The 57,671-nt window shown below is 71.3% G+C and carries 23 protein-coding genes (1 of these 23 cut by a window edge); 10 read left to right on the forward strand and 13 right to left on the reverse strand.

Annotation, left to right across the window (positions count from 1 at the left end):
* Positions 1-118 precede the first annotated feature (118 nt).
* The 3 genes from WMF45_RS39365 to WMF45_RS39375 all read left to right on the forward strand — a co-directional run bounded on the left by WMF45_RS39365 (position 119) and on the right by WMF45_RS39375 (position 28,707).
* Positions 119-25,906 carry a hypothetical protein gene (locus WMF45_RS39365; RefSeq protein WP_437711080.1) on the forward strand — a complete coding sequence of 8,596 codons (25,788 nt, stop codon included), beginning with the start codon at positions 119-121 and terminating at the stop codon, positions 25,904-25,906.
* A gap of 147 nt (positions 25,907-26,053) precedes the next feature.
* Positions 26,054-27,313, forward strand: a complete 1,260-nt coding sequence (locus WMF45_RS39370) for a metallophosphoesterase family protein (protein ID WP_437711081.1) — start codon at positions 26,054-26,056, stop codon at positions 27,311-27,313.
* A gap of 176 nt (positions 27,314-27,489) precedes the next feature.
* A complete protein-coding gene (locus tag WMF45_RS39375) occupies positions 27,490-28,707 on the forward strand; it encodes a cytochrome P450 family protein (protein WP_437711082.1) in 1,218 nt (405 codons plus the stop codon).
* Positions 28,708-28,719: 12 nt separating this feature from the next.
* Here WMF45_RS39375 and WMF45_RS39380 read toward each other — a convergent pair whose 3' ends face one another.
* The 5 genes from WMF45_RS39380 to WMF45_RS39400 all read right to left on the reverse strand — a co-directional run bounded on the left by WMF45_RS39380 (position 28,720) and on the right by WMF45_RS39400 (position 39,411).
* Entirely contained in the window at positions 28,720-30,792 is a 2,073-nt protein-coding gene (locus WMF45_RS39380) for an amylo-alpha-1,6-glucosidase (RefSeq protein ID WP_437711083.1), read from the reverse strand.
* Positions 30,782-32,728 carry a malto-oligosyltrehalose trehalohydrolase gene (gene treZ / locus WMF45_RS39385; protein WP_437711084.1) on the reverse strand — a complete coding sequence of 649 codons (1,947 nt, stop codon included), beginning with the start codon at positions 32,726-32,728 and terminating at the stop codon, positions 30,782-30,784. The genes WMF45_RS39380 and treZ overlap by 11 nt, the downstream gene beginning before the upstream one ends.
* Positions 32,729-33,077: 349 nt before the next feature.
* Positions 33,078-35,336, reverse strand: a complete 2,259-nt coding sequence (locus tag WMF45_RS39390; RefSeq protein ID WP_437711085.1) for an ATP-binding cassette domain-containing protein — start codon at positions 35,334-35,336, stop codon at positions 33,078-33,080.
* Positions 35,333-38,245, reverse strand: a complete 2,913-nt coding sequence (locus WMF45_RS39395) for an ATP-binding cassette domain-containing protein (protein WP_437711086.1) — start codon at positions 38,243-38,245, stop codon at positions 35,333-35,335. Before WMF45_RS39395 ends, WMF45_RS39390 begins: the two co-directional genes overlap by 4 nt.
* Positions 38,242-39,411, reverse strand: coding sequence for an HlyD family secretion protein (locus WMF45_RS39400; RefSeq protein WP_437711087.1), 1,170 nt, complete (start codon positions 39,409-39,411; stop codon positions 38,242-38,244). Before WMF45_RS39400 ends, WMF45_RS39395 begins: the two co-directional genes overlap by 4 nt.
* 168 nt (positions 39,412-39,579) lie before the next feature.
* Here WMF45_RS39400 and WMF45_RS39405 point away from each other — a divergent pair, with 168 nt between their 5' ends.
* From WMF45_RS39405 to WMF45_RS39430, 6 genes are all read left to right on the forward strand, one after another.
* On the forward strand, positions 39,580-39,804 hold the full coding sequence (locus WMF45_RS39405; RefSeq protein WP_437711088.1) for a microviridin/marinostatin family tricyclic proteinase inhibitor: 225 nt from the start codon (positions 39,580-39,582) through the stop codon (positions 39,802-39,804).
* A gap of 358 nt (positions 39,805-40,162) precedes the next feature.
* Complete coding sequence (locus WMF45_RS39410; RefSeq protein WP_437711089.1) at positions 40,163-40,399, forward strand: microviridin/marinostatin family tricyclic proteinase inhibitor; 237 nt, start codon at positions 40,163-40,165, stop codon at positions 40,397-40,399.
* 51 nt (positions 40,400-40,450) lie between these two features.
* Positions 40,451-41,443, forward strand: a complete 993-nt coding sequence (locus WMF45_RS39415; protein ID WP_437719626.1) for an MvdC family ATP-grasp ribosomal peptide maturase — start codon at positions 40,451-40,453, stop codon at positions 41,441-41,443.
* On the forward strand, positions 41,440-42,465 hold the full coding sequence (locus WMF45_RS39420) for an MvdD family ATP-grasp ribosomal peptide maturase (RefSeq protein ID WP_437711090.1): 1,026 nt from the start codon (positions 41,440-41,442) through the stop codon (positions 42,463-42,465). The genes WMF45_RS39415 and WMF45_RS39420 overlap by 4 nt, the downstream gene beginning before the upstream one ends.
* A gap of 354 nt (positions 42,466-42,819) precedes the next feature.
* Entirely contained in the window at positions 42,820-46,743 is a 3,924-nt protein-coding gene (locus WMF45_RS39425; protein ID WP_437711091.1) for an AAA family ATPase, read from the forward strand.
* A 36-nt stretch (positions 46,744-46,779) separates the two neighbouring features.
* On the forward strand, positions 46,780-47,868 hold the full coding sequence (locus WMF45_RS39430) for an AAA family ATPase (protein ID WP_437711092.1): 1,089 nt from the start codon (positions 46,780-46,782) through the stop codon (positions 47,866-47,868).
* 33 nt (positions 47,869-47,901) lie between these two features.
* Here WMF45_RS39430 and WMF45_RS39435 read toward each other — a convergent pair whose 3' ends face one another.
* From WMF45_RS39435 to WMF45_RS39470, 8 genes are all read right to left on the reverse strand, one after another.
* A complete protein-coding gene (locus WMF45_RS39435; RefSeq protein WP_437711093.1) occupies positions 47,902-48,444 on the reverse strand; it encodes a hypothetical protein in 543 nt (180 codons plus the stop codon).
* A 167-nt stretch (positions 48,445-48,611) separates the two neighbouring features.
* Positions 48,612-49,616: a hypothetical protein gene (locus tag WMF45_RS39440; RefSeq protein ID WP_437711094.1), complete on the reverse strand. Its 1,005-nt coding sequence runs from the start codon at positions 49,614-49,616 to the stop codon at positions 48,612-48,614.
* Positions 49,617-49,890: 274 nt separating this feature from the next.
* Positions 49,891-50,280 (reverse strand): YidH family protein, encoded by a 390-nt coding sequence (locus WMF45_RS39445; protein WP_437711095.1) that lies wholly within the window; start codon positions 50,278-50,280, stop codon positions 49,891-49,893.
* Positions 50,281-50,314: 34 nt separating this feature from the next.
* On the reverse strand, positions 50,315-51,034 hold the full coding sequence (locus tag WMF45_RS39450; RefSeq protein WP_437711096.1) for a molybdopterin-dependent oxidoreductase: 720 nt from the start codon (positions 51,032-51,034) through the stop codon (positions 50,315-50,317).
* A 43-nt stretch (positions 51,035-51,077) separates the two neighbouring features.
* Positions 51,078-51,458 carry a dihydroneopterin aldolase gene (locus WMF45_RS39455; RefSeq protein ID WP_437711097.1) on the reverse strand — a complete coding sequence of 127 codons (381 nt, stop codon included), beginning with the start codon at positions 51,456-51,458 and terminating at the stop codon, positions 51,078-51,080.
* Between the two features lie 247 nt (positions 51,459-51,705).
* Positions 51,706-52,017, reverse strand: a complete 312-nt coding sequence (locus WMF45_RS39460) for a hypothetical protein (protein WP_437711098.1) — start codon at positions 52,015-52,017, stop codon at positions 51,706-51,708.
* A 102-nt stretch (positions 52,018-52,119) separates the two neighbouring features.
* Positions 52,120-52,860, reverse strand: coding sequence for a Crp/Fnr family transcriptional regulator (locus tag WMF45_RS39465; RefSeq protein ID WP_437711099.1), 741 nt, complete (start codon positions 52,858-52,860; stop codon positions 52,120-52,122).
* Positions 52,861-52,953: 93 nt separating this feature from the next.
* On the reverse strand, positions 52,954-56,997 hold the full coding sequence (locus WMF45_RS39470) for a hypothetical protein (protein ID WP_437711100.1): 4,044 nt from the start codon (positions 56,995-56,997) through the stop codon (positions 52,954-52,956).
* A 462-nt stretch (positions 56,998-57,459) separates the two neighbouring features.
* Between WMF45_RS39470 and WMF45_RS39475 the strand changes: the two genes are divergently transcribed.
* On the forward strand, positions 57,460-57,671 hold the 5' end (the start) of the coding sequence (locus WMF45_RS39475; protein WP_437711101.1) for a ferredoxin--NADP reductase. It continues 625 nt past the right edge of the window; the window shows 212 of its 837 coding nt (coding positions 1-212); the start codon lies at positions 57,460-57,462; its stop codon lies off the right edge, out of view.

Here is a 57,671-nt window from a genome sequence, read left to right on the forward strand (position 1 = left end):
GGCGGATCCGGAGAGATCGCTGCTGGCCGAGCAGGGTGACATGGCACGGCAACTCCCGCCTCCACAGGCGAGGAGCGAGGCGCTTGGCAGCGCATGAGTTTCGCGTCATTCATGGCGCATGCCCTCCTCGCGCAGCTCCTCGCGCAGCCGTTCGCCTTCGCCGTCGAAAGCCACAGGTGTCCGCTCGGGGCTGCGCGCCCAGGTAAAGAGCGCGGGCAATTTCGCGCATCCTCTGACCGACGGCGGCAGCACGTCCAGCAGCGCGGCCGGGCCCAGCGCCGTGAACCAGGCCGCGGCTCCCAGCCCGACCCCGAAGCCAGACCCCTTCTCCGGCTGGGATCCCGTCACGCGGAAGAGCACAAGCAAACCGAGCTCGCCCGGCCCGACGACCACGACGGCGGCCACGCCGCACAGTCCGTCAGGGAGCCATGTCGGGAGCACGACGAACGGCAACAACAGCGCCAATGTCGGTCGAGCGCCCACCAGCGCACCAAGCTCACCCACCGCGACGCCAAGGCCGCCGGTCTCCAGCGCCGGGAATCTGCAGGATCCGGTCAGGCCTCGATCCGCTCCTACCGATGGCAGCCTCCCCAAGAGCCCCAGCCAACCTACCAACCAGCCAATTCAGGGCCAGGGCAGCTCGACCACTCAGCCTCGGACCACCGACGCCACCGTCAGGCCTCGATCCGCTCCTACCGACGGCAGCGTCCCCAAGGGCCCCACCCAGCCTACCAACCAGCCAATTCAGGGCCAGGGCAGCTCGACCACACAGCCACGGACCACCGACGCCACCGTCAGGCCTCGATCCGCTCCTACCGACGGCGGCCTCCCCAGGGGCCCCACACAGCCTACCAACCAGCCAATTCAGGGCCAGGGCAGCTCGACCACTCAGCCTCGGACCACCGACGCCACCGTCAGACCTCGATCCGCTCCTACCGACGGCAGCGTCCCCAAGAGCCCCACCCAGCCTACCAACCAGCCATCTCAGGGCCAGGGCAGCTCGACCACTCAGCCTCGGACCACCGACGCCACCGTCAGGCCTCGATCCGCTCCTACCGATGGCAGCCTCTCCAAGGGCCCCACCCAGCCTACCAACCAGCCATCTCAGGGCCAGGGCAGCTCGACCCCTCAGCCTCGGACCACCGACGCCACCGTCAGGCCTCAATCCGCTCCTTCAGACGGCGGCCTCCCCGAGGGCTCCACCCAGCCTACCAACCAGCCATCTCAGGGCCTCGGCAAGGGTCCCCAAGGGAACATCAAGGCGACGGAGCCAGGAGGCACGGCTCCCAAGGGGGGCGAGGTGCCCGGAGGGACGCCCGCGAACGAGACCGTCGCGAAGGACAGCACGTCAGCCCAGACCCCCCCCAAGACGGGCGAGAGCGGCGCGAAGAGCACCCCCTCCGGAAAACCCGCTTCCACCGCGGAGCCCACGCCCGCCGAGTCCTCTACCTCGAAGTCACCGCCCGCGGGGCAGGGCTCCCGGCAGCCGGGGTCTGGACGCTCGGGACCGCCGCCGGGAGGCTCGTCCACCACGGCTGACCCTGCGCAGGACGGCAAGGTGACGTGGATTGCAGACAAGGCCGTCACGAAGTCCGCATGGCGGACTCCGACGGGCAGAGTCAGCCGCAAGAAGGCGAAGCGTGCCATCCCGAGCATCGCCGACCAGCTGACCAGCGGCGGCTTCCCCACCGATCCCGCGCAGGCGAAGAAGCAGATCGGGAAGCGCTTCCCCAAGGGACCGCTGTTCAGTGATGCCGAGTGGGACGCCTTCCAGCAGGTCTCCTCGACCCCTGAGGGACAGCGCTGGCTCAAGGCCTCCGGCATGCTCCCGCTCGACCAGATCGAGCAGTACCTTTCGAACGACAACGCCGAGAAGTTCCGCGGCTTCCACCTGCTCCACAAGCCGAGCAAGGTCGTCCTCGCGAGCTACGTCTCGCGCCAGATGAAGGGCAGCGATGACGGCAAGCGCTTCGAGGGCACACCGCCGGCGGCGGTGGCCCTGTCCATGGAGGCGCGGCACACGACCGACCCGGTGAGGAGGGACGAGCTCAAGAAGCAGATCGACCAGGGCATCGCCAGCGAATGGGCCAAGACGCTCGAGCATACCGAGCCCAACGACGCCGCGATCGAGGCCATGGACAAGGGCGCCGTGCTGGCTCCGAGGACGCTCAAGGACAGCTTGACGTTCGCAGAGCCCAAGTCGCTCTCGACGGACGAGGCCCTCGAGCGGTACCGGCAGTCGATCGAGGTGCTCAAGAACACCTTCCACCTGCTCCAGGCCGGCGCCGCGATCTACGACGCCGGCTCGAAGAGCCATGTCCCGCTCCAGGGCGTGCCGGTCGCCAAGCTCCTGTCGCACGGCGGCCGCGTCAACATCCAGATCCCCAAGGGCAGCCCGCCCTACGCGCTGACAGAGTTCCTCGGCATCACCGACGGGAACGGTCAACCCAAGGCCGGCGTGTTCAAGCGCGACTTCGGGACGCACCACATCTCGCTCGGCAAGGACAAGTTCAAGGAGCAGGGCGGGCAGTACGCCGCGCTCAGGTCCAAGCTGGACGACACAGAGCTCTACGGCATCAACCTCGCTATCGGCGGGCTCGGTCTCAAGGACTTCAACGGCGACGTGATCCTGAACGACGGCGCCCACGGGCACGTGTTCATCGGCTACCGCCCGCCCAAGCCGGGGAGGCGGGGCGCGCTCCAGATCGGCATCGAGACCACCGGCCCAGGCGCGCCCAGCACCGTCGGCTACATCCACAACTGGCGCTCCACCGAGAAGACCGCCAACCCCATCTCCAGCGTCGGCGGCCTCAAGCAAGACAAGATCGGCGACGAGAAGGGCAAGAACGCCCGCACCGTCGACCTGGGCAAGCTCGGGGACGATTGGAAAGGGCCCCTCGAGGAACGAGCGGACCAGTTCGCGCGAGACGTGGAGGAGAACCCGACAGTGGCGATCAAGAACCTCGTCGGCCCGCGCGATATTTCGCAGCTGGACACCGACGATACCGCGCCGCACGCCTCCGTCGAGTCGTCCGACGAGTCGCCCGACGAGTCGTCTGACGAATCGTCCGACGAATCGTCCGATGGCTCGGATCGCCCCGAGCGAGGTTCGCTGGGCGGCGATCGCCGTGCTCCGCCGGGCGACGAGGACGAGAGCAGTGACGACGGCGACGAGGACCACCGCGATGCGGACTCGGACCATGACGACTCCGAGGACGAGGACGACGACGAGGACGACGACGAGGACGACGACGACGACGACGACGACGACGACGACGACGACGACGACGACGACGACGACGACGACGACGACGAGGACGAGGACGACGAGGACGACGACGACGACGACGACGACGACGACGACGACGACGAGGACGACGAGGACGAGGACGGGGAGACTTCGCGAGACAACGCGCCTCGAGTTCCACCCCAGGATGACCCGGCGGACATGCTGGCAGGGAACAACCCCGCTCTGGACAGCGGGGATGACGCAGCCGACCCGCAAGCGCAGCTAGACGAGATCGAGGAAGAGCAGGAGCCGCCGTCGGCGCGAGCGCCGGATCCGGAGACATCCACACCCGTCGAGCAGGTGACCTCGCAGCCGCCCGCGCGGCGCCCCCGGAACCCGGCCACCGCCATGACCACGGGGATGCAGCCGCCCGCGGCCAGCGCGGGGGACGCCGCCGCAACCTCCGCGACACCGGACCAGGGGACGGATCAGCCGTCGCGAGCGCGCACCAAACCCGAGGGGCTCGCCAAGGTGTTCGGCACCGGGGGACACGGGCTCGGCGGACTGTTCGCCAACACGGGCGCCGTGGAGCGCGAGCAGGCGCTGGCCGAGCAGTACGAGCTGCAGGTCGGACCGGACGACGACACCGGCGGCAAGCACTTCTCGCACAAGATGCTCGACCACATCGAGACGGCCCTCGGTGAGCTGCCGCCCGAGCACATCACGGGCAGTCCGACGCTGCGGAAGGTCATCCGCGCCCTCTCCTCGGAGCAATCGGCGAGCGAGTACGACGAGGAAACCGACACCATCAACATCGTCAATCCCAACGTCTTCAAGGGTTTCGAGTTACCCACCTTCATCTACAGCCGGCTCAACCGGCGCTCGCAGTGGCAGCGAGAGCGGATGGATCGCGGCGCCCTGGCGGACTACCCCGGCGTCAGCCAGGAGCAGGACCAGGCGCTCGGCATCACCGGGCGCCGCCAGGTCATGGGCGGCGTGTCCGACGCGCTCGCCAACGGCAACCTGCTCAAGTGGACGATACGCCACGAGGTCGCCCACTCCATCGACAAGCTGGTCGACTGGAGGAGCCTCGCAGGGGAAGACCGGTTCGGCGGCTGGCAGGAGCACTCCGACTCGCGGGGATTCCAGACCGTCGCTCGCGCCATCTTTGCCAAGGTGGGCATCACCGACGACCAGGCGCAGCGGAAGACCGACGACGAGGGGCGGAGCGATCCCGACGGTTTCTCCGTGATCGAGCGCTTCGCCTCCCTCCTCGAGCCGGAATACCGGCGCAAGGACATGGCTCCCCTGGAGAGCTTTCCCGCGAAATTCGTCTCCACGGACCCAGACCTGAAGGACAGGCTCGATCAGGCCGTCCGCACCGTCAAGATCGCCATGGCCCAGCCCTGGACGCTGGCCGACGGCGGGGCCCACGAGCTGGCGCACGACGGCCGCATCTACCACGTCGACCACTACGACAACTGGGTCAGCTACCGCGAAAGCGCCCGCACCAACGCCGTCTCCAACTACCAGTTCTCCACGCCCAAAGAGTGGTTCGCCGAGACGTACGCGTCCTATCACGACCCCAACCCCGCGCCGAGGGCGCAGCTGACCCAGGAGGTGCGCGACTTCTTCAAGAACGACCTCCCGGGCAGGGTCACCCAGGGGCGGGACTCATGGGAGCGCGCCCGCCAGAACATCGCGCGCAGCGCCGGCAACCAGCCGCCGCAGCCGCCCGGAGCCGGCTCGAGCACAGCGGGCCCGAGCGCGGTCACCGTGGGTCTCGCCGCGACCATCGCGATCGCAGCTCCATCCAGCGGCTCGCGCGCGGCGGGCGCGCCTCAGGACGCCGCGCGCGCACCCAAGGACAGCCCCCCGCGCGACGTCACGCGCGCACCCAGCGACAGCGCGGTCCGGGAGAGCGACGGCGCCCGCGAGGGCCTGGGCAACACCCAGGCCGCATTGCAGACGCTCATCGACGCCAGCAAGACCTGGTCTCATCCGGCCACCGCCGCGGACAAGCAGGACGCCAAGAAGCTCCTTGGCGACCTCATGCATTCTCAGGGCGTGGATGGATCGCTCGTCGACAGGCTCGCGGAGCTGATCGACGACCCCGACTCCCTCTCCCAGAACGAGTTCGCCATCTGCGCGCTGCAAAGCGTGCTCCATACGCAGCTCGTGTCCGACCTGGCCGGGTTCGCGCGCGTGGTCGCGGCCGAGTTCACCGGCAAGCTCTTCGATCGCGATGGCAAGCAGATCGCCGACTTCTCGCTCAAAACGCAGAGTGAACGCCGCGCGACGACGAGCGCCCAGGCGACCGACGATCCCATCCAAAGCGTCATCCGCGGCGAGCTCCCGCTGAAGGACGCCCCCATCGGCAACAAGCTGCTCCAGAACGGCGTCAAGAAGGCGGGAGCCAAGCGCGCCGGCGTCGCCGACGTCAAAGGCAAGGGGCGCGCCTTGTCCGACAAGCACGTCCTCGATTACCTCCTGGCCCGGGGCCTCGGCAAGATGCTGAGCAAGCTCGCCCCCGACCAGTACCAGGCCGACGCCCAATACACCGCCCGCGCCATCCCCGGTTATCTCGACAAGTCGCCCACGAGGGACAAGAACGCGACGGGGCCGTCCAAGAAGCGCGGCGATCTGCAGATCTCGGCCGATTCGCTGGTGACGATCTTCACCGAGATCCTCGGCGGCGACGCCCAGATCATGGTCGCCGGCGACAACTACGACGTGGGCCGCATCAACGACGCGCTCGCGAAGCCCGAACAGGCGCCGTTCGCCCTGGCCAACTTCCTCGACGGCCACGGGCTCGTCGAGCGCGCGAAGCAGTCCGCGAAGGATCCCACCACGGCCACGCCGTTCGACAAGGCGGTCACGAGCAAAACGTCGAGCGCGCACCAGGTCGTCATCAACGGCAAGATCACCGAGGACGGCGACCATTACGTCGTCCCGCTGCACACCTGGCAGCAGAGCTTCTCCATCAAGGTGAAGAAGGACCTGCTGCCGTCGCTCTTCCCCGTCTTCACCTACGGAACCTATCTCCCATCGCAAGCGCCGGCCGCGAACGACCCCGCCCGGAGCCGGACACCGAAAACCAATGCGTGGACCCAGCTCACCACGGGGGGCGGCGACCCGCTCGGCACCGGAGGACACGGGCTCGGCGGGCTGTTCGCCAACAAGGGCGCCGTGGAGCGCGAGCAGGCGCTGGCCGAGCAGTACGAGCTGCAGGTCGGACCGGACGACGACGCCGACGGCAAGCACTTCTCGCACAAGATGCTCGACCACATCGAGACGGCCCTCGGTGAGCTGCCGCCCGAGCACGTCACGGGCAGCCCGACGCTGCGGAAGGTCATCCGCGTCCTCTCCTCGGAGCAATCGGCGAGCGAGTACGACGAGGAAACCGACACCATCAACATCGTCAATCCCCCGAAGGTCCCCACCTTCATCTACAGCCGGCTCAACCGGCGCTGGAACTGGCAGCGAAAGCGGATGGATCGCGGCGCCCTGGCGGACTACCCCGGCGTCAGCCAGGAGCAGGACCAGGCGCTCGGCATCACCGGGCGCCGCCAGGTCATGGGCGGCGTGTCCGACGTGCTCGCCAACGGCAACCTGCTCAAGTGGACGATACGCCACGAGGTCGCCCACTCCGTCGACAAGCTGGTCGACTGGAGCAGCCTCGCAGGGGAAGACCGGTTCGGCGGCTGGCAGGAGCACTCCGACTCGCGGGGATTCCAGACCGTCGCTCGCGCCATCTTTGCCAAGGTGGGCATCACCGACGACCAGGCGCAGCGGAAGACCGACGACGAGGGGCGGAGCGATCCCGACGGTTTCTCCGTGATCGAGCGCTTCGCCTCCCTCCTCGAGCCGGAATACCGGCGCAAGGACATGGCTCCCCTGGAGAGCTTTCCCGCGAAATTCGTCTCCACGGACCCAGACCTGAAGGACAGGCTCGATCAGGCCGTCCGCACCGTCAAGATCGCCATGGCCCAGCCCTGGACGCTGGCCGACGGCGGGGCCCACGAGCTGGCGCACGGCGGCCGCATCTACCACGTCGACCCGTACGACAACTGGGTCAGCTACCGCGAAAGCGCCCGCACCAACGCCGTCTCCAACTACCAGTTCTCCACGCCCAAAGAGTGGTTCGCCGAGACGTACGCGTCCTATCACGACCCCAACCCCGCGCCGAGGGCGCAGCTGACCCAGGAGGTGCGCGACTTCTTCAAGAACGAGCTCCCGGGCAGGGTCACCCAGGGGCGGGACTCATGGGAGCGCGCCCGCCAGAACATCGCGCGCAGCGCCGGCAACCAGCCGTCCGCAGTGGGCCCGAGCGCGATCACGACCGGCTTCAACCCTGCCGCGAACGCCGACCCGAACAGCCTCGGTGACGGCCAGACCAGCGACCCGGCGGACATGCTGGGCGGGTACAACCCCGCTTCGGGCAGCGAGGATAGGGCAGCCGACCCGCAATCGCCATTCGACGAGATCCAGGAAGAAGCGGAGCCGCCGTCGGAGAGAGCGCCGGATCCGGCGACTTCCACCCCCGTCGAGGAGGTGACCTGGATCGTCGACAAGGCCGTCAAGAACACCCTCTGGCGCACCGACACCGGCCCTCTCAGCCGCGATAGGGCCAAGCACGGTCTCTCCGCGATCCAGGGCCCGCTGAGCGCCAGCGGCTTCCCTCCCGACCCGACGACGGCCAAGGAGCAGCTCGGCGGGCGCTTCCCCAGGGGACCGCTGCTCAGCGACGCCGAGTGGAGCGCTTTCGAGCAGCTCTCCTCGACCCCCCAGGGGCAGAGCTGGCTCAACGCCTCGGGCATGCTCACCCACGGCCAGATCGAGCAGTACCTGTCGGACGACCCAACCAAGAACCCCGAGCGCTTCCGCGGCTTCCACAAGCTCCACAAGGCGAGCAAGGTGGTGCTCGCCAGCTACGTCTCGCGCCGGATGAACGGCGGCGAGGCCGGCAAGCGCTTCGAGGGTACCCCGCCTGCGGCGTTGGCCCTGTCCATGGAGGCCAGGCATACGACCGACCCGGCCAGGCGAGACGAGCTCAAGAGGCTCATCGACCAGGGCATCATCGAGGAATGGTTCAAGACCCTCGAGTACATCGAGCCCAACGACGATGCGACCACGGCCATCAACAAGGGCGCCGTGCTCGCTCCGAAGACGCTCCTCAATACCCTGACCTTCACCAAGGGCAAGCAGCTCTCCAAGGATGAGGTCGTCGAGCGGCACGGGCAGTCGCTCGAGGTGCTCAAGAACGTCTTCCACCTGCTCCAGGAAGGCGCAGAGATCTACGACGGCGCCGCCAAGAGCCATGTCCCCCTGCAGGACGTGCCCGTCGCCAAGCTCCTGTCGCACGGCGGCCGCGTCAACATCCAGATCCCTGCGGGCAACGCTCCCTACGCGCTCACGGAGCACCTCGGCATCACCGACAACAAGGGCAATCCCATGCCCGGCGTGTTCAAGCGCCTCATCGGCACGCATCACGTCTCGTTCGCAGATGGCAAGTTCAAGGAGCAGGGCGGCCAGCTCGCCGCCCTCAAGACCAAGTTCGACGACACCGAGCTGTACGGCATCAACCTCGCCGTCGGCGGCCTCGGCCTCAAGGACTTCAACGGCGACGTCATCCTGCCCGACGGCGCCCACGGTCACATGTTCATCGGCTACCGCCCGCCCAAGCCGGGCAGGCCCGGCGCGCTCCAGATCGGCATGGAGACAACCGGCCCTGGGGCGCCCAGCACCGTCGCCTACCCCCACAACTGGCGCTCCACCGAGAAGACCGCCAACCCCATCTCCAGCGTCGGTGGCCTCAAGCAGGACAAGATCGGCGACGAGAGCACCAAGAACGCACGCACCGTCGACCTCGGCAAGCTCGGCGGCAACTGGGCCAAGACCCTCAAGGACCGCGCCGACAGCTTCGAGCAAGAGCTGGCGGAAAGAGGCAAAGACGCGCTCCACGAGCTCCTCGGTCCCCGCACCCAGCCGCCTCGAGAGCTCCAGGACGCCCAGCAGCGGTCGGGAGGACTCGAGCAGGAACCGCGGGACGACGAGCGACAGGATCCGCCCGGTGATGCCCCGGCGAACACGCTGGCAGGGTACAACCCCGCTCTGGACAGCGGGGATGACGCAGCCGACCCGCAATCGCAGCTCGACGAGATCGAGCAAGAGCAGGAGCCGCCGTCGGAGCGGGCGCCGGATCCGGAGACATCCACACCCGTCGAGCAGGTGACCTGGATCGTCGACAAGGCCGTCAAGAACACCCTCTGGCGGACCGACACCGGCTTCGTGAGCCGCGAGGCGGCCAAGCGCGGTGTCCCCGCGATCACCGGGCCGCTGACCAGCGGCGGCTTCCCGCGCGATCCTGCGCAGGCCAAGGAGCAGCTCGGAGGCCGCTTCCCCAAAGGGCCGCTGCTCAGCGACGCCGAGTGGAGCGCCTTCCAGCAGCTCTCCTCCACCCCCCAGGGACAGGCGTGGCTCAACGCCTCCGGCATGCTCACGCACGCCGACGTCGAGAAGTACCTGTCGAGCGACGCAAACGATAACCCCGAGCGCTTCCGCGGCTTCCACCAGCTCCACAAGGCCAGCAAGGTCGTCCTCGCAAGCTACGTCTCGCGCCGGATGAACAGCGGCGACGGCGGCAAGCGCTTCGAGGGCACCCCGCCCGCAGCGCTGGCCCTGTCCATGGAGGCGCGGCACACGACCGACCCGACGAGGAAAGCACAGCTCCAGCAGCTCATCGACCAGGGCATCGTCGACGAGTGGTCCAGGACCCTCGAGCACACAGACCCCAACGACGACGCGGACACCGCCATCACCCAGGGCGCCGTCCCGGAACCGAGCAAGAAGCTCTTCCGGCCGCAAGGGACGCTCTCCAAGGAAGAGGTCGTCGGCAGGCACCGCCAGTCCCTCGAGGTCCTCAAGAACGTCTTCCACCTCCTCCAGGAAGGCGCCGAGATCTACGACGACAGCGCAAAGAGCCATGTCCCGCTCCAGGACGTGCCCGTCGCAAAGCTCCTCTCCCACGGCGGCCGCGTCAACGTCCAGATCCCCGCCGGCAGCCCTCCTTACGCGCTCACCGAGCTGCTCGGCATCACCGACAGCAACGGAAACCCCGCCAGAGGCGTCTTCAAGCGCGCCTTCGGCACCCACCACATCGCCCTCGCCGGCGGCAAGTTCAAGGAGCAGGGCGGACACGCCGCCGCCATCCTGTCCAAGCTCGACGACACCGAGCTCTACGGCATCAACCTCGCCGTCGGCGGCCTCGGACTCAAGGACTTCAACGGCGACGTCATCCTGCCCGACGGCGCCCACGGCCACATGTTCATCGGCTATCGGCCGCCCAGGCCCGGCAGGCAAGGCGCCCTTCAGATCGGCATCGAGACCACGGGGCCCAACGCCCCAAGCACCGTCGGCTACGTCCACAACTGGCGCTCCACCGAGAAGACCGCAAACCCCATCTCCAGCGTCGGCGGCCTCAAGCAGGACAAGATCGGCGACGAGAGCACCAAGAACGCACGCACCGTCGACCTCGCCAAGCTCGGAAGCGACTGGGCCACGACGCTCAAGAGCCGCGCAGACAGCTTCGAGCAAGACCTGGCGCAGAAGGGCAAAGACGCCCTCGACGAGCTCGTCGGGCCCCGCAGCCAGCCGCCGCAGAGCGGCACGGGCAGCTCCGGCGAGCTCCTCACCGGCGCCGCCGCGCCCAGCGGCGCCCCCTCCCCCGCCCCGACCAACGCCGCAGCCACTGCCCAGGTCGAGCCGAGCGCCCAGAACCAGGGGAAGACGCTCGACGCTCTGCTCATCTCGCTCGATCAACAGAGCCAGGCATGGTCGCGCCCGCCCACCACGCAGAACAAGAAGGAAGCCCTGCAGCTCTTGACCGGGCTGCTCCAGCAACAGAACGTGAATCCCTCGGTCATCGGCAGGCTGGGGGAGCTCATCAACAATCCGGCCTCGCTCTCGCAATCTGCCTTCACCTACTGCGCGCCCAACAGCGTCCTCTACACGACGCTGAAGAACGATCTCGCCACCACCTCCCACCTGGTCGCCGCGCTCTTCACGGGCAAGCGGCTCGGCCGTTTCGCGAGCACCCCAGGGGCAAAGACCTTCGCGCAGCAGGGCTCGGGCAAAGGGACGCTCAGCGACGCCCTGGACCTCGTCCGGCGCGTGATGACCGGGGATGTCCCCCAGGCCCTCGGCCCGACGCCCACGAGGCCCCTCGTCAACGGCCTAAAAACCGCCAAGGCCAAGGGCGACAGCCTGAAGAAGGTCGAGGACCGAGAGGCGCTGGATCGCCGCCTCCTCGACCACCTGCTCACCCGCGGCCTCCTCGAGATGCTCGGACAGGACGCGCTCGCGGAGCTCGAGGAGCGATCCGACGCCGCCAAGCAGCCCGGCGTCTCCGCGGCGCAGGGCGACCTGCTGGCCTCGGCGAACTCGGTCGCGAGCATCTTCAGCTCGGCGCTCGGCGCGAACGCCACCGTCATGACCCGCAAATCGCCTGGCGGCTACGATATCGCGCGCGTCAACGAGGCGCTCGAGCAGCCCGATCGCGCCGGCTTCGCCCTGGCCACCGTGATGGACGGGGAGGCGCTCTGGAACGAGGCCCGGAAGCACCCGCCCGACACCGCGACGCCCCACGATCCTGCGAAGGCCGCGGTCTTGAAGCGCTCCGGGGTGGACAGGCCGCATCAGGTCGCGATCGACGGCCCGATCACCGAGCAGGGCGACTCCTTCATCGTGCCCCTCCAGTCCTGGGGGCGGGCCTTCTCCATCCGGGTGAAAAAGGGCGAGATGTCCGGGCTCTTCCCGGTCATCACCTACGGGGCCTACCCCCCAGCGCCAGGCTCGATCCCCGGCGCATCCGCGCAGGAGCAGGCGCTCGCTCCGAGCCCATCCGAACAAGCGCAATCGCCCGCGTCGCACACGCCAAGCGACGATCCAGCCGAGATCCTCACCGGAGGCGAGCCGCCGGAGGACGCCGACATCGCCGCGGGGACCCCATCGCGAGAGCAGGTCTCATCCAGGACCGACAAGCACGGCGACACGGCAGCCGACCCGCGAGCGCAGCTCGACGAGATCGAGGAAGAGCGGGAGCCGCCGTCGGAGCGGGCGCCGGATCCGGAGACATCCACACCCGTCGAGCAGGTGACCTGGATCGTCGACAAGGCCGTCAAGAACACCCTCTGGCGGACCGACACCGGCTTCGTGAGCCGCGAGGCGGCCAAGCGCGGCGTCCCCGCGATCACGGGGCCGCTGACCAGCGGCGGCTTCCCGCGCGATCCTGCGCAGGCCAAGGAGCAGCTCGGAGGCCGCTTCCCCAAAGGGTCGCTGCTCAGCGACGCCGAGTGGAGCGCCTTCCAGCAGCTCTCCTCCACCCCCCAGGGACAGGCGTGGCTCAACGCCTCCGGCATGCTCACGCACGCCGACGTCGAGAAGTACCTGTCGAGCGACGCAAACGATAACCCCGAGCGCTTCCGCGGCTTCCACCAGCTCCACAAGGCCAGCAAGGTCGTCCTCGCGAGCTACGTCTCGCGCCGGATGAACAGCGGCGACGGCGGCGAGCGCTTCGAGGGCACCCCGCCCGCAGCGCTGGCCCTGTCCATGGAGGCGCGGCACACGACAGACCCGACGAGGAAAGCACAGCTCCAGCAGCTCATCGACCAGGGCATCGTCGACGAGTGGTCCAGGACCCTCGAGCACACAGACCCCAACGACGACGCGGACACCGCCATCACCCAGGGCGCCGTCCCGGAACCGAGCAAGAAGCTCTTCCGGCCGCAAGGGACGCTCTCCAAGGAAGAGGTCGTCGGCAGGCATCGCCAGTCCCTCGAGGTCCTCAAGAACGTCTTCCACCTCCTCCAGGAAGGCGCCGAGATCTACGACGACAGCGCAAAGAGCCATGTCCCGCTCCAGGACGTGCCCGTCGCAAAGCTCCTCTCCCACGGCGGCCGCGTCAACGTCCAGATCCCCGCCGGCAGCCCTCCTTACGCACTCACCGAGCTGCTCGGCATCACCGACAGCAACGGAAACCCCGCCAGGGGCGTCTTCAAGCGCGCCTTCGGCACCCACCACATCGCCCTCGCCGACGGCAAGTTCAAGGAGCAGGGCGGGCACGCCGCCGCCATCCTGGCCAAGCTCGATGACACCGAGCTCTACGGCATCAACCTCGCCGTCGGCGGCCTCGGACTCAAGGACTTCAACGGCGACGTCATCCTGCCCGACGGCGCCCATGGCCACATGTTCATCGGCTATCGGCCGCCCAGGCCCGGCAGGCAAGGCGCCCTTCAGATCGGCATCGAGACCACGGGGCCCAACGCCCCAAGCACCGTCGGCTACGTCCACAACTGGCGCTCCACCGAGAAGACCGCAAACCCCATCTCCAGCGTCGGCGGCCTCAAGCAGGACAAGATCGGCGACGAGAGCACCAAGAACGCACGCACCGTCGACCTCGCCAAGCTCGGAAGCGACTGGGCCACGACGCTCAAGAGCCGCGCAGACAGCTTCGAGCAAGACCTGGCGCAGAAGGGCAAAGACGCCCTCGACGAGCTCGTCGGGCCCCGCAGCCAGCCGCCGCAAGAGCTCCAGGCACCCGAGCAGAGCGGGTTCTTCGCCACCTCGACAGAGACCAGCGCCGCCGGCACCGACGACGGGAGCCCCGCGGACCTCGAGGCCGAGGCGATGGAGGTGCTGAAGCAGCAGACGACGCTCAGGATCTTCATCCCGCGGGCGCCCGGCAACGGCCATCAGTCCGCCTCGGTGCAGCTCATGAAGCGGCTCGTCCATCTCGGCTTCACCGGCGAGTTCGACGTCGTCTACGACGACTCCAACGAGAGCGACGACGACCCCACGCAAGAGCACGTCAAGGAGGGCAGCAAGAAATACGGCCTGAACCGGGCGAAGCTCACGAGCCTCTTGCCGGGCTTCAAGGAGAACGGCGACCCCCTCCAGAACTTCGAGACCGGGGGGCTCCGGGTCAACGTCATGGGCCTCAAGACGTTCCAGGGCATGAGCGACCGGAAGCCAGCGAAGTACGGGCTCACCGGCGCATTGGACAACCACGAGAAGCCGGAGGGCATCCTGGCCCTGCTCGACGTCGGCTCGTTCGTCCAGCTCCAGCCCATGGATTGGAATCGCGAGAGCGGCTTGCGGGGCGTCACCTACCGGGACAGCGCAAACGAAGAGCGGTTCCACGAGGTCGAGGCGCTCGCCGGGCTCGGCTACATCTACGACACGACGGAGCCGGGTGATCCGAGAGCCATGATCGAGGAGGAGCTCGATAAGAGCAACGCCACGGCCAAGACCCCCGGCGTGCTCGCCTTCCTCGACCAGACCTCGAAGAGCGAGGACGGGAAGCCCAAGACCCACACCATGGTCGCCTACGGGCTCGGCACCGGCGAGGCTCCGGACTCGAAAGCTCCGATCTTCGAGCTGTTCAACCTCATCACCGGTGTGCTGTACGCCCAGGATGACGAGAGCGCGGGGACCGACCTCAAGGACAAGGGCGTCATCCTCGGCGCCGCGGGCTGGGTCAACGAGAAAGGCGAGCTGAATCAGGACGAGTTCGACGCGCTCAACAAGATGCTCAACGGAGAGTGGGAGGGCGGGCTCCAGCTCCTCGTCGACACGGAGGGCAACGCGACGAGAGAGAACTGGCGAGCGCTCGCCGAGCGCCTCGAGCAGAGGCTCTTCAAGGACGGCAAGCCGCGCGTCACCTTGCTCAACATCGAGGACGCGGAGGCGCCGGCGCGCATCGCCGACGTCAAGGCCGGCGAGGTCCTCGTCGTCGAGTTCTCCCCCAAGCGCCTCCCCATGCCCGTCTTCGAGCTCATCCGCGCGAGGACGTCCCTGCCCAACGGCTTCGAGAGCGTCAACGGCATGGACAAGGAGCGGCAGAACAAGCCGTACTTCCATGTCGGAAAGGAGCTGAGCAACAAGTTCCCGGGCAAGGAGCTGCTCCCCGAAACGCCCAAAGCAGACGTCATGGCGAATCGCGCCAAGCTCATCGGCAGGCAGCTCCAGGGGCGCGACGGTCTCGCGAACTGGGCACTGAACTACAACGACACCAGGTTACCCGCGATCTTCACGGAGATCGCGAGCAGGCGACCGGCCATCAAGCTGAAGGCCCCCCGGACGAACGCCGTGGTCACGGTCACGCAGGTCGCCGGCAAAGACGTGTTCGTCAAGGACGAAACCACAAAGAGCACCAAGATCTACACTCCTAACGAGCTTGGGAAACTCTACGAGAAGAACAAGGCGCTCATCACCGAGAAGCTCCGGGAGAAGGACCCCGATCGGCTCATCGGCCGCTACCTCAACGACACACAGAAGCCCGATTCGGATCTGAGCAAGTACTTCGACGCGCTCAAGGAGCGGTCCGCGACCAAGGATCAGGCGAAGATCGCCTTCACCGAGCTCATCAGGGTCGAAAAGACCCCTCCCCCGCCGCCCGCCGACGCCCCTGCCTTGCCGACCGCGCCGGAGGCCGATCCCTCCGGCGGAGCTCAATCGTTCGCGCCCAGCAAGGGTGGTCCCCTCGTCCAGCCCGGGGGCGCCGCCGCCGCTCAGACCGCGCCGGGCGATTCCTTGGCGCCGCCCCCGTCGCTCGCCGAGCTGACCGACATGGGGATGAAGCGCGGGCTGCGAGGGAGCGCCCTCGACGAGTATACGAGCCGCGCGCTCGAGACCGGCGACACGGATCCGACGAGCTACCTGAAGTCGCTGGTGGACGACATCAACGGCATGCCCCGCGAGTTCAAGGAGCGGGCCAAGACGCTGCTCGAGCACCCCGCGCGGATCGAGCAGCGGGACTTCGCCTTCTGCGGGCTCACGGCCATCGCCGAGGCGGTCCTGCACAACAACCCCATGAAGGCCATCGACGTCTTCAGGTCGCTGTTCGACACAACGCCCTACCCGCTGGCGTCCGGCGGTTCGATCCCGGTCACCCCCAGCCAGGAGGAGATCGCCCGGGGCAAGGACCCGGAGCGCAACGTCCTGCTCGGCGGCAGGGTCAGGCAGATCGAGCGCATGTCCAGCCACACGGGCAAGGACTACGGCGACAGGCGCCTCGACATCATGCTCGCCCGGGCGCTGCCCAAGCTCTGGAAGACGCGCGCCAGGGACCAGTACGACGCGTGGATCAAGCAGGTCGAGGGGGGCCTCGACAAGCGCTTCGCCCAGAAGCAGGACCAGCTCGCGGGCGACGGCGTGCGCCTGAAGCGCGGCGACTTCCCCATGAGCGAGGAGGCCTATACCGGCATCCTCGGCGACGTCCTCGAGGCGAACGACGTCAACGTCATGTCGTCGAAGGACGGCGAGTACGACATCGACGCGATCAACAGGCTGTTCGACGACGGCGGCAGCGGGCCGTTCGTCCACGGGATCGTCCTCGCCGCGCCGGTGGGCGCCGAGGCCAAGAAGTACGCGCCTGGCTCTGACAACCTCGGATCGGACCAGGACCTCAGCCCCTGGAGCGATCCGGCCAGCTCGTTCGGGAACCAGGGGCTGCACCAGGTCAGGATCGTCGGCCCCATCGAGACGACCACGACCCCCGACGGCGCGGACGCCTACGTCGTTCCGATCTCGAGCTACGGCAAGACCTTCCCGTTCGTGGTGCGCAAAGACAGGATGGGGGAGTACTTCCCCAACATCCTCACCGGCAGCTGGCACCCGCCGGCGCCGACGCTCGCGGCGGAGCAGCCCACGGCGGCAGCGCCCACGAGCGCCGCGCCCGCCGCCGACAAGAGCGGCTTCCTGGCCACCATGCTGGAGCCCAGCGCCGCCGACGCCGGCACAGATTCCTCGAACCCCCAGGACACGCCGCCCGACGCGGAGACAACCGGGGAGGAGGACCCGCTCGACGCCGCGCAGCGAGCCTGGGCCAGCGCACAGCTCAGGCGGACCCTGCAGACCGTTGCGCGCGTCAGCGTGCAGCTCAGCAGCGACAGAACGACGCCTTACACGGCGACACGGCGAGGCGAGCTGGAGAGCGTCGACAATCACCCGCTGGCGACGCTTTATGGCATGCGCGTGATCTCGAGCTGGACTCCGCGGCGCTGGCAGCCCGGTATCGCCGTCGAGCATAACCTCAGCACCTCGTATCTGCGGGACGCCTATGACGACCCCAAGAAGGCAGGGGCGCTCGGCGTCTTCAATCTTGCCACGAAGCAGATCCTCGATGCCAATGGCCAGCCGCAGGACGCGGGCAAGACCCGTTTCCTTGTCAACGCCACGAACACCGTCGAACGCCTCCAGCCTCTCCGCGATCGAGGATACCTGACGTCGGCCAAGATCATCCCCGGCGTGCCGGGGATTCATGTCCTCGAGGTCGATCTCGCGAACGTGCACAGCGATGACGGCGAACCGCCGGTGGAGAAGGTGCGAAACTACCTGAAGCACGTCGGAGCAACGCCGTCGACCTACCAGGTCTACAGGTACGTGACGCCTGAGGCCGGCGAGCCCGCCCGCGACAGCAGCATCGACAACCTCGACAGGCTCCAGAGGATCCTGCGAAGCGCAGATTTCGGGCGACTGAAGGTGATCGCCGACTCCGATTCGTCGATGCGGTTCATCCACAAGACCGCGGTGTCGCTGCTCGAGGGACTTCGCGACGTCGTCGAGAAGCCGTCCGACGACGCGTTCCGTCACGGGAAGCTGGTGCAGGAGGCGTTGAAGAACATCGAGGGCCTCCTCCCGATCTTCTACGTGTTCAGGGACAGCAGCGCGCGTGTCACGCCCTACTACGACCTGCTGGTCGACGAGCTCTTCCTCGCGCTCGCCGCGGCACATCCATACACGCCGGACGATCTCCTCGCGGGCGAGGAATTGGTCCAAGACCAGCGCAATCCGATGGTGAAGGCGCTGGCCGACCAGGAGGGCGTGGCTCGCCTTATCCACCCTGCCTGGAGCGGGATGGATGCGCTGGTGACCGCGCTCGATGCCGCGCGGCGGAGCAGCGGCGAGATGGTCCATTTGATGCACCACGCCGAGCGGGACCAGGCGAATTACTTCGAGATCCCCGAGGTCCTCGCCGCGAGAGCCCACCTCGCCGAGCCCGGCACGGAGGGAGACGCCGGCATCGTGTACGCTACCCTGGACCCGAGCTCACCCCTCACCGAGCCCACCTCGCCGGCTGACGTCATCCACGCCGTGCGCGAGCGGGTCGATCGCTTCACGGCGCAGAAGCCGGACGGCGTGAGCGTGGTCTCGCTGGTCCTCGATACGACGATCCAGACGGAGCCGCAGGCCCCCGGCGAGCTCACCCACGTCGATCAGGTGGTCGAGGGGCTCGCCGACCTGGTGGAGGCGGGAAAGCTCCAGATCTTCCTGGCGAGGAGCTACCAGAAGTACCAGGGCCTCGGCAGCGCGAAGGTGATGGGAGGCGCGGTCACCCTCCTCCGCTCGAAGGACGGCGCTCAGGAGAGCAGCGACTTCCTCGAGAGCATCGATACGAACGGCAACACGTCGCGCGACGAGTGGCAGTTCTTCACCCACGTCCTGAAGCACGCCAGCGCCCACGAGCTCGGGATGATCGGCGTCGCGACCGAGAACGCCGCGTTCGTCGCGGAGCATCTCTTCCCGAGGGGCGGCGGCGCCCAGTACATCGAGGGGCTGCCGTTCCTGATGAAGGACGCCTCGATCGAGCCGCACTTGAAGAACCTGGACGTCCTGCAGCTCGACAGTTTCGGGCTCGTGACCAGCACGTTCCTCGGCATCTCCGGCGTCGGCACGCGCGTGACGATCGGCCAGGAGCCCAAGGAGCGCCTCGTCGAGAAGTTCTTCGCCGCGGGGCACCTGATACCGGAGAATCTCAAAACGCCCAGATTCCCCACCCTCAACGACGTGCTCTCCCACATGCACGCCATCCTGACCGAGGTGGGGGCCCGTTACGAAGGACAACACGAGGCCCCCGAGCAACTCCCGTTCGACCCTTACGGTGCAAGCGACTCGAAGCCCAAGGCGTCGGATATCCCGTCGGATATCCTCTTGCGGTACCGTTCCATCGTCGACGGGCGCGCTCAGCAGGACGCGCGAGGCGACGCGCACCTCGATCACGTGCTCGCTTCGTATCTCTGGTTGAGCTTCCTGGCCCTCCGATCCGAAAAGGACGGGTACATGACGAGCACGCTCGTCACGTTCAGGGCGGGGAGAAACCCCAATGGCGTCCGAAAGGCGTTCCTCCAGATGAGCCGCGAGCTGTTCGGCACGGGGTTGCTCCATCGCGTGACGCCGGAGATGCGCAGGCAGCTCAGCGCGGCCTGGATCGAGGCCCTCGCCGATCTCCGGCGCGGGGCGACGGGCTCGTCCGCCTCATCGAGCGCCAGCGCGACGGGCGCGCGAGAAGACCTCCCGGGTCAGGACCAGCTCAAGAGGGATATCAGGAAATTCAGCGCCTTCGCGCCGAAGGGCGACCGCAATCAGCTGACCGAGGAGTTCGTCGAAGAGGTCTCCAGGCTGCTGCTGGAGAGCGAAGCGCCGGCGTCGCAGCGGAATCCGAGCGTACAGCTGCCTGGATCTGGCCTGCAGAGGTTGTCGGCCCTGCCCTGGGCATCGACGCAGACCTCTGGGACCTTGTCCGGATCCATCCCGCCACCGCCGCCTGGGAGTTTCGCCGCAACCATCCCGCTTCCGCCACCGCCCCCGCAAGGCCAGCCGCAGAATCCGGCGGATCGCCTGGGCGCGTACAACCCGTTTGCGAACACAGGGTCCGAGACAGCCGGCCCGCCGTTGCAGCCCGGGAACGCGGCGCTCCTCGCCGCGAACGGCGCGACCGGCACCCCTGCCCCGACCACCGGCGGCACGGCCGAGGCCGAGCAAGGCACGCAGGCCCACGACAGCACGATCGAGGATCAGATCCGCGCGATCGACCAGCAGAGCCGCGCGTGGTCCGGCCCGGCGAGCGACGGCGCCAGGCGGCAGGCCGCGGACAGCCTGGCAGGCCTCCTCGAGTCGCTGAACGTCGACCGCGCGATCGTCGGCAGGCTGCGCGAGCTCATCGAGGCCCCCGCGTCGCTCTCGCAGTCCGTCTCCAGCAACTGCGGCCTCCAGAGCGCCCTCTACACGGTGCTGAAGGGAGATCTCGCCACCGCCTCGCACCTGGTCGTCGCGCTGTTCACCGGCCGGCGGCTCGGCCGGCTCGCGCAGGCGCCCGGGACCAGCGACCTCGACGCGCGGCAGGACCCTGGCAAGGCGGCGCTCAGCGAAGATCTCGACATCGTCCGGCGCGTGATGACCGGAGAGATCCCGCGCGCCCGCGGCCCGGTTCCGACCAGGCCGCTCGTCAACGGGCTCAAGAGGGCCGGGGCGAAGCGCAGCGGCCTGACGAGCGCGCAGGACCGGCAACAGCTGGATCGCCACCTGCTCGACCACCTGCTCGCCCGAGGCCTTGTCGAGCTCCTCGGACAGGACGCCGTCGCGCTGCACGAGAAGCGAACCGACGACGCCAAGCAGGCCAATGTCGTGGCGGCGGAAGGCGACATGCTGCTCTCGGCGAACTCGATCGCGACGCTCATGAGCGACGCGCTCGGGGCCGACGTCGAGGTCACGAGCAAGGACCTCTCGGAGGACGACATCGAGCGCATCAACGAGACGCTCAAGCGCACGGATCGCTCGGGGTTTGCCGTCGTGACCGTCTCGAACGGCGCTGCGCTGTGGGAGGCGGCGGAGAGATACCGCAACGGCTCCACGACACCTCGCGATCCCGCGAGCATCGCGCCGCTCGGCGAGGGCGAAGCCGAGAGCCGGCACCACCTCGCCATCGACGGCGAGATCACGGTCGACGGCGACGCCTTCATCGTGCCTGTCCAGTCCTGGGGGCAGGCGTTCCCCATCCGGGTGCTGAAGGCAGAGATGCCGAAGCTCTTCGAGGTGATCACCCACGGGACCTACCCCCCGCCGCACGCGCCGCCCAACGGCGCCTCCACCCAGCAGCGTGCTCCGGCGCGCCTCGGAACGGGCCAGCCGTCCGGCGCCACACAGGACGCCATGGACCCGAGCGACCAGCTCGCGGGAGCGCCCACGCCCACGAGCACAGGACAGGGGATCGCGCCCCAGCCATCCCAGCGGCTGTACGACGCCCTCCTGGAGCGCGTCCCGAGCGCGCAGCTGGACGAGGTCGCGGGCCTCGTCGTCGAGACCATCAACACCCAGCTCCTCCCGTCAATCCTGGAGCTGTTGCCCATCCGCCCGCACCCTGCCGCGCGGCTGGCCGAGGAGATCGTCGAGAAGTGGCTGGCGTTCAACCCCGACTTGCTCGACCTGCCCGCCAGCGAGCTGAAGAAGCGCCTCGCTGCGCACGCCGAGCTCGTGCTGGGCACGTTCGAGCGCGACCGAGGTCGCTCGACGATCGGCCGAAAACCCGGCTCCTCCGCCGCGGCGGCTGCCGCCTCCGCGGCGTCGAGCGTTCCGCAGCCCCCCGAGGGGACACCTGCCGATCAGCAGGAGCTCGAGGGCAAAGCGCAAGAGTCCTTCTCCAGCACGAGCAGCGATGCAGGCACGAGCAGCGACGCCGGCGCGCAGGGGACGACGAGCGAACCCGAGGGCTATGAGCCCCTGTTCGCCGACCTCGACGACCTCGACTTCGGCCTCAGCGCCGAGGAGCACAAGGAGAAGGAGCGCGCGGCGCGGAACCAGGAGAAGCTCGAGAAGCCGCCTCGCAACAACGATCAGGAGCGCGCCATCCCCGAGTGGATCTGGGGTGTGCCGCACTACGCAGGACTGCAGAGCGCGCTGCTCGAACACTTCGATGACGACGCGGTGCGGCGCGCGCTCGCCGAGCTCCTGACGACGACCGAGAGCCCGGAGACTCCGCCGAGCGGCGCGGGGCGTTTCGCAGAGTTCGTCGTCATCGCGCTCAAGGAACCCCTCGACGCCGAGAGCCTGAAGCAGGAAGCCGCGAAGGTGTTCGGTACCTACGAAGGCGAGATGCGCAAGCTCGCCTACGACGCCTTCGAGGCGCTCGGGGCCCTCGACTGGGCCGAGGACGTGCCAGACTTCGATATCGAGGCGCTGCGCGACCCGCCGCCGCCCCCGCCGGCGCGCGAGGTGGAGCCACCGCGCGTGGTCCTCAAGAGGGGCCAGGAGGGACGCTGGGTCACCCGCGCCGAGCTCGAGATCATCAATCGATCCATCGGCGAGCACGCGTTCGCCGGCATGCTCGCGGGCGCCATGAACAGGGGCAAGATCTCGGGCATCCGCGCGACCATCGAGCAGCTGGTCCGCCAGGCCGAGCGCGTTGCGGCCCCGGCGCTGTCGCCGCCGCTCACGTCCACCTCGCTGGTGGTCGACACCAACCTGGTCGCGGCGCTCTTGACGCCGCCCGGAGAGCTGACGCTCGCCAAGCGCACCCTCCGCGAGCAGCTGGACGTCTTGATCCGCGAGCACGGGATAACCGACCTGCGCCTCGCCAACGTCAACATCGGAGAGCTGTTCCAGCACGACGACATCGTCGGACGCACGTTCACCACCAGCGATGGGCGAGAGATCCCCTGGTACGGCGTCCCGGTCCGCGACGACCGGCGCGACGACACGACCGATTACGCGCTGGGGTTCGAGCAGCTCGTGAGCGGGTCGGTCGGCGAGAAGAAGGGCAGCGCCGACCGCAGCATGGTCGCCGACGCCTTCTTCTCCGACCGCGCGAGCGACGACGACGGCGCGCCCGAGGTGCCTCATTTCGCCACCGCCGATCACGGCATCCTGACGCCGCTCTTGAGCTTCGCCGGCATCGACGCGAAGCAGCGCGGCGAGAAGGCTTTCATCGACTTCGTCAAGGAGAACACCGAGAGCGGAACTCCTTATTTCGAGCCGGAGCTCAAGGGCCGCAAGCTCAAGGCACATACGATCCTCACGCTGGAGATGGCGACGGCCGGGCACGCCGCGGCCAATGACGCCCCGCCGCCCGCCCAGAGCGAGCCCGTCGGCGTCGCGCTCCTCGACAGCCCCGTCGGCGCCACCCACCGGGTCCATGACCTCATCTCGCTCATCCGCGCCTTCGGGTTCGACGTCTACATCGTCGGCGGCGCGGTGCGCGACGCCCTCAGCGGCAAGAGGCCCAAGGACGTCGATCTCAAGACGAACATGCCCATGTCGCGGCTCGAGGAGGTGCTGGGCAGCACCCCGGCGTTCAAATCGCTCCCCGTCACCGTCGTCCCCGAACAGCGCCTTCTCCAGGTCGGGGGCGTCAACACGATGGTGGACATCACCACCGGCGACGACACCAGCGTGCAGGGCCCGCTCGACGTCCTCGCCGACGCGCAGAAGCGCGACTTCCGCATGAACGCGCTCTACCTCGACGAGAACGGCTTCGTGGTCGATCCGCTCGACGGCGCCATCGAGGATCAGCTCGTCGGCAGGCTGCGCTTCGTGGCCGACCCCGGCCCGACCGCGCCCGTCGAGGAGCGGCAGAACGCGGTCGTCGAGCACCTGCGCCGCTCGCCGTGGCACCTCGGCCGCGCGCTCAAGTTCTATCAGCGCGGCTACGAGCTCGAGCCCGAGATCCTCGACGCCGTGCTCGACAACGCCGAGAGCATCCTCGCGTCGATGAAGGAGCGCGAGGCGCCGATCCACGCCAGGTCGCTGGTCCTGCACACCGCGCAGGCCGACTCGCCCACGGATCTTGCCGAGATCATGCAAGTGCTCGGCTTCTCACCGCAAGCGATCCGCGAGCTCGTCCCCGATGACGTGGCCGGTCGCTTCGACGACGAGAGCCTCGCGTACGAGCACGACGTCCTGCCGCGCTGGCGCGACACCCCCGACGACGACGGCGCGGGGTATCCGCTGGGCGCGCCGGAGATGAAGATCGACCTCGCCACCGGGCGGATCTATCAATATCGCTTCCACGCCATTGCGCCGCAGCAGGAGGGGCAAGCGGGGGAGCGCGTCATCATCGACGTGGACCTGAGCGACCACAACCAGCCAGGCCACCACGCGCCGCACTACCACGTGTACCGCTGGCGCAAGCGCGACGGCCAGTTCAAGTGGGACAAGAAGAAGAACGGATTCTCCGACACCGGGCAGCCGGGCCTGCCGGAGATCGCTGACGGCCGCTACCTCGGCCCCCAGCCGTGGCGGTTCGAGGAGGGGCTCGACAGCGACAGCGGCGACTTCCTCGACGTCGCCACGACGCGCATCGAGGAGGCGGGCATCGAGCTCACGAATGACGGCGGCCTCCTCGACCTGGGCGGGCAGGTCAAGGTGCACCCGGAGCGGCTGCGAGAGCTCGTCGATCGCGGGCAGTTCGGCAAGCTGCTCATGCTGGTCAAGAACCTGAACGACGGCATCCCCTGGTCCTCCAGGGATCAGGCCACCGTCGATCTGTCCGGCTCGCACCGCGGCCAGGAGCGGCTGCGCTTCACGCCGCAGCTCGACCTGGTCGTGCCCTTCCTGCGCGAGAGCGGCATCGAGGACCCGACCTCGATGGCGATCTTCGCCGAGGACGGCGAGATGCGGCACGACGCGCTGCTGCGGCTCTATGACCTGGTGAGCGGCGAAGAGCGCCCGGATCTGCGCCGCACGGCGGCCGCGTTCGCGCAGGAGGGTGCCGGGAGCGTGAGCGAGTTCGTCGAGCGCTTCGAGTTCTATGTCGCCTCGATGAAGGGCAACCTGAGCGGCGCTGACGTCGAGGCGCTCTGGCAAGCGCAGATCGAGGCGGCGCAGGACGCGGACGCCGTGGGCGACGTCACGCTCCGCGAGGGCGGCGAGCTGGCGGAGCGGCTCGCGGCGGCGGCCAGCGAGCTGCGCTTCGAGTCGGCGGGCGCCGCCGCCTACCACGCCGCCAAACACGGCGACGAGTTCCGGACGCCGGCGGAGCGGGCTGCCAGCGTGTCGCCGGAGGACGCCGTTCGACGTTACCTCGACGCCGCGCGCGAGGCCGTCCGCAAGGCCGCCCAGGCCGACGCTTTCGAGACGAGGATCGACGAGAGCGGCGCGACCAACGTCGTGCTCTGGGACGGCGCGACCAAGGCCATCGTCCGGGTCGCGCCCGACGGCACGGCGCACATCCTCAGCAGCTACGTCCGAGAGCGCCGCAACACCGCGCCTGCGGCGGCGCAGGCGCCTCTCCCGAGCGCGCCGTCCAGCTCCGCCGTGGTCAACAGTGATGTCGAGTCCGATAGCGAGGACGAGGAGGAGTCCGATAGCGACGAGGAGGACGATAGCGACGACGAGTCCGATAGCGAGGACGAGGAGGAGTCCGATAGCGACGAAGAGGACGAGGACGATAGCGACGACGAGGACGAGGACGAGGACGAGGACGAGGATGAGTCCGATAGCGACGAGGAGGACGATAGCGAGGACGACGACGACGACGACGACGACGACGACGAGTCCGATAGCGACGATGACGATCCGGCCGACAGGCTCGGCGCGTACCGCCCCGTAGGTGGCGCCTCCGACGGGACACAGGGCTCGCCAGCCCCGCAAGCGACCGGCGCGCCGGCTGCTCTCGACGGCGCCGATACCATCCCCCCGCCGATCGACGCCCTGGTGAAGACCCTCGTCGCGAAGAGCGCCGCGTGGTCCTCCCCGCGCACGCAGGCGGACAAGCAGGAGGCCATCGCGCTCGTGACCGAGCTCCTGCAACAGCTCGGCATGGACGCCCGGGTCGTCGACAGGGCGGGCGAGCAGGACAAGGACACGCCTGATTCCGAGCACTCCGCCTGCACGTGCGTCCGTTAAGCCAGCGCCCGCGTCAGCCGCCCTCCGCGGGCGCGCTCCACCGGCCTCCTCGCCGGGGCGCGGCTCGGCCGCTTCGGGCGAGCGCGATCCTCATCGGATGAGCAGCGCTCCCGGCGCCGAGCGGCTAAGCTCGGGCCGCGTCTGCCCATGAAGTTCGTCCACGCCGCCGACCTCCACATCGACAGCCCCCTCCGCGGGCTCGACCGTTACCCGGGCGCCCCCGTCGAGCAGATCCGCGGGGCGACCCGCCGCGCGCTCGAGAACCTCGTGAACCTCTGCCTCGCCGAGGAGGTCGACCTCCTGCTCCTCGCGGGCGACATCTACGACGGCGACTGGAAGGACTACAGCACGGGCCTGTTCTTCGCCGCGCAGCTCTCCCGCCTGCGCGCCGCCCGGGTGGACGTCGTGCTCCTCTATGGCAATCACGACGCCGAGAGCAACATCACGCGTCACCTGGAGCTCCCCGAGAACGCCCGGCGGCTCGATCCCCGCCGCCCCGAGTCCATCGTCTTCGATCGGCTCGGGGTCGCCGTCCACGGACAGAGCTTCGCGACCAAGGCCGTCACCGACGATCTCGCCGCGGGTTATCCGGACGCTCGGGCAGGCCTCTTCAACATCGGCATGCTCCACACCTGCCTGGGCGGCCGCGAGGGCCACGACAACTACGCTCCTTGCAGCCTGAACACCCTCGTCGGGAAGCGATACGATTACTGGGCGCTCGGCCACGTGCACACCCGGGAGGTGCTCTCGCGCGATCCGTACATCGCGTTCCCCGGCAACCTCCAGGGCCGCCACGCCCGCGAGACGGGCGAGAAGGGCGCCCTCCTCGTCTCGGTGGACGACGGCCGCATCACCTCGGTCGAGCACCGCCCCCTCGACGTCGTGCGCTGGAGCGCCTGCGAGGTCGATCTCTCCCCGGCCGCGAGCGCCGACGACATCGTGGATCTGACGCGGGAGGAGCTCGAGCGGCGCCTCGCCGAGGCGGACGGGCGCACGCTGGCCGCGCGGGTCTTCCTGTGCGGCGCGACGAAGGCGCACGCCGCGCTCCGCGCCGATTTCGAGCGATGGACGGGGCAGATCCGCGCGATCGCCAACGACCTCGGCGGCGCGCTGTGGATCGAGCGCGTGCTCTCGCGGACGATCTCGCCGCTCCAGGTGGGCGCGCTCGAGGAGCGGGACGACGCGATCGGCCAGCTCACGAGGTCGCTGCGCGCGCTGCGCGACGACGAGGCGGGCCTGTCCTCGCTGCTGCGCGAGTTCGCGAGCCTCAGGAACAAGCTGCCCCTCGAGGCGCGCGAGGGGGACGACGCGATCCGCCTCGACGACCCGGCGTTCCTGCGCGAGGCGCTCGACGACGTGGAGCCCGCGCTGATCTCGCGGCTGCTCGGCGCGAGCGACGCGCCCTGAAGGTCGGGCGCGGCCCCGCGGCCCGCTCGAGCTCCGACGCCGCGGCGTGACGGTTGACGGCGCGCGGCCCTCCGGCCGCCGCTTGACGGCGCGCTGTTCTCCACCATGCACACCCCGCGATCCGGCGTGACGCGAGCATCACCTCGAACGTCCGGACGCCATGAAACGGGGGAATCATGGTCGACCAGGACGCTTTTCCGGAGCTGTTTCATCCGAGCAGCCGCGCCGAGCCGCACGCGATCTACGCGCGCATGCGGGCCGCGGGGCGCCTGCATCGCCTCATTCACCCCCGCCTCGACGTGCCCCTCTGGGTGGCCGTGCGTTACGACGACTGCGTGGAGCTCCTCAAGGATCCGCGCCTGATCCGCGACTTCCGCAAGCTCCCCGACGACGTGCGCCGGCGTTATTTCCCGCTCAGCGACCGCACGACCTTCATGGATCAGCACATGCTCGACGCCGATCCGCCGGATCACACGCGGCTCAGGGCCATCGTCCAGCGGGCCTTCTCGCCGCGGATGATGGAAGGGCTGCGCCCGCGCATCCAGGCGATCGCGGACGGGCTCATCGACGCCGTGATCGACCGGCGCCGGATGGAGCTCGTGGCGGACTTCGCGTTTCCGCTCCCCACCGCGGTGATCGCCGAGCTGCTCGGCCTCCCCGTCGAGGATCGCGACCGGTTCCGCCGGTGGACCAAGATCCTCCTCGCGCCCGCGAAGGATCGCGAGTTCGTGGAGCGCGCGCAGCCCGTGGTGGAGGAGTTCGCGGCGTACTTCCGGGCGCTCGCCGACGCGCGCCGCAAGGCCCCGCGCGACGACCTGATCAGCGGCCTCTTGCTGGCCGAGGAGCAGGAGCACAAGCTGAGCCCGGCAGAGCTCTCGAGCATGGTGTTCCTGCTGCTCGTCGCGGGCCACGAGACCACCGTGCACCTCATCGCGAGCGGCATGTTCCTCCTGCTCTCGCACCCTGCGGAGCGGCGCCGGCTGGACGAGGACCCCGGGCTCGTCGGCTCCGCGGTGGAGGAGGTGCTGCGCTGCGAGGGGCCGGCGGAGCTCTCGACGATCCGCTGGTCGCTCGAGGACATCGAGCTGTTCGGCGCTCGCGTGCCGGCGGGAGAAGGCGTCGCGGCGGGGCTCCTGGCCGCGAACCGGGATCCGGAGCACTTCCCGGATCCGGACCGCTTCGACATCGGCCGCTCGCCGAACCGGCACATCGGCTTCGGGGGCGGCATCCACTTCTGCCTGGGCGCGATGCTCGCGCGGATCGAGGCGGCGATCGCCTTCTCGACGCTCCTCCGGAGGTTGCCGCGCATCGAGCTCGCCGTCCCGCCCCGCGACATCGCATGGAGCGAATGGCCCATGATCCGCGGCCCGGCGGCGGTGCCTGTGGCGTTCTGAGCGGGAGAGCGCTCAGCCCCCCGAGGGGGCCGTCCTGGCGTAGGCGCGCAGCGCCTCGGCCACGCTCCACGCCTGGGCGACGCACCCGCGGGGCGTGAACGGCGGCTCCGCGTCGAAGATCTCGCTGATCGAGCCGGCGCAGGCCTCGTCGAGGTGCGGCGCGAAGCCCTCGAGCAGCCGCCGCGCCCCGGCGAGATCGGTGGGATACACCTTCAGCCAGGCGTCGATGAACGGGCCCATGAGCCACCCCCACACGGTGCCCTGGTGATAGGCCATGTCCCGCGCGCGGAGGTCGCCGAAGTACTTCGGTTTGTAGTCCGGGTGCCCCGGCGCGAGCGACCTGAGGCCCACGGGCGTCCAGAGCCGCTCCTTCACCTGATCGACGATCCCCTTCCAGCGCGCGGGCTCGAGGACGGGGTGAGGCAGCGAGATCGCGAGGAGCTGGTTCGGCCGGAAGGCGTCGTCGGCGCCCTGCTCGCCGTCGATCACGTCGTAGAGATAGCCGTGCTTCTCGGACCAGAAGCGGCGGTTGAAGGAGGCCTTGACCTGCTCGGCGGCCGCGCCGTAGCGCCTCGCCGCGGCGTCGCCGTCGGACTCGCGCGCCCAGCGCTCGATGAGGCGCAGGGCGTTGTACCAGAGCGCGTTGATCTCGACGGGCTTCCCCCGGCGTGGCGTGACAACGTAGTCGCCGACCTTCGCGTCCATCCAGGTCAGCTGATATCCCTCTTCCCCCTGGCGGATCAGGCCGTCGTGCGGGTCGGCGCGGATGCCGAAGCGCGTCCCGCGGGTGTGGTGCTCGACGATATCGATCAGCGTGGGGAGGATGAGCCGGAGCGTCTCGCGATCCCCGGTCGTCGCCAGGTAGCGATCGAGCGCGTGGAAGAACCAGAGGGTGGCGTCGGCTGTGTGGTAGAGCCCGTCGTTCTTGCCCTCCGGGAACATGTTGGGGATGAGCCCGTCCTTCACGTAATGGGCGAACGTGCGCAGGATGTAGCCCGCCTCGGTGTGGCGCCCGGTGACGAGCGTCAGCCCCTCGAGGCTGATCATGGTGTCCCGGCCCCAGTCGGTGAACCAGTGATAGCCCGCGATGACGGTGCGCACCTCGTCCCCGGCGGCCCGGGCGCGGGCGGCGTCCTCGACGCGGCCCGCGGGGCTGATGAGGAACTGATCGGCGCCGAGGACGAGCTCCGCCGCCGGCCCGGTGCGGACCTCGGGCGCCGCGGCGAGCAGGAGCCGCGTCCGGCGCTTGCGCTCCGCGCGATGCACCTCGTCCGTGGAGAGGGCGTTGAGCGTCTCCCAGGCCTCCGTGGACGCGATCAGGGTCACGCTGCCGGAGACCGGGAGCTCGAGGCTGAAGCGGCCAGGGCTGTAGAACTCACCGACGGCGTCGTATCCGCGGCTCTGCTCGATCCGGTAGCGTACGTTGCGCAGGCGGGCGCTCTCGATCCTGAACTCGGCCCGAGCGCCCTGGACCTTCAGCCGGAGCGGCGGCAGGTCGCCCGGCGACGCGAGCTCGTAGCGATCCTCGACCACGGTGAGCGCGTAGGGGCCCGCCACCGGCCGATCGAGCGCGCCCTCGTGCGGCCGGAAATTCACCCACGGCTGGAGCTCGATCCGCGCCGGGCCCGTCCCCTCGACGAGCGTGTACGTGACATGGACCGTGTTCTGCGCGTGGGGCATGAGGAGGCGCCGCTCGATCGCCATCCCCGCGCCCTCGTAGCGCCAGACGGGGAGCCCGGCCTCGAGGCGGAACTCGACGAGATCGATGACCTGGGCGGCGCCGTCGTCGAGCCAGGGCTCCTGACCGCCCACCTGGTACACCCTGTCCTCCGCGGTGAAGATCCGGGTGGAGAGATCGCTGAGCATCATGGTGCGGCCGAGGGGGGCCGGCAGCGCGGAGATCAGCAGTCCATGGAAGCGGCGGGTCACCGCGCCGGAGACGGTGCCCGACGCGTAACCGCCGAGTCCGTTCGTGACGAGCCATTCCCGCGTGAGCGGGTCCGAGCCGCGCTCGGCGTCGTCCTGCGAGGTGGGGGCGGCGCCCCGGGACCAGACCATCCTCCGGCAGATCTCGTCAGCGTGCATGCTTCTTGGGCTCCTCCGGGCGCGGGCTCGCGCTCGTCTTCTCGGGCACCGGCGTCCCGACCACGGGGTGGAGGAGGATCGCCGCCTCGCCCGGGATGTGGACACCGTCCTCGGTGATGACAGGTGGACTGCCTTGCCCCCCGTAGCGGGGGGACTCGCTGGACCACGACGTCTCCCAGCGGCGCCCCGGCGGCGGGGCGAAGAGCGGCTCCGGCAACGACCCTCGATGGATGTCCGGCCCGAGGTTGACGAGGAGCAGCCGGTCGTCGCCGTCGTCGCCGAAGTAGCGCAGGAGGAAGGCGTGGGCCGAGAGGACGGCCCCGTCGACGCCGCGCGGGCGCTGGGCCCGGATCACCGGATCGCGCCGGCGGAGCGCGATGAGGTCCTCGTGGAGGGCGTAGAGGGCGGCGTTGCGCTCGCGCTCGGAGAAATCGAGCTTGCAGCGCTCGAAGGTGCGCGGGTCGCTCGGATCGTCGAGCTGCGCGCGGACCTCCGGCGCCGAGCAGGACGGGAACTGCTCGAGGAACTCGGCCCTGCCCTTGCGCACGAGCGGGGCGAGCTCGGGGTTGTGGTCGGCGAAGAAGAGGAACGGCGCCGAGGACCCGAACTCCTGCCCCTGAAAGAGCATGGGTGTCCCCGGGGCGAGGAGCAGGGCCGCGGACATCGCCCGGAGCTTGCCCGGGCTCACGATGTGACAGAGCCGCTCGCCTCGCGCGGTGTTGGCGACCTGGTCGTGGTTCTCCAGGAAGAGGACGAAGCGGGCCGGATCCACGCCGAGCGCCGGCGTCCCTCGCCGCTGCTTCTGCCAGTGATAGCGCTGCCCCTGGAAGAGGAACCCGTGCTTCAGGGCGGAGAGGAGCTCCTGGGGCGAGCCCTCGTGATCGCTGTAATAGGCCTCGCTATGGCCGGTGAGCGCCACCTTGGCGCTGTGGTGGAAATCGTCGTTCCAGATCGCGTCGAGCCCGTAGCCGCCCCGCTCGGCGGCGCGGATCAGCCACTCTTCCTGCGACTCGTTCTCGGCCACGAGGAACGTCTCCTTGCCCTTCGCCGCCTCCCGCGCGCGGCGCGCGATGGCGGCGAGGATGTGGTCCTTCGAGCCATCGTAGATGTTCTGCGTGGCGTCGAGCCGGAGCCCGTCGAGGTGGAACTCGTCGATCCAGTAGCCGGCGTTGGCGATGAAGTACTCCCTCACCGCCTCGGATCGCGGGCCGTCGAAGTTGATCGCCGCTCCCCAGTCCGTCTTGTGACGATCGGTGAAGTAGTCCCCGGAGAACTGGCCGAGGTAGTTGCCGTCCGGGCCGAGGTGGTTGTAGACGACATCGAGGATCACCGCGATCCCGGCGCGGTGCGCCGCGTCCACGAAGCGCCGGAGATCGTCCGGGCTGCCGTAGAGGCGCGTCGGCGCGAAGAGGTTCACGCCGTCGTACCCCCAGTTGAAGCGGCCGGGGACCTCGGCGATGGGCAGCAGCTCGATCAGGGAGATGCCGATCCGCGCGAGCTCCGGCAGCTCCCGGGCGGCGGACTCCCATGTGCCCTCCCGGGTGAAGGTCCCGATGTGCATCTCGTAGACGACTTGCCCCTTCAGCGGGGCGCCCCGGAATGCCGCGTCGCTCCACGAGAACGCGCCGGGATCGATCACCTCGGAGGGCCCGTGCGGCCCCTCCGGCTGCGAGCGCGAGGCGGGATCGGGAGTGAGCGCCTCGCCGTCGTCGAGCCGGAACCGGTAGCGGGTGCCGCTCGCGGCGGACGCGACGAGCCCCGCGAAATAACCGCCCTCCTCGGGCCGCAGCGGGGCGGCCCCGCCGCTCCCCGGCCCGGCCTCCAGGACGACCTCGACCTTGCGCCTGGCCGGCGCCCAGACACGGAAGTGGACTCCTTTCCCGACGAGCACCTCTGCGCCGATGGGCAACCGCCTCTCCGTCTTGAACTCCAGCATTGAAATGAATTCTAGGCGCAACACAGATGACGTCCAGCGCCGATATGCACATGACGACGCTACCGCTGTCACTGCTCAGTTGTCGAGCGCAACGTGCCTTACGGAGCTGCCTGAGAGCGATCAGGAGCAAACCGACATCGAGGTCAGCGCTGTCTGTGTGGCGAAATTGCGCGACGCGAGCTCGCCCTGAGGCGCGCGCGCGCCGCTGGGCTCCTCCTTGCCCAGGGCGCGTGTTCGAGAACACGAAAGAGATAGAGCGAGGCAGGAGTCGACCCATCGAGAGGGGGATAGGCCATGAAGTGGGCTTGACGACCTTGCGATGGAAGGCGCTGAAGCGCGCTCTCCGCGGCTACGGGTGGGCGATGACGACGAGGGTGCGCGCGCGCCGGAGCACGCAGCGCAACGCGCGCTCCAGCGTCTCCGGGTCGAGCGCCGCGAAGCTCTCGTCGAGCACGACGACCTCGGCGTCCTGCAGCAGCGCGCGCGCCATGTAGAGCCGGCTCCGCTCGCCGTGCGAGAGCTGCCAGCCCGTCTCGCCCACCACCTGCTCCAGCCCCCCCGGCATCCGGCCGAGCAGCTCGCCGAGGCCGAGCTCGTGGCAGATCTCCTCGGCCTCCGCGAGGTCGTCGGGCCTCGGCGGCCAGCGCCTGCCCATCAGCAGGTTGTACGCGAACGTCCCGGCGAGGACGTGGTTCTCGTGGAACTGCGGCGCCGCGGCCACGCGGCGCCGCCACGCGCCGGCGCCCAGCATGTGGCGGTCGAGCCCGTTCAGCAGCAGCAGCCCCGCGTCGGGCGCGCGCAGCCCCGAGAGCAGCGCGCTCAGCGTCGACTTCCCGCCGCCCGAGGGCCCCTCGAGCAGGATGCGGTCGCCCGCTGCGATCCGCACCGACACGTCGATGACCGCGGGGCGCGCCCTCGCCTTGTGCCGGAACGACAGCTCGTGCGCCTCCAGGACCACAGCGCGGGCCTCGGCGTCGCCCGCGCGCGCGCGGGCCGGCGATCGCCCCGCGTCGGGGGGCAGCGGCGGCGGCGGCGGGCCGCCGCGGGCGGCCGCCTGGAACAGCGTGGAGACCTGCTCCCACGCGATCACCGCGCTGGCGAGGCTCGACAGGCCGCCCGACAGGCCCTGGAGCGCGCGGCTCGCGAGCAGGACGCCCCCCAGCGCCACCGCGTACGCCCCGGCGGAGCCGGTGCCCGCGAGGAACGGCGGCAGGAGGCCGATGATCCCCGCGATGAGCCAGCCGCGCGGCATCAGCGCGCCGATCTCGATCTGGCTCCGGTCGATGTCGCGCGACCGCAGCAGGTACTGGGCGAGCGCCTCGTCCTCGCCGTGGTGCCAGCGGCCGTGGCGCTCCTGGGCGAGGCGGGTCCGGTGGCCGACCAGGCGCTCGATGAGGTCGTGCGTCATCGCGAGCCGCGCGGCGGTCCAGCGCGCGCGCCGCCGGTAGAACCGCACGCAGAGCGCGACGACCAGCGCCGCCCAGGCGACGAGCAGCAGCGCGTGGATCGCGCCCGCCGCGCCCTGGGCGAGCACGGCCGCCGCCGCCGCGAGCTCGAACGCCGACGCGACCGCCGCGACGCCGCCGCCCATCGCGAGCCCCTCGATCGCCTCGGACTCGATCACGCGGCCGAGGAAGCGGCCCGCGCCCTCGCTGCGCACCTCCTCGGCGTCGAGCGCGAGCGCGCCCGAGAGCAGGCGCTGCTTGACCAGCGCGCTCGAGTCGATCGCGACGAGCCCGGACAGCCACGCCATGAGCTGGCGCAGCGGCACGACCGTCGCGAGCAGCAGCGCGCCGGCGACGAGCCACCCCTCGTCGAGGTGGTCGTCGAGGATGCTGCGCCCCACGGTCATCCACACCAGGATCCAGAGCGTGTAGCCCGCCGCGTGGGCCGCGAGCAGGCCGAGGAGGCGGCGCGGGATCCGCGCGGCCATGGCCTGCCGCGCGAGCGGCGCGCCCGGCGGCAGGCGCAGGCTCCAGATGCCGTCGACGATCACGGGCCCGATGCGCTCGTCGAGCAGGGCCCGCCGCGCGCGCGCGCGCCGCCGCGGCCGCACGGCCGCGCGCGCGAGGACGCGCTCGATCTCCGGGAGCACCTGCGCCTCGATCGGGCGGCAGATGCGGCCGGCGATCGCCTCGACCGGGACGCGCGCCGTGGAGCGGTCGGCGCGGAGCGCGGCGAGGTCGCGCCCCCTGCGCTCCACGACGGCGAGGAAGCGGGGTGCCCCGCCGTCGCGCAGCCACACGAGCGCGGGCGCGACGCGGAGGAGCGCCTCGCCGATCTCGTCGTAGCGCGCCGCGATCGGCTCCGCCTCGACGCCGAGGTACGCCGCGGCCTGATCGATCCACGCCCCGAGCGCGTCCGCGCTGCGGAGGTGCCCGGCGGCCGGGACGGGCGCCGCGACCGCGCGCGGGCCGAGGCCGCCCTGCGCCGCGAGCGCCTCGAGCGCGTCGCCGATGCGCTCCGCCGGCCACTCGAGGGCGCCGAGCGGATCGACCGCCTGGTCCGGCCGCGCTCCCCACCCGGGTTGCGGCCTCGCCCCCCACCCAGGTTGCGCCTCCGCCCCGTCCGGCCGGACTTCCCACCCGGGTTGCGCCTCGGCGGTCACCTCCGCTGGCCCTCGGCTGGCGCTCCGCCGCCCTCGGCTGGCGCTCCGCCGCCCTCCCCCGCCGCCTCGGCGCCCTCGCCCGCCGCCTCGGCGATGCGCCCGCGCGCGACCTTCAGCCGGCGCCACTCGCCGCTCGACCAGAGCCCTCGCTGCACCGCTACCTCGGCCTCGAGCAGCGCGCGGTAGCGCGAGCCGGGGCGCGCCGCGAGCTCGGACGGCGCCCCGTCCTCGACAACGCGCCCGCCGTCCACGACGAGCACCCGCTCGAACGATCGCGTCTCGCCGACGTCGTGGGTGACGCACAGGAGCGTCGCGCGCCGGAAGCGCCGCCGCGCCCGGGCGAGCAGCGCCCGGCGGCGCTCCCGGTCGAGGCCGCGGAACGGCTCGTCGAGGATCACGAGCCGCGCCTCGCTCCGCAGCATCGCCCGGCCCAGGCGCAACCGCTGCCCCTCGCCGCCGGAGACGAGCCCTCCGCCCTCGCCGAGCAGGGTCTTCTGCCCTTCCGGCAGCCGCTCCAGCACCTCGCGCAGCTCGGCCTCCTCGACGACGGCGCCGAAGTCGGCCGCGTCGTCGGGCGCGCCGTAGCGGAGGTTGTCGAGGAACGATCGGTTCCAGATCTGGACCGCCGGGTCGACCCACGCGGTCTCCTCGCGCAGCGCGCGCACCCCCTCGCCGTCGAGGGGGCGGCCGTCGACGAGCACCCTGCCCTCGCTCGCCCGGTGCCAGCCCAGCAGCACCCCGACGAGGCTCGACTTCCCCGCGCCCGACGAGCCCACGATCGCCACGTGGCTGCCCGCCGCGATCTTCAGATCCACGCCGTCGAGGATCACGTGACCGGCCGCCTGGATGCGCACGCGCTCGAAGGCGATCGCGCAGCCCGCGCCGCCGGCGCCCCCTTGCGCGAGCGGCGCCGCTGCCGCGGGCGCGCGCGTGGGGGCGCCTGCGCGCAGCTCCTCCGGCGCGCCGAGCGGCTCGAGCAAGCGCAGCGCCGTGTTGCGGTGCCCCGGGTACTGGAGCAGCGTGCTCGCGAGCGCCTGCCCGATGGAGGGCAGCGCGAGCGCCCAGTAAAAGAGCAGGAGCGCGCGCGAGAGGGCGCCCCCGCGGGCGAGGAAATCGCCGAGGATCCACGCGGCGAGCGCGAAGCCGATCAGCGCCTGCGCCCCGTCGACGGCGAGGGCGGCGCGGAGGAGCGCGCGGCCGGCGAGCGCCCACTCCCCGAGCAGGCCCGCGTGCTCGCGCCGCACGGCCCGCTCCGCCGCGTGCGCCCGGATCGGCACGAGGCCGAGGAGCGCGTCGAGGTAGAAGCTCGTGAGCGCGCCGGCGTGGGTGCGGACGCGCAGGTCTCGCTCGACGAGGACGCGGTTCCCCGCGAACGGCAGCGCCAGCGCGAGCGCGGCGCCCGGCACGGCGAGGCGCGCGCTCCCGGGATCGATCCAGACGATCGCGGCCGTGGTCACCGCGAGGTCGAGCGCCGCGCGCGCGATCTGGCCGCCGAACGCGGGCAGGCCGCGGAGCACGTGCAAGCTGTGGCCGCGCTGCGCCATGTCCGAGGCCGGGCGGCTCTGGAAGTAGCGATCGCCGATGCGCGGGATCTTCGCGAGGAACGCCATCCGCAGCCGGACCTCGAGGTGGCGCCCGAGCCGGATCATCCCCGTGGTCAGCGAGAGATCGAGGGCGAGCTCCACCGCGAGGAACGCCGCGAGGGCGATGAGGGCGGCGAGGCGCTGCTCGAACAGCGCGAGATCGTTCGAGATCTGGAGCAGGCCCCGGAAGAGGAGGCTCTCCAGCACCACGGTCGCGACGCTGAGCAAGAGCGCGCCGGCGAGCACGGCGGGCGTCAGCAGGCCGTCCTCACGGATCATCCGGAGGAGCGCGCGCGCAGGCGGGATCTCGCGCTCCGCGAGGGCGGCCGCGAGGTCGGGGGGGAGGCGCGCCTCGCCGCGAGCCGCCTCGCCGCCGCCGCGAGCAGCCGCCTCGGCGTGCGCCGGGGGCTCGGGAGCGGAGGCCGGCGCGCCGTCGCGGCCTGCCGGCGCGCGGGCGAAGCTGAGCGGCCGCCGCCCGCGGATCCGCACGAGCACGGCGCCCCGCGTGAGGACCATCTCCTCCCCGGACGGGTCGGCCGGCCCCGGGCGCGCCGTCCAGAAGCCGGGCGGGATCATCTCCTCCCGGGTGGCCTCGGCGTCTCGGTCGAGCAGCGCGCCCAGCACGCGCGCGGCCTCGCGTCCGCGCCCGAGGCCGCCGGAGCGCACGAGCGACGTGACGAGGCGCGCGCCGGCGTCGAGCGCGGCGATCGCTCGCCAGTCCCGGTCCGACAGCGCCGCCTCGATCGACCGCGTCCCTGCGCCGAGCCACGCGAGCCGGCGCCCCAGCGGCCGCGTGAACCCGTCGCTCGCGGCCCACGCGCGGAAGTCCGCCGCGGACAGGGGCAGCTCGTGCCGGTAGAGCTCGGCCTCGAGCTGCCGTCGCGTCACCCAGCGCCGCCCCGTGCCCGGGTCCATGATCTGCGCGAGGCCGCCGTGCCGGCGCCAGATCACGACGATGTGGAGCGGCCCGGTCGACTGCCGCACGATCGCCAGCGCGGGCAGCGCCTGGGCCTCGTCGAGGAGCACGTGCTCCGGCGGCACGAGGATCTGCTGGGCCACGAGCCCGAGCTGCTCCGCGAGGTCCTCCAGGGTGTCGATGGACGTGCCGTCGACGTCGGTCTGGCAGGCCTCGCGCAGGCGCCCGTAGCTCACGCCGACGCCGAAGCCCTCGAGCACGCACTTGAGCGTGGCCGGCCCGCAATCCATCGCCGACGTCTGCACGACCTCCGGCGCGAGGAGCCTCCGCCTCGGGCTCGGCGGCCGGCGGCGGGGATCGGCGCTCGCTGCTCGCTCCGACGCGGATCGTGGCTCGGCGCCCTGGCTCACCCGTCCGCTCCGCCGCGGACCCTCACGATCTGCCCTGCTGCCCGCAGCACGAGCGACGCCGGCGAGACGCGCTCCATCTCGATGACGACGTTGCCGGGCAGCCCGTGCTGCATCGGGATAGGCGACGCGGGATCGGGGCGCACGCCGAGCTCCACGCGGATGCGGCCTTCCTGCGCCTCGCTGGCGACGCGCTCGACGGTGGTGGCCAGCGTGCCGTATTCGGTCCAGGGGAACGCGTCGAGGCGCAGGCGTCCGGCCTGCCCCGCGCGGATCCGACCGACGGAGGAGGGCGGGAACTCCGCGATCACCCTGAGCTCGCCGGGCGGGACGACGGCGGCCACGACGTCCCCTTCGCGCACGAAGGAGCCGGCCCGCAGCACCGTGATCTCACCGACCCGCCCGGCGATCGGCGAGCGGATCTTGCGCCGCTCGATCTCAGCGAGCAGCCCCGCGATCGTCGCCTCCAGCACGAGCCGCTCCCCCTCGAGCGAGGCCGCCTCGCGGTCGAGCCGCGCGAGCTCGGCCTGCTGCTCGCTCTGCCCCGTGCGCCGCTCGACGCCGGCCCGCGCGGCGGCGCGGTCGAGCGCCTCGGTCGCCGAGCGCCGCGACAGCGCCTCGGCCGCGAGCCGCGCCGCCTCGGCCTCGGACACGAGCCCGTCCTGCCGCAGGCGCACGGCCCGCGCCGCCTCGAGCTCCTGGAAGCGCGCGCCCGCCTCCGCCTCCTTGAGCCGCGCCTTCGCCTCGTCGATGCGGGCGCGCGCCGCCTCCGCCCCGTCGCGCAGCGCCCGCGAGCGCGCCGCGATCTCGGCCCGGAGCGGCCCCATCTGCCCCGCGATGGCCGAGAGCCGGGCCTGCTTGTCGTCGATGTCGCGGCGGAGCGGCTCCACGTCGAGCTCGACGAGGACGTCGCCCGCCGCGACCTCGGCCCCGAGCAGGTCGAGGCGGACCGCGGCGACCCTGCCGCCGAGGGGCGCCTCGACGCGGTGGGCCGCCTGCCCCACCTCGAGGCGCGCGCTCACGCTCGCCTCGTACTGCCCGACGCGCGCGAGGAAGAACCACGCGAGCCAGCCTCCGAGCAGGAGCGCGCCGAGCGCGGCGCCGACGATCGAGCCGCGATGGCCGTCGGTCGCGATCACGTGGATCGAGCGTGAGAACCCGGCGGGCATGAAGGGTCGCGACAAGGTACACGAGCGAAGGATGCGCAGGAAGTCGCACCCATCGACGGGGCGAAGGCGATGAGCCTGGCAAAACTTCACGTGCAGCGCGGGCCGATCAAATGAATGCTCTCCTCCGCGGCTCCGCCGCAAAGCAGTCATTCCATCTGGAGGTCCCCCATGGCTGATATCGATCGTGATCACGAGCAGAACGAGCAAACGGAGCAGGAGGAGCAGACGGAGACGGTGCCGTTCTTCGCTCGCTACCTGGAAGATCAGAAGCGAATCCGGACCGGCGTCAAAGCCGGCGGCTGCCACCTCACCAAGAAGTACCCCTCCGACGGCGACGAGGACGTCACCATGAAGTACCCCTCCGACGGCGACGAAGAGCTGGCCGTGAAGTGAACCGCGAACGCCGCACGGCGGGTAACCGCCCGCGGCCGAGCGGAACCCACCGAAATCGCCCGCAACATCGCGTACCTTCCGTACCTTCCATAACGACGTCGTGACAACCCGTAACCAAGCTCAACACGATTCAACACAATCGAGCGCCCGTGATTGAAAGATCCCCGCAGCAGCGGAATCGCAGCATCACGGGATCGCGGAATCACGACGTCGAGCCCGCTGCAATCGTGCTGAAGAGCGCTGAAGAGCGTCGAAGATCGTCCTCGGGCTTGCACCCCCGCCCGGTTGCTCGCTACGGTAGCTCTCTTGTCCTCGGCGGCTCCGTCGCCGCGGCAACGCAACCATCTGGAGGTATCCCATGGCCGATATCGACAACCGTGAGCCCGAGCAGCAGGAGCAGAAGGACGACGCCGAGGCGGTGCCGTTCTTCGCTCGCTTCCTGGAGGATCAGAAGCGCGTCCGTACCGGCGTCAAGGCCGGCAGGCCGCCCGTCCAGACGATGAAGTACCCGTCGGACCAGGAGGACGGCGGGGGCGGCGGGAAGGAGCCCATCTACACCACGATGAAGTACCCTTCGGACGGCGACGAGGCCTGAGCACCGCATGGACCGCCCGCGCCCGTGCGAGAGAGGCACCCTGACGTGACGATGGCGAGCGCGAGCGTCCTCCTGGTCTCGCACTCACAGGACGACTTCGGGATCGGGCGCGTGGCGGAGGCGCTGCGAAGGCGCGGCGCTCGCCCCGTCCGCCTGGACGTCGACCGGTTCCCTCGCGACATCACGCTCTCGACGGCGCTCGGGCCGGGCGGCGTGCGCCGCCGCCTGGAGGACGCCGGAGCCGAGCTCGGCGGAGACGAGATCTCCGCGGTCTGGCTCCGGCGCCTCTGGGCGCCGGACCTCGGCGCGGGCATCCCCGAGGCGTACCGCGGCGCGTGCGTGCGCGAGTCGATGGCGGCGCTGACCGGCTGGCTGCGCGGGCTCCCCGCGCGGCGCTGGATCAACGAGCCCGCGGCCGAGGAGCGCGCCCAGGACAAGCTGCGGCAGCTCGCGGTGGCCGCGTCGGTCGGCCTTCGCATCCCCGAGACGGTGGTGACGAACGACCCGGCCGAGGTCCGCGGCCTCTTCGCGCGCCTCGGGGGGAACGTGGTCACCAAGATGCTCACGCCCTTCTCGACCAGCCTCGCCGGCGGCGCGCCCTTCGTCTTCACGCACGCCGTCGCGGAGGCCGACCTCGACGCCCTCGCGGGGCTGCGCCAGAGCCCCATGATCTTCCAGGAGCGCATCCCCAAGGCGCGCGAGCTGCGCGTCGCCTGCGTCGACGGCCGGTGCTTCCCGGGCGCGCTCGACGCGACCCGCTACGAGTCGGTCGCTGTCGACTGGCGCCACCCGGACGTGAGCGAGGTCGGCATCGGGTGGGAGCCGGACGCCCTCCCGCGCGACGTCGAGGCGCAGCTCGGCGCGCTCCTTCGCGCCCTCGGGCTGGTCTTCGGGGCCGTCGACCTCATCCGGACGCCGGACGGAGAGCACGTCTTTCTCGAAGTGAACCCCGCCGGCGAGTGGGGCATGCTGGAGCGCGATCTCGGCCTGCCGATCGCCGACGCGCTGGCGGAGGCGCTGCTCGCTCCGACGGAGAACCGGTGACAGTCCTCATCATCACGCACAGCGAAGACAACGAGTGCATCGACCGCGTCGCCGCCGCGATCGCCAGGCTGGGCGGCCGGGCCTTCCGCTTCGACACCGACGCCTTCCCGGCGGGGGCGCGGCTCTCGCTCTCGTCGGGGGCCGGGGCGGGCCGCTCCACGCTGACCACCCGGGACGGCGCGCTCGACCTCGGCGACGTGACCGCCGTCTGGTATCGCCGGGTCGCCTACGGCGCCAGGCTGCCCTCGTCGATGGATCCGCAGCTCCGGAGCGCGTCGATCCACGAGGCGAAGCAGACCGCGGAGGGCATGCTCGCGGCGTTCCGCGTCCCGCAGGTCGACCCCTTGCCGGCGGTGCGCTTCGCGTCGAACAAGCAGGTGCAGCTCGACATCGCGCGCGAGGTCGGCCTCGACACGCCGCGCACGCTCACGACCAACGACGCCGATGCGGCGCGGGCCTTCGCCTCGACCTGCCCGGGCGGGGTCATCGCCAAGATGCTCTCGTCGTTCGCCGTCTACCGCGACGGCGAGGAGCACGTGGTCTTCACGAACGCCCTCGAGGCGAAGGACCTCGCGGACATGCGGGGGCTCTCGCTCTGCCCGATGACCTTCCAGGAGAACATCCCGAAGGCGCGCGAGCTGCGGGTCACGGTCGTGGGCGAGCGCGTCTTCACGGCCTCGGTCGACTCGCAGGCGGCGCCCGGCGCCGAGGTCGACTGGCGCCGGCAGGGGATCGAGCTCATCGACGCCTGGCGCAAGGACACGCTCCCGCCCGACGTCGAGACGGGCGTGCTCCGGCTGATGGATCAGCTCGGCCTCAACTACGGCGCGATCGACATCCTCCGCACGCCGGACGGCCGGCACGTCTTCCTCGAGGTCAACCCGTCCGGCGAGTTCTTCTGGCTGGAGCGAAACCCCGGGCTCCCGATCAGCGAGGCGCTCGCCGAGGTCCTGCTCGGCAAGGCGCCGCGGCGCGGCTCGTGGAGCGCCTTCCTGCACACGCCGGCGACGCAGCCCCGCTGAGCGCCCTTTCGGTAGAGGGGGTGGATCTAGCTCCGCCCGCCAGACGTCCGGAGAGGGGTCAGGAGAGAATTCAACGCAAAGACGCAAAGGCGCAAAGACGCAAAACTGCACGAGATTTGTTCTTTTTTGCGCCTTTGCGCCTTTGCGTCTTTGCGTTGAATCTCTCTTCGCTCGCGACATCCCTGGCAAGGATCTCTGCCCCGCAAAAGTAGGCAAGCGGCCGCTGTCGAGCACCTCGCGTCGTCGCGCCTGGTCGCATGCTTCCGCGCGGTGCGGCTTGACAACGCACGGAGGTTCCGCACTTGCTATCCGTTCAGGGGAGGGCGCCGCCCCCTGCGCCCGGCAAGCGATCTCGTGAAGATCCTAGAGCTCCACCTCCTCGCGTTCGGCCCCTTCACGGATCTCCGGCTCGACTTCTCCTCGCCGTCGCCGGGCCTCCACGTCGTCTACGGCCCCAACGAGGCCGGGAAGAGCACCGCGCTCCGGGCGATCCGCGGCCTGCTCTACGGCATCCCGCACATCACGCCCGACGCCCACCTGCACCACAACACCGATCTCCGCGTCGGCGGCAGGCTCGCGGGCAGGGGCGACGCCGCGCTCGCGCTCGTCCGCCGCAAGGGGCGCGTGAAGACGCTCCGCGACCCGGACGACAACCCCCTCGACGACGCCGCGCTCGCGCCGGTGCTCGGCGGCGTGACGGAGGAGCTCTTCCGGACCTCCTTCGGGCTCACCCACGAGACGCTCCGCCAGGGCGCCGAGGCCCTGCTCCAGGGCAAGGGCGACGTCGGTCAGAGCCTGTTCGGCGCGGGGCTCGGCGGGCCGGGGCTGCATGAGCTGCTCACCACACTGCGCCAGGAGGCGGACGAGATCTTCACGCCCCAGGCAAGGACCCGCCCGCTCAACGAGGCCATCAAGGCCTTCGAGGCCGCCCGCAACGGGGCCAGGAGCGCCGCTCACCCCCCCGCGGACTGGACGCGCAAGCGGCAGGAGATCGACGAGCAGCGGGCCGAGCAGGAGCGCGTCGACGCGGAGCTGCGCGCGCTCCGGTCGACCGACAAGCGGCTCCGGCGCGCGCTCCGGGTGCTCCCGCTGCTCGAGGCGCGGCGCGCGATCCTCGGCCGGCGCGCCGCCCTCGGCCACGTCGTCCTGCTGCCCGAGAGCGCGCAGCGCGACCGCGAGGACGCCCAGGATCGCGCCGCCGACGCGAGCGCCCAGGCCTCGCGGCTCCGCGCCGACATCGCGGAGCTCGAGGCCCGCCACGCCGCGCTGGAGGTCCCCGCGTCGCTCGCCGACCTCGACGCGGGCGCGATCGACGGCCTCGTGACCCGGCTCGGGAGCCACCGCAAGGCCGCCGTCGACCTGCCGCGCGTCCGGGCGGAGCTCCACGGCGTCGAGGAGGACGCGCGCGCGATCCTCCGCAGGCTCGGGCGGGACGCCTCGCTCGCCTGCGGCGACGACCCCGAGCGGCTGGAGGCGATGCGCGTCGACGTCGCGACCGAGGCGCGCATCAAGAAGCTCGCCCGCGAGCGCGGCGCCGCCGAGGCCAAGCCGCGCGAGGTGGAGCGGCTGCTCTCGGCGCACCGCGCGCGGCGCGACGCCTGCGCGCGCAGGCTGGCCGAGCTGCCGCCGGGCGAGGACCCCGCCCCGCTCCGCGGCGCGCTCTCCCGCGCGCAGAAGCAGGGCGACCTCGAGCACCGCCTCCGCGAGGCCGCCGCCGCCGCGGCGCAGCTCTCCCGCGACGCCGACGCGCAGCGCGATCGGCTCGGCCTCGCGGCAGCGCGGCGGGCGCGCCTCGACGCGGGCGATGCGCCCGGAGGCCGGCCGCTCTCCGCGGCCGAGGCGAGCGCCTTGCCCGTCCCGCTCTCCGAGACGGTCGACCAGGCGGCCGCGCAGTGGGGCGCGCTCGCCCGGGAGCGCGAGCGGCTCGGCGAGCGCGCAGCCGAGATCGAGGCGCGCCTCCGCGAGAGCGCCCGCGAGATCGACGCGCTCCAGCGCGCCGGCGCCGTCCCCACGGAGGCCGACCTCGCGGAGGCGCGCGAGCGCCGGGACGCCGCCTTCAAGGCGCTGGTGCGCGCCCTCCAGGCGAAGGCGGGCGCCCGCGCGGCGGCCGCGGCGATCCACACCGCCTCGCTCTTCGACCTCGGCGCGGACGCGCCCGCCTCGCCCGGAGGGCGGCGCAGGCCGTCGCTCGCCGCGCGCGACGAGCCGACGGCCGCCCGGGGGAAGCCCGACGACTACGCCGACCTGGTCCGCGCCGCCGACGCCCTCGCCGATCGGCTGCGCCGCGAGGCCGACCGGGTCGCCCGCCTGGCGCGGCTGCTCGCGGACGAGGCGCGTGCCCAGGCGGACCAGGCGCAGCTCGCCGCGGAGCGCGCCGCGCTGGCGCGCCGGGCCGAGGAGGCCGAGGCCGCGTGGCTCGAGCTGTGGCGGCCCGCGGGCGTCGCCCCGCGCTCCCCCGAGGAAATGCGCGGCTGGCTCGGCCGCTACGCGGCCTTGACCGCCACGGTCGACCGGCTGCGTGCCGCGGAGGCCGAGGCCGAGGCGCTGCGGGCCCGGATGCAGGCGCACGCCGCCGAGCTCCAGGCGGCGCTCCAGGGCGCCCGCGCCGCGCCGGGCGCCTCGCGCGGTGACGCGGCCGGCGCGAGCTCGCGCGGCGACGCTGCCGGGGCGCCGGAGGATGCGCCGGCGCGCCTCCCGGCGCTCGTCGAGGCCGCGGAGCAGGAGCTCGCGGCCATCGAGGGCGCGGCCCGCGAGCGCAAGGAGCTCCTGCGGGAGCGCAAGGAGCTCGAGCGCGAGATCGAGGACCTCGAGCGCGAGCAAGCGCAGCACGCGCGCGCGCTCGATGCGTGGCGGGCCGAGTGGGCCGAGGGCGTGCGGCCGCTCGGCCTGCCCGGCGACGCCTCCGCGGACGAGGTTACGGCGATCCTCGACGAGCTCGGCGCGCTGTTCCGCAAGGCGGACAGCGCCGCCCACGAGCGCCGCCGGGTACGCGGCATGGAGCGCGACGCCCGGGCCTTCGGGGCCGACGTCGCCGAGCTCGCGTCCCGGCACGCGCCGGATCTCGCCCCGTTGCCGGCGGATCAGGCCGCCGATCAGCTGATCAAGCGCCACCACAAGGCGCGCGCCGACCTGCGCGAGCGCGGCGAGATCGCGCGGAGCCTGGCCGACAAGCGCCGCGAGCTGGATCAGCAGGAGGCGCGCCGCGCGGCCGCCGAGGCGCGCCTCGCCAAGCTCTTCGAGGCGGCGGGCGTCCCGCGCGGCGGTGACGACGCCGACGACATCGGCGCGCTCTCCCTGGCGGAGGAGCGCTCGCGCGAGGCGCGCCGGCTCGACCGCGAGCTCGTCGAGAACGAGGGCAAGCTGCTCGAGGCGGGCGAGGGCGCGGGCATCGCCGCGCTCGAGCAGGAGACCGCCGGGGTGGAGCGGGACGCGCTCGCGCTCGAGCTCGACCGGGCGGAGGAGCGCCTCGCGGCGCTCGAGGACGAGCGGCGCCGGATCGACAGGGCGCTCGGGAGCCTGGAGCAGGAGCGCGAGCACCTCCGGGCGACGGTGGGCGCCGCGGAGGCCGCCGCCGAGGCGCAGATCTGCCTCTCGCACCTGCGCGGCGAGGTGCGCCGCTACGTGCGGGCGCGCCTCGCCGCGGTGCTGCTCGAGCGCGAGATCGAGCGCTACCGCGAGCGCAACCAGGGCCCGATCCTGGCGCGCGCGAGCGCGCTCTTCCATCGCCTGACGCTGGGCGCCTTCGCCGGCCTCCGGGTGGGCTACGACGAGAGCGAGCAGGCGATCCTCCGCTGCGTGCGCGCGACGTCCGGCGCGGCGATCGGCGGGGCAGCGGCCGCGAGGGCACCCGCGCCGGACGGCGCGGCGGAGCCCGCGAAGGCGCCCGCGGACGCAGCGGACGAGCCCGCGAAGGCGCCCGCGGACACAGCGGCGGAGCCCGCGAAGGCGACCGCGGACGCAGCGGCGGAGCCCGCGAGGGCGCCGGTGCAGCGCGAGGTGGACGTGACGGGCCTGAGCGACGGCACGCGCGACCAGCTCTACCTCGCGCTGCGCCTCGCGAGCCTCGAGCACCACGCCCGGACGGGCGAGCCGATGCCGCTCATCCTGGATGACATCCTGATCCACTTCGACGACGACCGCGCCCGGGCCGCCCTCGCGGTGCTCGGCGAGCTCGCGGGGACGACGCAGGTGCTGTTCTTCACGCACCACGCGCGGCTCTGCGAGCTCGCGCGCGAGGCGGTGCCGGCCGACGTGCTCCGCGAGCACCGCCTGCGGTAGCAAGGCCGGTCACCGCGATGGGCTATCCTGGGCGGGATGACGGTCCAGGAGCTCCACGTCTCGGGATACCGCTCGATCCGCGAGCTGACCCTCCCCCTCGCGCAGGTCAATGTCATCGTCGGACCGAACGGCGTCGGCAAGACCAACCTCTATCGCACCATGGTGCTGCTCGGCTCCGCGGCGAGCGGGACCTTTGCGCGCACGCTGGCCGAGGAGGGGGGGATGCCCTCGGTGCTCTGGGCAGGCCAGCGCAGCAAAGGCCCGGTGCGGATGACGCTGCGGGTGCGGCTGGATCAGCTCGTCTACGAGCTCCAGTGCGGGCTGACGCCGCCGCCGGGAGGGCCGTTCGAGCTGGACCCGGACATCAAGGAAGAGAACCTCTGGTTGCTCGACAAGCGCCGCCGCCTGCCGATGCTGGAGCGGGCCGCGGGCTCGGCCTTCGCGCGCGACGCGGACGGCCACCGCGTGACCTTTCCCTTCTCGCTCTGGGGCTCCGAGTCGGTGCTGGCGCAGGTGGTGGAGCCGCACCGCTTTCCGTTGCTCTCGGTGGTGCGGCAAAAGCTGATGAACTTCCGGTTCTATCACCACTTCCGCACCGACTCCGGCGCGCCGTTGCGGGTCGAGCAGGTCGGGGTGCGGACGCCGGTGCTCAGCACCGATGGCCACGATCTGGCCGCGGCGCTGGCGACGATCTTGGATATCGGCGACAGGGGCGCCTTGAAGGATGCCGTCTCCAGCGCGTTCCCTGGCGCGTCGCTCGAGGTCTCCTCGACGCAGGGGCGGTTCCGCGTCGAGCTCGGGATGCCAGGGATGTCGCGGCCGCTCGACGCCCGCGAGTTCTCGGACGGCACGGCGCGCTATCTCTGCCTCCTGGCGGCGCTGCTGAGCCCGAGGCCACCGCTGCTGATGGCGCTGAACGAGCCGGAGACGAGCCTGCATCCGGATCTGCTTGGGCCGCTCGGGGATCTCCTTGTGCACGCGGCATCCCGGAGCCAGCTGTGGATCACGACGCACTCCCGCCCGCTGGCGGAGCGGATCCGCAAGGCGACGCCCTGCCGGCTCATCGAGCTTCGCAAGAATGGTGGAGAGACGGTGCTGGCGAGCGGCGCGGCGGAGGAGGAATGACGTCCGCCATCAACGACAGAGGTCTCCTCGTGTTCATTCGATGATCCATCGAAGCACGGGACCAGCGACGACGACGAAGGCCACCTCGCCCGGAAGCACAGGACTCTCCCCGCCGAGCCACTGCACATGGGCGCTCGTCGACCAGCCCAGCGGCCCTGCGAAGTACGAGTTGACCTGCGCATGCCCGCCTATCGCCACCCCGGCGACGCGCCCGCACAAGGCGGCGCCGCACGACGGCATGTCGAAGAGCCCGACCGATGGCCCCAGACTGAAATTGCCTTCGTCCCACGCGACGCCGACGTCGAGTGACGTCTGATTGTAGACACCGAGCCCGCCGTGCTGGGGCCCCAGGTGGATGGTGCACAGGTCGTGGACCGTGAACACGAAGTCTCGCTCGAAGCGCCACGATATCGCCGCTTGTGGACCCACCGAGGGGCGATAATCGTCGCCGATCTCAATCCACCCGATGCTCGCACCGGCGCTGATCTCGGCCGCTCCTGCGCGCGCCGGCGCGGCGAGGAGCGGGAGGACGACCACGACCGCCCGTGGGATCTCCTGCCAGCCTCTCGTGCCCATGGTACCTCCCCTTTCCCCGGCGGACGTGCGACGTGACGACGCGAGCCGTCCTACCGACGGTGAAATTGGACGTCAACCGGGATTCCCGCGGGTGAACGCTCACGGCTCAGGGCGTGATCCGGGAAGCCCCGGCGTCGCCGTCTCCGAGGTGGCCGCCGACGACACGCTCACTCCGGACACGCCCCGGCGCACCCCTCACCGCCGCAGTCGACGCCGGCCTCGTCGCCGTTCTTCACGCCATCCTTGCAGGTGGGCGCCTCGCAGGCGCCGGCCCAGCACACGCCACTCTTGCAGTCCGCGCCGGTCTGGCAGCCCCGGCCCGGCTCGCAGCGCGGGCAATACAGCTTGCCGCAGTCGACGCCGGACTCGCGGCCGTTCTTCACCCCGTCGCTGCAGGTCGGGATCATGCAGGTCTCGTTCGTGCACACGTCGCTCATGCAGTCCGCGGCCGCGCGGCAGCGGTCCCCCGCCTGGCAGGGCCGGCACGGGCCACCGCAGTTGAAGCCGGTCTCTCCGCGACCGGCGTCCTGCACGTCGTTCACGCAGTGCTCCGGCACGCACCAGACGCCATCACACGCGCGCCCGCCGGGACAGAGCAGCGACGCGTCCGTGGCGACACACTGCACGCAGGCGCCCTCATGGCACCGCCCCTCGCCCGAGGCGGGGCAGGTGACCTCGTTCAACAGGAGGTGCTGCGGTTCATCGACCTCGCAGAAGTCGAGGGTGCACTGGTTGCCATCATCGTAGACATCCTGGGCAGCGGCGCTGACCACGCGACCATCGGCTGTACACTCCTCGATCTTGCAGTCGCCCCGGATCTGCGACTCGAGCGGGCCTTCGTGGATCTCGACCGCGCACGCGCCGTCCACGCACCGCCCCGCGCCGCACCGCGGGTCGGGCGGGCCAGGGCACTCCGCGTCGCTCTCGCAATCGACGGGCACCCCGGAGCACGTCTCGGTGCCCTCCTCGGTGCCTTCCGCGCACTCGTCGCAGGTGAGGCACTCCTTGAAACATTCCGGGTCCGGCTCGCCACGCGAGCCCTCCTCGCCGCGCGCGCAGCAGATGACCTTGCCCGGCTCGCCGCACACACAGCGCTCATCGACGCAGACCGTGCCCGGCACGTACTGGTGGCTCGACTCGCAGTCATCCGTGACCGCGCAGTCTCCGCCCATATAGGGCACGTCACCACATGCAAAGAACGTCGCTGGGCCGATGAGAAGAATGGAACCAACAAACCAAGGCGCGAGCGGCCTATCCATGCTCCAGTCCTCCGGCACGAGGCTGAGGCGCCGGCACCCTGGCGGCCCCAATCCGCCGGGGTGTCGTTTGCCTGTCATCCGAGGCGCGCACTATGCCGCGTCGGGCCCACGGGCGTCACGCAAGTTTTCGCCAGAATGCGCCGCTGGCGAGGCAGCCTTCCAGCAGGGTAAGCGCACTGCCTCCGGCTCAGGAGGCGAACAGCCAGGCGATGCTCGCCGCGCCGGCCAGGAAGAGCGCCGCCGTGAAGATCAGGATCGCCGTCCGGTCGGGACGATACTCCCCACGCTCGATGGCGCGAGCGACGCGCAGGTAACGCATCGCGGCCCACGCGATGAGCGCCATCCCGAGCACGACCATCCCCGCGCCGACGCCCACGACCTCGCGCAGCAACGACCGCGGCCCTCCCGGCGCGGCCGGCGGCCCCGCCTCCAGGAAGTAGAGGCTCACCCGGTTGAGCGTGATGCCGAAGCTGAGCAGCGCGATCGCCGTGCGCACGTAGGCGAGGTGCGTCCGCTCGTTGGCCAGGTGCTCCCTCGCGTAGGCCTCCGTGCGCTTCACGCTCTCCTCGCCGGGCATGGTGGCTCGCCCTCCTCGTCGCGCGGCGCCCGCTTCAGCGGCGGCCGTACCGATCGTCGAACCACGGGTACGCCGTGTTCGAGTAGCCGCGGACCTCCCAGAACCCCGGCTGATCCGCCGCGGTGAACGTGATCCGCCGGATCCACTTCGCGCCCTTCCAGGAGTAGAGCTGCGGCGTGATCATCCGCACCGGGCCCCCGTGCTCGCGCGGCAGCGGCTCGCCCTCCCAGGTGTGGACGAGCAGCACGTCGGGCAGCATGGCCTCCTCGAGCGGCAGGTTCGTCGTGTAGGGGGTCTGCGTGCCGGGCGCGATGTCGCTCGCCTCGATCAGCACGAAGCGCGCGTCCGCGAGCGGGCGCGCGCGCTCCGCGAGGGCGGCGAACCGGACGCCGATCCAGTGGTTGTCCAGGCGGCTCCACGTGGTCACGCAGTGGAAGTCGGACACGTCGAGCGTCTGCGGCAGCGCCATGAACTCTTCCCAGGAGTAGGTCCGCGGCGCCTCGCAGAGCCCGTCGATCTCGAGCTGCCAGCGCTCGGTCGGGATGTCCGGCGTATCGCCGAGATCGAGCACCGGCCAGCTCGTCACCTCGCGCTGCCCGACCGGCAGCCTCGGCATCCCGTGCCGGTTCGGTGGCCCGCTGCCCATCGGCGCGAGCCCGTCGAAGGCGCCCTTGCCGCGCGCCGCCTGCCGCGCGGCGAACGCCTGCTTGCGCTCGATCAACGACCTCGCCCGCCGCCCCGCGTCGTCCCCCATCACGTGACCATGGCGAGCGCTCCAGACGCCTGCAAGAGCGAGCTCATCCGACCTTGCGGCCCGAGAGCTCCACGGATGCGGCGTCCACCGACACCGACGTCGGGGGGCCGAACTTCTTGACCTGAACGGTCACGAGGAGCGCCGGCGTGTCGTTGAGCACGCGCTCGATGATGCGCTCGGCGAGCGTCTCGAGCAGCTTGTACGACGCGCTCGTGCCCGATTCGACGACGAGGCTCGCGAGCCTGTCGTAATCGAAGACGCGCGCGCGCGTGTCCGCTCGAGGCAACAGCGAGACCGGGAGCTCCACCTCCAGGCACACGACGAAATCCTGGGGCAGGTCGCGCTCGGCGCGAGACACGCCGTGCTTGGCGCGAAAGCGGATGCCGTCAAGGCGGATCCGGTACGTCTTGATCGCGGACTCCATCGGCGCCCCCTAGCACGCCTTCCGGCCGGCTTCCGCCGCAAGAATGCCAGGCGGCAGGCTCGCCCGCTCGCCGCGGCCTTCCCGGCGCGCGGCGGCCGTCTCGGCGGCGCGGGCGGCCCTCCCGGCGCGCGGCGGCCGTCTCGGCCTGTCCCGGCGCGACCGCCCCCGAGGCGCGCGGCGCCTGCGCGACCGCCCCCGAGGCGCGCGGCGCCTGCGCGCCACCCACGTCACCTGCGCGCCACGTGCGTCAGAGGAGAGGCCGCTTGAAGCACACGGCTTCGATCTTCGCGGTCATCTCGCTTCGCAGGAACTGCACCGGCTCCCAGCCTTCCTGCCCGAACCGCTTGAGGACCGGGTTCCATCCGGCCGTGGTGGTCACCTCGAACACCTGACTGTCGCTGACGCGCGCCGTCTCCACGTCCACGCACCGAACCTCCCACCGGGGCGGATCGGTCCCCGCCTGCACCGGCGGCACCAGGAAGCGCGGCGCGACGTACGACGCGGAGCAACCGAAAAGAAATGCGACGGCGATGGCTGTCCCGGAGCTGAGCTTCGGCATGAGCGGTCCTTTCCTGCGGGGTCGACCCGCGAAGGCGTATCGACGCTTCGTGCGCCACGTCAACTGGGAACGGCGCGCGCGCCCGCGCGGAGCGCGCCGGGCCTAGCGCTTGCGGGCGAGCGCCTCGCGGTCCTTGACGATGAGGCGCCGCCCCGCCGCGTCGAGCACCCCCTCCTTCCGGAACGCCCCGAGCGTCAGCGTCACCGTCTCGCGCGTCGACCCGATCACCTGGGCGATCTCCGCGTGCGTGATCGGCGCCGAGATCAGCGTCCCGCGCGGCGTCGGCACGCCCCACCGCTCCGCCGCGTGCAGGAGGAACTCGGCGAGGCGCCCTCCCACGTTCTTGAAGAGCATCGACTCGATCCGGTCCTCGGTCTCCCGCTGCCGCGCGACCAGCAGCGCGAACACCGCGCCACCGAACCCCGGGTGCTGGGCGCAGAGCTCGCGGACGAGCGCGAGCGGCACCCGGACCACCTCGGCTTCATCCATCGCGATCGCCCGCTCCGTCCGCGTCTCCAGCCCGCCGAGGCACGACTCGCCGAGCACGTCGCCCGTGCCGCGGTAGCTGAGCGGGAACGCGGCCCCCGCCTCGTTGACGCGCTCGACGCGCGCGCGCCCCCGGCCGAGCACCACCAGCGTGTCCGCGGGGGCCCCCTGCTCGAAGATCGCCGCGTCGGACGCCACCACCTCGAGCACCGCGGCGTCCGTGACCGCCTCCCGCACCTCGCGATCCACCTGCGCGAACAGCGAGGAGAGCCGGAAGGCGCGCGCCACCCGAGCCTTCACGGGATCCGTGGGCTGGCGGCCAGCATCCTGCGCGTACTGGGAATCCAGATCGCTCACGGTAGGGAACAAAAGAGTAATCCATACCGCGTGGGTTGACACACAGGAATCCCCGCGACCGAGGCTCGGCGCGAGGCGAACGGAGCGCCGCGCTCAGCGTCCGTCGCGGTCGAGCTGCACGACGATGTCCCGGTCGAGCGCGCTGTCCGCCGCGCGGGCGAACTGCTGGAACTTCGTATAGGCATCGGGCTGCACGCGGCCCGCGGGCAGCTCGAGGAAGCGTTCGAGGACCAGCGCGCCCCCGTCCATGCGATCGTTCACACGCACGGCGCGCCCCTCGTCGTCCGCCTTCGACGGAGCGAGCTTCGTGATCACGCGCGCGCCCGCGGGGAGCTTGACGCGGAGCCGCACCTCCGAGCGCGTCGCGATCTGCTCGGACAGGTAGAGCGGCGTCTCGCGGACCGGCAGGCTGGCGAGGCTGGCCACGCGCACGCCGAAGGGCGGCGTGATGACCAGCTCCCCTCCCTGCGCGCGCGCGAAGCTCGCGGCGGCGATCTTCATCTTCAGCGTGAGCGGCCGGTCGATCTCGCTCAGCTCCTTGATCTCGATCGCCTGGAGGCGCGCCCCCGGCACCATCTGCGGCAGGAGGCGCGACTCGACGGCGTCCCTGAGCTGGGCGTCGGGGAGCGACTCCAGCGCCGAGCGCAGCGCGATCGCGAGCTTGCCCTCGTACCGCTGCTCGATCGTCAGCGAGGCCGAGCCGTCCCTCGCCACCTCGGCGACGCCCTCCGTGACCACGCCGTCGTGCGCGCCGGACGAGGGCGTCACCTCGCGCGGCGTCCCCGGCTTCAGCACGATCGCCGGCTGCCCGCGGAGGGAGCTCGGCAGGTATCCGTACGGCGCGAACTTGTCGCGCACGAACATCCAGCGCACCGCGCCCGCGCCGGGCTTGTCCCCGGTGTCGAGGCGGACGGCGAGCGCGTTGAACGTCTCGGCCTCGCTCATGGGCCCGCGTGGCGGCGCGGTGAGCCGGTCGCTCACCACGCCGTAGCCGGCGTCGATGCCGACCAGGCGGCACAGGTAGAGGAACGCCTCGGTCCGGTTGCCGCTCTTGCCGATGACGACGCGGCGGCCGTCGTCCTCGCGCCCCGGCTCCACGTTGGCGAGCACCCACCGGTAGATCCGGCGCGCCTGCTCGTCCTTCGACGGCGCCGCGCCCTCGCCGCGCGCGTCCTGCGCGGCGCCGGCGGCCTTCCCCTGCTCGCCGCCGCCCGCAGCCGGCGAGCGCGGCGCGAGCGGCGTACGTGCGATCGCCCGCGCGATCCGCACGAGCCGCGGATCGCGCGGCGTCTCGTCGGCGGCCGCGTCGACCATGCGCGCGATCGTGCTGTCCAGGCGGATGCCCCAGCCGATGCGGATGTTCGGAAGGAACTCCGAGATCGGCGCGCTCGCCGGCTCCTCCGGGAGCGCGGGGCTCTTGTCGACCCGGTAGCGGCGGGTGACGAGCGCGCCGGACTCGACGATCTCGGGCGCCGGGACGGGGCCGGAGGCCTCCACGTCGAGCGGCCGGCTCTTCGGCGACACGACGATGAACTCGCTCCGCCAGTAGGGGACCTTCTCCTCGCGGAAGAACCAGCGCGGGCCCTGGAACGTGAGTCCCCCCTGCCCGTCGCCGCGCAGCACGAACAGGTTCTCCACCTCGATGTAGTCGCCCACCTCGAGGTGGGGCATCGTCACGGTCGGCTTGCCCTCGACGAACTCCGGCTCGTGGATCGACCCGTCGCGCTTGACCGTGCGGAGCTTGAGCACGAGCCCCTCGGGCACGCGCTGCTCGGCGTGCTCCTGGATGGCCTCCCGCGACTGGATCCGGATGATCTCGTGCTGGAGCATCCGCGCCGAGCCGTCCTCGTGCACCCACATGGCCGCATAGTCGAGCACGCGCGCCGCCGTGCCCGGCATGACCTCGCCCGAGGCCTCGTGCTCGGCGATCACCCTCTTCGAGTCCAGCCGGTACGGGCTGAGCTCCGTCGTGCCGTCGAGCAGCTCGATCGCGTCGCGCAGCCCCGAGGTGTCGGCGCCGGTGCGGATCGCCTCGATGAGCGCCTTCTGGAGCGCGTCGCGCTCTCCCCGCGCGAAGCGCGCGTCCGCGAGCGCGAGGCGCGCGTCGGCGTCGTCCGGCGACTTCGCGAGCGCGCGCTCGAGCTGCTCGAACGACTCGGCGCGCTTGCCGGCGCGGGTCAGGAGGTCGGCGATGCGCGCGGCGATGTCCTTGCGGTCCTTGCGGGCGGAGCCGAGGCGCCGGAGCTCCGTGATCGCCGCCGCGTAGTCGCGGCGATCGATCGCCCTCTCCAGCTCGATCTCCGCGTCGGGATCGAGCTCCCGGATGCGCGCGGCGAGGGCGTCGGCCTGCGCGATGTGCCCGTCGCCGTCGTGGATCCGGAGGAGCGCGCCCAGCACCTCGATGTCGTCCGGGAAGCGCGCGGCGGCCTCCTTCACGGTGCGGACGTGCTCGACGCGCCAGCCGAGGCGCGAGTACATCCCGGCGAGCGTCTTCAGGAGGTCGGGCACCTCCCGGAAGCGGTCGGCGAGGGCCTCGATCGTGCGGGTCATCTCGGACAGGCCGACCTTGTCGGCCTCCTCGAGCGCGAGCCAGAGGCGGGGGTACCAGAGCTCCGGGTCCTTCTCCGCGGCGCGCGCGCGCACGTCCTTCACGAGGTCTTGCCCGTCGGACGCCGGGAAGATCGGGTCCTTCTCGAGGAAGACCGCCTGGGCCGCGAGCGCGGGGCCGGTGGCGCGCGCAGGATCGGCCACGAGCGGCTCGATCAGCACCGCGCTCACGTCGTCCTGGCCCTCGAGGTGCGCGATGGTCGCCGCGAGGTACCGGGCGATCGGATCGCCCACGTCGCGCTCGGCGGGGGGCGCGCCGCGCAGGCCGAGCGCGCGCGCCACCTTCGGCGCGGGCTGCGGCGGCACGCCGAGCGCCGTGAGGAACGGCTCGATGGGGTTGGGATCCGGCAGCACCTCGGGCGCGACGAGCGAATAGGGCGGCGTCGGATCGGCGGACGTGGCCACGCCGAGGGGCGTGCCGTCGGGCGCGAGCAGGCGGATGGAGGTGTCGCGCCCCCCGACGCGGGCGAGGACGCGGTGCCGGCCGGGGCCGAGGCGCAGGCGGACGCCGAAGCGGGGCCAGATCCCCCACTGCTTCGTGTCGCGCGTCAGCACCTCGACGTCGTCGACGAGGATGGCGTAGGCCCCCTGGACGGCGATGAGCATCTCGCGCTCGGCGGGCAGGTCGAGGAAGGTCTCGACGTAGTAGATGCCTCCGCTGGCCCCGCCCTCGCCGGGCCCCTCCGGCGCGACGGCCGAGAGCTGGCAGCCGCGGCGCTCCGCGCCGAGCACGCGCGGCGGGCCCCTGCGGTGGGGATCGCGCGGGAACACGGGCGGCCAGGGGCCGGCGCGCTCCGCCTCGTGGTGGACGCGGTGGTCGCTCGCGGCCAGGTGGCCGAACGGGCCGGCGAAGCGGGCGTTCTCGATGCACCCGTAGCGGCGCGCCGCGCGGTCGATGAGCGGCACGGCGGGCGCGGCGGCGCCGACGGCGCCGTCGTCGGCGGTCCCGGCGGCGCCGCCCGGGCGCGCCGTGGCGGCCTCGTCGGGCAGCCCGTCGAGGCTCCACCACTCGACGAGCTCTCCGCGCGCGCGCCAGCCCAGCTTGCCCGGGTGGTCGATCGCGCGCAGGACGACCTCGCGGGACTTCTTCCAGAGGCCCGCGACGCTGGATCGCAGGCCGAGCAGGCGGTTCGCGGCGAACCAACCCACGAGGGGGGCGTCGGGGTGCGCGCTCACCCGGGCGGCGTCCAGCGCGTCGAGGTAGGCCGCCGCCGCGCGCGCGTTGCGGCCGTGCCCCTGGTCGTCGATCGCGCGCCCGAGCGACGCGAGCATCGATTTCGCACCGATCCCGTCCAGGCGCTTGCGCGCCTCCCTGGCGCCGGAAGGCGTGCCGCCCGGGACCAGGAGCTCTCCGAGGAGCCAGCGGCCGACGACCTCGCCGTCGGTCGAGTGCGCGCCGGCGTCGCGGATCGAGGCGATGGGGTCTTTCGCGCCGGGCGCGGTGACCGCGCCGCAGGCGCCGAGCGCGAGGGCCAGGGCGGCGGCGCCGGCGAGCCGGGCGAGCGTGGAGAGGGGGCGAGGAGCGCGCATCGGCCCGGTCCTTAGCGCGAGCGAACGCGTGCGCACAGAGACGCCGCGCGGCGCAGCGCTCCTGACCCGCCCGCCCCGCCCGGCCCGCCGTCGCCGCCCGGCCCGCCGTCGCCGCCCGGCCCGCCGTCGCCGCCCGGCCCGCCGTCGCCGCCCGGCCCGCGGCATGCGGTCTCCGCGGCGTGTGGCCAGCGGCTCAGGGGCATCGTCAAGGAGCGCCGTCGCCCCTAGAGGACGACGCGCCACGAGATCGTGCGCCACAACGTGGACGGCCCCATGGGTCGCTGGCGATCTTGATTATCATTTGCATCATTGCTATGTGAAGCGGCGAACTCATGGAAGACGACCTTGCGGTAGAGCTCGGCGCGCTCGCGCACCGCTGCGCCGCCCCGCTGTCTTGATCGGGGAGCGCGCTCTTTCGAACCACCTCGCCGCGATGCTTTCGCACCGACAAGGATGAACGACATGGTACCCGGTTACACAGAAGAGACGGTGCTTGAGGTCCACCACTGGACGGACAAGCTCTTCACGCTCAAGACCACCCGCTCGCCGGGCTTCCGCTTCGCGAACGGGCAGTTCTGCATGATGGGGCTCCTGGTCGCGGGCAAGCCGCTCGTCCGCGCGTACTCCCTCGCGAGCGCAAACCACGAGGAGACGCTCGAGTTCTTCTCGATCAA

The organism is Sorangium sp. So ce448 (assembly GCF_051520915.1).
Taxonomy (GTDB): domain Bacteria; phylum Myxococcota_A; class Polyangia; order Polyangiales; family Polyangiaceae; genus Sorangium; species Sorangium cellulosum_B.

Excerpts from the sequence above, each read along its gene's own strand:
- WMF45_RS39450 (WP_437711096.1), bottom strand. The coding sequence starts at position 51,034 with ATGGGGGACGACGCGGGGCGGCGGGCGAGGTCGTTGATCGAGCGCAAG.
- WMF45_RS39400 (WP_437711087.1), bottom strand. The coding sequence starts at position 39,411 with ATGCCCGCCGGGTTCTCACGCTCGATCCACGTGATCGCGACCGACGGC.
- WMF45_RS39440 (WP_437711094.1), bottom strand. The coding sequence starts at position 49,616 with ATGGGCGGAGACTGCGCGGTCACGGATGACTGCGAGTCGAGCCACCAG.
- WMF45_RS39375 (WP_437711082.1), top strand. The coding sequence starts at position 27,490 with ATGGTCGACCAGGACGCTTTTCCGGAGCTGTTTCATCCGAGCAGCCGC.
- WMF45_RS39410 (WP_437711089.1), top strand. The coding sequence starts at position 40,163 with ATGGCCGATATCGACAACCGTGAGCCCGAGCAGCAGGAGCAGAAGGAC.
- WMF45_RS39470 (WP_437711100.1), bottom strand. The coding sequence starts at position 56,997 with ATGCGCGCTCCTCGCCCCCTCTCCACGCTCGCCCGGCTCGCCGGCGCC.
- WMF45_RS39415 (WP_437719626.1), top strand. The coding sequence starts at position 40,451 with ATGGCGAGCGCGAGCGTCCTCCTGGTCTCGCACTCACAGGACGACTTC.
- WMF45_RS39365 (WP_437711080.1), top strand. The coding sequence starts at position 119 with ATGCCCTCCTCGCGCAGCTCCTCGCGCAGCCGTTCGCCTTCGCCGTCG.
- WMF45_RS39445 (WP_437711095.1), bottom strand. The coding sequence starts at position 50,280 with ATGCCCGGCGAGGAGAGCGTGAAGCGCACGGAGGCCTACGCGAGGGAG.
- WMF45_RS39455 (WP_437711097.1), bottom strand. The coding sequence starts at position 51,458 with ATGGAGTCCGCGATCAAGACGTACCGGATCCGCCTTGACGGCATCCGC.
- WMF45_RS39460 (WP_437711098.1), bottom strand. The coding sequence starts at position 52,017 with ATGCCGAAGCTCAGCTCCGGGACAGCCATCGCCGTCGCATTTCTTTTC.
- WMF45_RS39380 (WP_437711083.1), bottom strand. The coding sequence starts at position 30,792 with ATGCACGCTGACGAGATCTGCCGGAGGATGGTCTGGTCCCGGGGCGCC.
- WMF45_RS39435 (WP_437711093.1), bottom strand. The coding sequence starts at position 48,444 with ATGGGCACGAGAGGCTGGCAGGAGATCCCACGGGCGGTCGTGGTCGTC.
- treZ (WP_437711084.1), bottom strand. The coding sequence starts at position 32,728 with ATGCTGGAGTTCAAGACGGAGAGGCGGTTGCCCATCGGCGCAGAGGTG.
- WMF45_RS39405 (WP_437711088.1), top strand. The coding sequence starts at position 39,580 with ATGGCTGATATCGATCGTGATCACGAGCAGAACGAGCAAACGGAGCAG.
- WMF45_RS39370 (WP_437711081.1), top strand. The coding sequence starts at position 26,054 with ATGAAGTTCGTCCACGCCGCCGACCTCCACATCGACAGCCCCCTCCGC.
- WMF45_RS39430 (WP_437711092.1), top strand. The coding sequence starts at position 46,780 with ATGACGGTCCAGGAGCTCCACGTCTCGGGATACCGCTCGATCCGCGAG.